60 protein-coding genes (1 of these 60 cut by a window edge) are annotated in these 57,072 nt (G+C 40.8%); 39 read left to right on the forward strand and 21 right to left on the reverse strand.

From position 1 onward, the window contains the following. Positions 1-155, reverse strand: the beginning of a protein-coding gene (locus tag ACRD67_RS08420; protein WP_430966687.1) for an alpha/beta hydrolase family protein. It extends 721 nt beyond the left edge of the window; 155 of the gene's 876 nt are visible here — the first part of the coding sequence; the start codon lies at positions 153-155; its stop codon lies off the left edge, out of view. A 185-nt stretch (positions 156-340) separates the two neighbouring features. Here ACRD67_RS08420 and ACRD67_RS08425 point away from each other — a divergent pair, with 185 nt between their 5' ends. Then, positions 341-961, forward strand: coding sequence for an ATP synthase subunit B family protein (locus tag ACRD67_RS08425; RefSeq protein ID WP_430966688.1), 621 nt, complete (start codon positions 341-343; stop codon positions 959-961). Positions 962-1,133: 172 nt separating this feature from the next. Further along, positions 1,134-1,544, forward strand: a complete 411-nt coding sequence (locus ACRD67_RS08430; RefSeq protein WP_430966689.1) for an EthD family reductase — start codon at positions 1,134-1,136, stop codon at positions 1,542-1,544. 19 nt (positions 1,545-1,563) lie between these two features. Here the strand turns inward: ACRD67_RS08430 and ACRD67_RS08435 are convergent, their stop codons facing one another. Together ACRD67_RS08435 and ACRD67_RS08440 are read right to left on the reverse strand one after the other, a co-directional pair. Continuing rightward, positions 1,564-1,773, reverse strand: a complete 210-nt coding sequence (locus ACRD67_RS08435) for a YgaP family membrane protein (RefSeq protein WP_430966690.1) — start codon at positions 1,771-1,773, stop codon at positions 1,564-1,566. A 250-nt stretch (positions 1,774-2,023) separates the two neighbouring features. After that, the gene (locus tag ACRD67_RS08440; protein WP_430966691.1) at positions 2,024-2,536 is read right to left on the reverse strand and encodes a GNAT family N-acetyltransferase; all 513 of its coding nucleotides are present in this window, start codon (positions 2,534-2,536) and stop codon (positions 2,024-2,026) included. 202 nt (positions 2,537-2,738) lie between these two features. Between ACRD67_RS08440 and ACRD67_RS08445 the strand changes: the two genes are divergently transcribed. Then, on the forward strand, positions 2,739-3,125 hold the full coding sequence (locus tag ACRD67_RS08445; protein WP_430966692.1) for a hypothetical protein: 387 nt from the start codon (positions 2,739-2,741) through the stop codon (positions 3,123-3,125). Positions 3,126-3,149: 24 nt separating this feature from the next. Beyond that, a complete protein-coding gene (locus ACRD67_RS08450; protein WP_430966693.1) occupies positions 3,150-3,608 on the forward strand; it encodes an HAD domain-containing protein in 459 nt (152 codons plus the stop codon). Positions 3,609-3,694: 86 nt separating this feature from the next. On the opposite strand, the gene ACRD67_RS08455 is transcribed toward ACRD67_RS08450, so the two are convergent. From ACRD67_RS08455 to ACRD67_RS08465, 3 genes are all read right to left on the reverse strand, one after another. Further along, positions 3,695-4,150 carry an SRPBCC family protein gene (locus ACRD67_RS08455; RefSeq protein WP_430966694.1) on the reverse strand — a complete coding sequence of 152 codons (456 nt, stop codon included), beginning with the start codon at positions 4,148-4,150 and terminating at the stop codon, positions 3,695-3,697. A 7-nt stretch (positions 4,151-4,157) separates the two neighbouring features. After that, positions 4,158-4,490: an ArsR/SmtB family transcription factor gene (locus ACRD67_RS08460; RefSeq protein WP_430966695.1), complete on the reverse strand. Its 333-nt coding sequence runs from the start codon at positions 4,488-4,490 to the stop codon at positions 4,158-4,160. Between the two features lie 232 nt (positions 4,491-4,722). Beyond that, positions 4,723-5,097, reverse strand: coding sequence for a putative quinol monooxygenase (locus tag ACRD67_RS08465; protein WP_430966696.1), 375 nt, complete (start codon positions 5,095-5,097; stop codon positions 4,723-4,725). A gap of 137 nt (positions 5,098-5,234) precedes the next feature. Between ACRD67_RS08465 and ACRD67_RS08470 the strand changes: the two genes are divergently transcribed. The 3 genes from ACRD67_RS08470 (at position 5,235) to ACRD67_RS08480 (ending at position 8,236) form a co-directional block, all read left to right on the forward strand. Further along, the gene (locus ACRD67_RS08470) at positions 5,235-6,227 is read left to right on the forward strand and encodes a GlxA family transcriptional regulator (protein ID WP_430966697.1); all 993 of its coding nucleotides are present in this window, start codon (positions 5,235-5,237) and stop codon (positions 6,225-6,227) included. A gap of 202 nt (positions 6,228-6,429) precedes the next feature. Then, positions 6,430-7,041: a hypothetical protein gene (locus ACRD67_RS08475; protein ID WP_430966698.1), complete on the forward strand. Its 612-nt coding sequence runs from the start codon at positions 6,430-6,432 to the stop codon at positions 7,039-7,041. 238 nt (positions 7,042-7,279) lie between these two features. Beyond that, a complete protein-coding gene (locus ACRD67_RS08480) occupies positions 7,280-8,236 on the forward strand; it encodes a hypothetical protein (protein WP_430966699.1) in 957 nt (318 codons plus the stop codon). Positions 8,237-8,322: 86 nt separating this feature from the next. Here ACRD67_RS08480 and ACRD67_RS08485 read toward each other — a convergent pair whose 3' ends face one another. Beyond that, positions 8,323-9,372, reverse strand: a complete 1,050-nt coding sequence (locus ACRD67_RS08485; RefSeq protein WP_430966700.1) for a DUF3667 domain-containing protein — start codon at positions 9,370-9,372, stop codon at positions 8,323-8,325. Positions 9,373-9,518: 146 nt separating this feature from the next. Between ACRD67_RS08485 and ACRD67_RS08490 the strand changes: the two genes are divergently transcribed. The 4 genes from ACRD67_RS08490 to ACRD67_RS08505 all read left to right on the forward strand — a co-directional run bounded on the left by ACRD67_RS08490 (position 9,519) and on the right by ACRD67_RS08505 (position 13,671). After that, positions 9,519-10,325, forward strand: a complete 807-nt coding sequence (locus tag ACRD67_RS08490; protein WP_430966701.1) for a LytR/AlgR family response regulator transcription factor — start codon at positions 9,519-9,521, stop codon at positions 10,323-10,325. A gap of 371 nt (positions 10,326-10,696) precedes the next feature. Further along, on the forward strand, positions 10,697-11,287 hold the full coding sequence (locus tag ACRD67_RS08495; protein ID WP_430966702.1) for a hypothetical protein: 591 nt from the start codon (positions 10,697-10,699) through the stop codon (positions 11,285-11,287). A 512-nt stretch (positions 11,288-11,799) separates the two neighbouring features. Further along, positions 11,800-12,534 carry a LytR/AlgR family response regulator transcription factor gene (locus ACRD67_RS08500; protein WP_430966703.1) on the forward strand — a complete coding sequence of 245 codons (735 nt, stop codon included), beginning with the start codon at positions 11,800-11,802 and terminating at the stop codon, positions 12,532-12,534. A 267-nt stretch (positions 12,535-12,801) separates the two neighbouring features. Next, positions 12,802-13,671, forward strand: coding sequence for a TolB-like translocation protein (locus tag ACRD67_RS08505; RefSeq protein ID WP_430966704.1), 870 nt, complete (start codon positions 12,802-12,804; stop codon positions 13,669-13,671). A gap of 278 nt (positions 13,672-13,949) precedes the next feature. Here the strand turns inward: ACRD67_RS08505 and ACRD67_RS08510 are convergent, their stop codons facing one another. Beyond that, positions 13,950-15,062 carry an ABC transporter substrate-binding protein gene (locus ACRD67_RS08510; RefSeq protein WP_430966705.1) on the reverse strand — a complete coding sequence of 371 codons (1,113 nt, stop codon included), beginning with the start codon at positions 15,060-15,062 and terminating at the stop codon, positions 13,950-13,952. Positions 15,063-15,273: 211 nt separating this feature from the next. Further along, positions 15,274-15,858, reverse strand: a complete 585-nt coding sequence (locus tag ACRD67_RS08515; RefSeq protein ID WP_430966706.1) for a Crp/Fnr family transcriptional regulator — start codon at positions 15,856-15,858, stop codon at positions 15,274-15,276. A gap of 309 nt (positions 15,859-16,167) precedes the next feature. Here ACRD67_RS08515 and ACRD67_RS08520 point away from each other — a divergent pair, with 309 nt between their 5' ends. Then, positions 16,168-16,749, forward strand: coding sequence for a 2'-5' RNA ligase family protein (locus ACRD67_RS08520; RefSeq protein WP_430966707.1), 582 nt, complete (start codon positions 16,168-16,170; stop codon positions 16,747-16,749). A gap of 34 nt (positions 16,750-16,783) precedes the next feature. Here ACRD67_RS08520 and ACRD67_RS08525 read toward each other — a convergent pair whose 3' ends face one another. Then, positions 16,784-17,899 (reverse strand): WG repeat-containing protein, encoded by a 1,116-nt coding sequence (locus ACRD67_RS08525; RefSeq protein ID WP_430966708.1) that lies wholly within the window; start codon positions 17,897-17,899, stop codon positions 16,784-16,786. Here ACRD67_RS08525 and ACRD67_RS08530 point away from each other — a divergent pair. The 4 genes from ACRD67_RS08530 (at position 17,886) to ACRD67_RS08545 (ending at position 21,646) form a co-directional block, all read left to right on the forward strand. Next, entirely contained in the window at positions 17,886-18,242 is a 357-nt protein-coding gene (locus ACRD67_RS08530; protein ID WP_430966709.1) for a 2'-5' RNA ligase family protein, read from the forward strand. The genes ACRD67_RS08525 and ACRD67_RS08530 overlap by 14 nt on opposite strands. A 148-nt stretch (positions 18,243-18,390) precedes the next feature. Then, positions 18,391-19,500, forward strand: coding sequence for a type 1 glutamine amidotransferase domain-containing protein (locus ACRD67_RS08535; RefSeq protein WP_430966710.1), 1,110 nt, complete (start codon positions 18,391-18,393; stop codon positions 19,498-19,500). A 19-nt stretch (positions 19,501-19,519) separates the two neighbouring features. After that, positions 19,520-20,575: a helix-turn-helix domain-containing protein gene (locus ACRD67_RS08540; protein ID WP_430966711.1), complete on the forward strand. Its 1,056-nt coding sequence runs from the start codon at positions 19,520-19,522 to the stop codon at positions 20,573-20,575. A 192-nt stretch (positions 20,576-20,767) separates the two neighbouring features. Continuing rightward, positions 20,768-21,646 (forward strand): glycoside hydrolase family 16 protein, encoded by an 879-nt coding sequence (locus ACRD67_RS08545; RefSeq protein WP_430966712.1) that lies wholly within the window; start codon positions 20,768-20,770, stop codon positions 21,644-21,646. 45 nt (positions 21,647-21,691) lie between these two features. Here ACRD67_RS08545 and ACRD67_RS08550 read toward each other — a convergent pair whose 3' ends face one another. From ACRD67_RS08550 to ACRD67_RS08575, 6 genes are all read right to left on the reverse strand, one after another. Then, positions 21,692-22,078, reverse strand: a complete 387-nt coding sequence (locus ACRD67_RS08550) for a DUF4345 family protein (RefSeq protein ID WP_430966713.1) — start codon at positions 22,076-22,078, stop codon at positions 21,692-21,694. Between the two features lie 266 nt (positions 22,079-22,344). After that, complete coding sequence (locus ACRD67_RS08555; RefSeq protein ID WP_430966714.1) at positions 22,345-22,845, reverse strand: hypothetical protein; 501 nt, start codon at positions 22,843-22,845, stop codon at positions 22,345-22,347. Between the two features lie 163 nt (positions 22,846-23,008). Further along, entirely contained in the window at positions 23,009-25,279 is a 2,271-nt protein-coding gene (locus tag ACRD67_RS08560) for a xanthine dehydrogenase family protein molybdopterin-binding subunit (protein WP_430966715.1), read from the reverse strand. A gap of 21 nt (positions 25,280-25,300) precedes the next feature. Further along, positions 25,301-25,762 carry a (2Fe-2S)-binding protein gene (locus tag ACRD67_RS08565; RefSeq protein WP_430966716.1) on the reverse strand — a complete coding sequence of 154 codons (462 nt, stop codon included), beginning with the start codon at positions 25,760-25,762 and terminating at the stop codon, positions 25,301-25,303. A 73-nt stretch (positions 25,763-25,835) separates the two neighbouring features. Beyond that, entirely contained in the window at positions 25,836-26,288 is a 453-nt protein-coding gene (locus ACRD67_RS08570) for a nuclear transport factor 2 family protein (RefSeq protein ID WP_430966717.1), read from the reverse strand. A gap of 222 nt (positions 26,289-26,510) precedes the next feature. Then, positions 26,511-26,876, reverse strand: coding sequence for a DUF2200 domain-containing protein (locus ACRD67_RS08575; protein ID WP_430966718.1), 366 nt, complete (start codon positions 26,874-26,876; stop codon positions 26,511-26,513). 495 nt (positions 26,877-27,371) lie between these two features. On the opposite strand from ACRD67_RS08575, the gene ACRD67_RS08580 reads away from it, so the two are divergent. From ACRD67_RS08580 to ACRD67_RS08605, 6 genes are all read left to right on the forward strand, one after another. Continuing rightward, the gene (locus ACRD67_RS08580) at positions 27,372-28,145 is read left to right on the forward strand and encodes an HNH endonuclease (protein WP_430966719.1); all 774 of its coding nucleotides are present in this window, start codon (positions 27,372-27,374) and stop codon (positions 28,143-28,145) included. 189 nt (positions 28,146-28,334) lie between these two features. Further along, positions 28,335-29,627: a competence protein CoiA family protein gene (locus ACRD67_RS08585; RefSeq protein ID WP_430966720.1), complete on the forward strand. Its 1,293-nt coding sequence runs from the start codon at positions 28,335-28,337 to the stop codon at positions 29,625-29,627. Between the two features lie 657 nt (positions 29,628-30,284). Beyond that, a complete protein-coding gene (locus tag ACRD67_RS08590; RefSeq protein WP_430966721.1) occupies positions 30,285-30,851 on the forward strand; it encodes an antitoxin Xre/MbcA/ParS toxin-binding domain-containing protein in 567 nt (188 codons plus the stop codon). Next, the gene (locus ACRD67_RS08595) at positions 30,848-31,321 is read left to right on the forward strand and encodes an RES family NAD+ phosphorylase (RefSeq protein ID WP_430966722.1); all 474 of its coding nucleotides are present in this window, start codon (positions 30,848-30,850) and stop codon (positions 31,319-31,321) included. Before ACRD67_RS08590 ends, ACRD67_RS08595 begins: the two co-directional genes overlap by 4 nt. A 282-nt stretch (positions 31,322-31,603) precedes the next feature. Beyond that, a complete protein-coding gene (locus ACRD67_RS08600) occupies positions 31,604-34,897 on the forward strand; it encodes a P-loop NTPase fold protein (RefSeq protein ID WP_430966723.1) in 3,294 nt (1,097 codons plus the stop codon). 21 nt (positions 34,898-34,918) lie between these two features. After that, the gene (locus ACRD67_RS08605) at positions 34,919-35,812 is read left to right on the forward strand and encodes an AbiJ-NTD4 domain-containing protein (protein WP_430966724.1); all 894 of its coding nucleotides are present in this window, start codon (positions 34,919-34,921) and stop codon (positions 35,810-35,812) included. 17 nt (positions 35,813-35,829) lie between these two features. Here ACRD67_RS08605 and ACRD67_RS08610 read toward each other — a convergent pair whose 3' ends face one another. Then, entirely contained in the window at positions 35,830-36,081 is a 252-nt protein-coding gene (locus ACRD67_RS08610; protein ID WP_430966725.1) for a hypothetical protein, read from the reverse strand. 228 nt (positions 36,082-36,309) lie between these two features. On the opposite strand from ACRD67_RS08610, the gene ACRD67_RS08615 reads away from it, so the two are divergent. From ACRD67_RS08615 to ACRD67_RS08645, 7 genes are all read left to right on the forward strand, one after another. Continuing rightward, a complete protein-coding gene (locus tag ACRD67_RS08615; RefSeq protein WP_430966726.1) occupies positions 36,310-37,662 on the forward strand; it encodes a T9SS type A sorting domain-containing protein in 1,353 nt (450 codons plus the stop codon). 11 nt (positions 37,663-37,673) lie between these two features. Continuing rightward, positions 37,674-39,827: a hypothetical protein gene (locus ACRD67_RS08620; protein ID WP_430966727.1), complete on the forward strand. Its 2,154-nt coding sequence runs from the start codon at positions 37,674-37,676 to the stop codon at positions 39,825-39,827. Positions 39,828-39,832: 5 nt separating this feature from the next. After that, positions 39,833-40,249 (forward strand): hypothetical protein, encoded by a 417-nt coding sequence (locus ACRD67_RS08625; RefSeq protein WP_430966728.1) that lies wholly within the window; start codon positions 39,833-39,835, stop codon positions 40,247-40,249. 119 nt (positions 40,250-40,368) lie between these two features. Next, positions 40,369-40,566, forward strand: a complete 198-nt coding sequence (locus ACRD67_RS08630) for an Imm74 family immunity protein (RefSeq protein WP_430966729.1) — start codon at positions 40,369-40,371, stop codon at positions 40,564-40,566. Further along, positions 40,559-41,056, forward strand: coding sequence for a hypothetical protein (locus ACRD67_RS08635; protein WP_430966730.1), 498 nt, complete (start codon positions 40,559-40,561; stop codon positions 41,054-41,056). The genes ACRD67_RS08630 and ACRD67_RS08635 overlap by 8 nt, the downstream gene beginning before the upstream one ends. Positions 41,057-41,373: 317 nt before the next feature. Beyond that, positions 41,374-42,066 carry an outer membrane protein gene (locus ACRD67_RS08640; protein ID WP_430966731.1) on the forward strand — a complete coding sequence of 231 codons (693 nt, stop codon included), beginning with the start codon at positions 41,374-41,376 and terminating at the stop codon, positions 42,064-42,066. Between the two features lie 65 nt (positions 42,067-42,131). Beyond that, the gene (locus ACRD67_RS08645) at positions 42,132-42,800 is read left to right on the forward strand and encodes a hypothetical protein (protein ID WP_430966732.1); all 669 of its coding nucleotides are present in this window, start codon (positions 42,132-42,134) and stop codon (positions 42,798-42,800) included. A gap of 188 nt (positions 42,801-42,988) precedes the next feature. Here ACRD67_RS08645 and ACRD67_RS08650 read toward each other — a convergent pair whose 3' ends face one another. Next, on the reverse strand, positions 42,989-43,876 hold the full coding sequence (locus tag ACRD67_RS08650; RefSeq protein WP_430966733.1) for a tetratricopeptide repeat protein: 888 nt from the start codon (positions 43,874-43,876) through the stop codon (positions 42,989-42,991). Between the two features lie 641 nt (positions 43,877-44,517). Between ACRD67_RS08650 and ACRD67_RS08655 the strand changes: the two genes are divergently transcribed. After that, complete coding sequence (locus ACRD67_RS08655; RefSeq protein WP_430966734.1) at positions 44,518-45,336, forward strand: hypothetical protein; 819 nt, start codon at positions 44,518-44,520, stop codon at positions 45,334-45,336. Between the two features lie 126 nt (positions 45,337-45,462). Here ACRD67_RS08655 and ACRD67_RS08660 read toward each other — a convergent pair whose 3' ends face one another. Together ACRD67_RS08660 and ACRD67_RS08665 are read right to left on the reverse strand one after the other, a co-directional pair. After that, a complete protein-coding gene (locus ACRD67_RS08660; protein WP_430966735.1) occupies positions 45,463-46,161 on the reverse strand; it encodes a LytR/AlgR family response regulator transcription factor in 699 nt (232 codons plus the stop codon). Between the two features lie 3 nt (positions 46,162-46,164). Beyond that, the gene (locus ACRD67_RS08665; RefSeq protein ID WP_430966736.1) at positions 46,165-47,835 is read right to left on the reverse strand and encodes a histidine kinase; all 1,671 of its coding nucleotides are present in this window, start codon (positions 47,833-47,835) and stop codon (positions 46,165-46,167) included. Between the two features lie 185 nt (positions 47,836-48,020). Here ACRD67_RS08665 and ACRD67_RS08670 point away from each other — a divergent pair, with 185 nt between their 5' ends. Continuing rightward, the gene (locus tag ACRD67_RS08670; protein ID WP_430966737.1) at positions 48,021-50,015 is read left to right on the forward strand and encodes a serine hydrolase domain-containing protein; all 1,995 of its coding nucleotides are present in this window, start codon (positions 48,021-48,023) and stop codon (positions 50,013-50,015) included. A gap of 152 nt (positions 50,016-50,167) precedes the next feature. Here ACRD67_RS08670 and ACRD67_RS08675 read toward each other — a convergent pair whose 3' ends face one another. Beyond that, positions 50,168-50,719 carry a hypothetical protein gene (locus ACRD67_RS08675; RefSeq protein ID WP_430966738.1) on the reverse strand — a complete coding sequence of 184 codons (552 nt, stop codon included), beginning with the start codon at positions 50,717-50,719 and terminating at the stop codon, positions 50,168-50,170. Positions 50,720-50,771: 52 nt separating this feature from the next. On the opposite strand from ACRD67_RS08675, the gene ACRD67_RS08680 reads away from it, so the two are divergent. From ACRD67_RS08680 to ACRD67_RS08715, 8 genes are all read left to right on the forward strand, one after another. Further along, on the forward strand, positions 50,772-51,044 hold the full coding sequence (locus ACRD67_RS08680; protein WP_430966739.1) for a hypothetical protein: 273 nt from the start codon (positions 50,772-50,774) through the stop codon (positions 51,042-51,044). Between the two features lie 118 nt (positions 51,045-51,162). Then, on the forward strand, positions 51,163-51,387 hold the full coding sequence (locus ACRD67_RS08685; RefSeq protein WP_430966740.1) for a hypothetical protein: 225 nt from the start codon (positions 51,163-51,165) through the stop codon (positions 51,385-51,387). A 122-nt stretch (positions 51,388-51,509) separates the two neighbouring features. Next, positions 51,510-52,346, forward strand: a complete 837-nt coding sequence (locus tag ACRD67_RS08690) for a LytR/AlgR family response regulator transcription factor (protein WP_430966741.1) — start codon at positions 51,510-51,512, stop codon at positions 52,344-52,346. 125 nt (positions 52,347-52,471) lie between these two features. Then, on the forward strand, positions 52,472-53,134 hold the full coding sequence (locus ACRD67_RS08695; RefSeq protein WP_430966742.1) for a CPBP family intramembrane glutamic endopeptidase: 663 nt from the start codon (positions 52,472-52,474) through the stop codon (positions 53,132-53,134). 203 nt (positions 53,135-53,337) lie between these two features. Further along, positions 53,338-53,931 (forward strand): hypothetical protein, encoded by a 594-nt coding sequence (locus ACRD67_RS08700; protein WP_430966743.1) that lies wholly within the window; start codon positions 53,338-53,340, stop codon positions 53,929-53,931. A gap of 110 nt (positions 53,932-54,041) precedes the next feature. Next, positions 54,042-55,022 carry a DUF4198 domain-containing protein gene (locus tag ACRD67_RS08705; RefSeq protein WP_430966744.1) on the forward strand — a complete coding sequence of 327 codons (981 nt, stop codon included), beginning with the start codon at positions 54,042-54,044 and terminating at the stop codon, positions 55,020-55,022. A gap of 2 nt (positions 55,023-55,024) precedes the next feature. Beyond that, positions 55,025-55,693, forward strand: coding sequence for a HupE/UreJ family protein (locus ACRD67_RS08710; RefSeq protein ID WP_430966745.1), 669 nt, complete (start codon positions 55,025-55,027; stop codon positions 55,691-55,693). Between the two features lie 268 nt (positions 55,694-55,961). After that, entirely contained in the window at positions 55,962-57,029 is a 1,068-nt protein-coding gene (locus tag ACRD67_RS08715) for a serine hydrolase domain-containing protein (RefSeq protein ID WP_430966746.1), read from the forward strand. The last annotated feature ends 43 nt before the right edge of the window (positions 57,030-57,072 follow it).

Consider the following 57,072-nt stretch of genomic DNA (forward strand, 5'->3'; position numbering starts at 1 on the left):
TCAACGGATTTATGGTCGGGGTCAAAGCTGGCAAAGGGCCCTAGGGTGGTGTACCGGCCCCGGGAGCCTACTTCCTTGAGTTGCGCGGTTTGGGATACTACTTTACATCCAAAGCTTAGGAACACGACAAGAAATACAAAAAGCAATTTTTTCATTTCATCAATTTTTTTGGTCATACCCAAAAGACGGATTTTTTTATACAGTGTTGCAGGGTTTTTGGCGTACCAAGTACCAATGGTAAAATTTTGACACTTTGGAAGAGCAAAACCGTATGCTTTTATCAGCTATATTTGAGGTGTAAAGAACACATACAATTGTCACCTCGTTTGAAGAAAAATAAATGACTGAGAACAGATTTCTGGATTCACTAAAAGAGAAAGAGGATTTTGAATTGGAAAATATCATAGCGGACAAAAAAGCTTACGTCGAGGAAGCTAGAATTGCTGCAATTCAAATTTTAAAGGAGCGGAAAGGCAAAACAGCGGATTTAGAAAGCGCTGAGAATGAAATCAAAACGGTGCAGGAGGAAAGAGCGATTGCACATCAAAAAACAGCTGAAGAGGAGAAAAAGAAAAGCAGTTTAACTGACGACCAAAATGCCCCAGAATTACATTCAAAAAGGGTAATCACAGTTTTTGCTGGAATATTTTCGACCATCTTTGGGGCCGTCCTGTTAATGTATAATATGAAACAAACGGGCAATCAAAAAGGTCGGACCCAGGTTTTGATTTTCGGAATTCTATACACAATTGCATGTGTGGCCATTTTAAACGCATTGGAAGCTAGGGCGAATCTTGCACTAATTTTCAATCTAGCCGGTGCTGGCATACTGACTGAATATTTCTGGAATAAGTTTATAGGGAAAAGTTTTAAATACCGAAAAAGAAGTTGGATCAAACCCGCCATAATATCTGTGGTTATTATGATTCCATTCATACTTGCAATAATCTATGGAAGATAGAAAACTGGATAGAGAGGTATGACATACTTCCCTATTGAAACGGAAATTGATTAATTTTTGTATTATCCCATAATTTCCGGATAAAACACTTGCAAACACCCCAAAACAGGGAATTATGCTTAAATTACCACTATAAACAGTAAGCTTTTACAAATCATTAAATCCTAGCAATATGAAAACCAAATTTATCCTCCTAACCCTGGGTGCCTTGATACTCTTTACGAGTTGGCAACTGACCACGGAAACAGATACGCCTAAAACCAAAAAGGGCATGATCAAAGTGACCATATTGTATCCGAACAGTGAAGGGAAATCCTTTGACATGGACTACTATTCCAACAAACACATGCCCATGGTGGCCAGTTTGTTGGGCGACTCCCTAAAGCTGTTGAAAATTGATAAGGGCATAGGGGGCAGGACGCCCGATGAGCCCATTCCCTATTTGGCAATCGGCTATCTGTACTTCGATAAACTTTCGGCCTATCAAAATACGTTTGGACCTAATGCGGAGCAGATCGTAGGGGATATCCCCAACTATACCAATATTCAGCCCATTGTCCAGATTAGTGAGGTCTATCAATGATAAGGGCCAAAGTTTAAGGTCACTTTTGCTTGGTAGCGCAGGTACTTAACCCAAAAGGGGCATACAGTGGGCAGAAACTAATGAAACTCGTAAGCACAAAGACGCCGGCCAGAATAAGGAGTACTACTCCCAAAGTGCCGCTTATGGTTCCCGTGGTATAGAGCACTGCTATGACCGCAGCCAATACAAATCGAACAATCCGGTCCGTAGACCCCATATTTTTTTTCATGATACCAAGTTTTAGTTAGATAAAAATTCCACGAGCAAAACAAGACCTGTCACCAGGGATATGCAGACGATGCATACCAGCAAAAGCTTCAGTATCTTCTTGCCCATGTTTCTTTTTATCAAAAATACATTGGGAAATTGAGCTGTAAAGTGACTTTCGTCACATATGGCATTGCAATGTTTGGATCCAAGCAAAAGTCCAAAGAACGATTCCAGGCCATAACAAAGATTTGATTATTATAACAGGTTTACTACCATGGCAATCCCTTCAATTCAATTTTTCGGGGATCCATTTTCTCTTTTTTCGTCAGCAACATGGTGTTCGACGCCCATAGTTTTTCCCCTGTCGATTGGTCAAAATAAACGGGACAAGCTACCGTATACCAATTTAGTTTTTTATAAAAGGGAACCAGATTATCGGCACAAAGTAAAAGTCCCAGGTCGCAATTCAAATCTTCAAACAGTAAATACTCCGTCGCCTTGAGTGTTTTGGCCGCGTATCCATGGCCGCGAAACGCTTTTGGGGTAATCACATTATTGATTCCACCAACCTTGAACGTCTTGTCGTCAATGCTGATTTCCCTTTCCACGATATTGTAGAAGGTGGCAATACAATTGCCCTCATAACGTATGACGGTCCAGTCGGGCCTTGCCCATTCGGTTTCTTTAACCAGGGGAATATGCCCAAACTCAGTGTCTATATAGGAATTTAGCTCCGCTTTGACTTGCGCTGACAATTCGCCATGTTTCTTTATTTCGATCATTGGTGTCACTTGGAAAAAGTAAAGTACCATTTCTAAGGACTCCCGTCAACTTTTTTTCTAAAAACTACCTTCCCAATAAAGTAATGAAACCGAAGTATGCGCTTAGCCCGTTGTGGCCCTTGTTCAAGCTTCATGTAAGTGAAATAAAAAGGCACTGACCAGGGGACATTGCATCTTTTACGGTAGTAGGAGAAAAGAAATTATGCAAGAAATCACCTTAAAAAAAGTGAGGGCCCTGCTAGATTCTGGTTCACTTGAACTGAGCGCAACTCAACAAGAAGTTTGTCTGCCCATTTTGCAAAGAATATACAAGAAAATGAAATATGGAATAATGTTTGACCATATACGCGTAAATGGTACTAGAATTGTAGATGGACATCATAGGTACATATGTACCCTGTTGTCGAACGTTAAGATCGGTATCAACCATTGGCCTATACCATCCACAACGGTGAATTATAGTTGGAGTGAGGTGGTTATTAACGATGAGGATTATGAAACTGAAACAATGATTTTAGAACATAATATTAGGGATGCTGAACTCAACGATGTGGATGTAGGCGTTTTGAATGATTTACTAAACATTTGATATCTTTGTAAGATGTTAGTACTCTTGGATATAGATGGAGTAATGGTTCCCGCTAGCCATTGGAAACGTCCGGAATTTGAAGCCGACGGCTTCCCAAAGTTTAGCAAAAAAGCAACTGACGCCCTCCAGAAAATCATTTCTGAAACGGGTGCAGGGATTCTATTGATCACTTCGCACAAGTCTAGCTACAGTATTGCCCAATGGCAAGCTATTTTTTCTGTTAGAGGTTTCGAAAACCTACGCATTAAAAAACTTCATAAAAACGCAGGAAACCTCAATAGGAGAGAGGAGATTATGAAATGGGTCGAAAAGGGGCATGAAAGCCCTTTTGTAATCATTGATGATGACAAAACCCTAAATAATCTGCCTAGTAACATAAAGTCAAAACTTGTGCAACCTAGCGCTACTGCGGGGTTGAATGAAGCATTGGCCAATACGGCCATAAGCATATTAAAATCTCCGCAAGGTGCTTTAACGGGCTAAAGTAGCATATCATAGTTGGAAAAAGTCCAAGGTATACACCATAATCTCATGGTTTATTCCTGGAAACTGTAATTAAGTGGTTCCTATTATCCGTTATACTGCTCCATAAGCGCCTTGCCGTTTTCCAGATATTCCTTTAGGGATTCTAGGATCAGGAATTTCCATCCGCCCACGAAATTGTCCCGAACAAAATCCAGGTTGTCCGACGGGAAGGATTCAATACCCTCATGGGTAAGCTTTAGCCTCGTTTTCTCGCCATCCGGATACAGTTCAAAGGTGACGAAGGAAATCCCGGCATATCCTTTATATTTCCATGAATACTTGAGTCTTTTTAAAGGCACTATTTCCAAAATTTCGCAAATGTGGACGTAACGCTTATTTTCCTCACCCCCTTCAAAATGAAAGGTGTGGCCCACCTCCAATTTGAAGTCGGATATATCAAAATACCATTTTTTCATCAACTCCTTTTCCGTTAGGGCGCGCCAAACGAGCGCTGCGGGTGCATGATATTCCTGTTCAAGGACTAGTGGTTTGTTTTTCATGGGTTGCTTATGGTTTTGTATCGGATTTTGCCTGTAGTTCATGAAGCAAAGTATCCAATTGTTTGAATTTTCCTGTCCACATTTTCCTGAAGGGTGCTAACCAGTCCGCTACCTCGGTCAGTTTCTGCGCTTCCAGCGTGCAGTAACGTTCCCGTCCTTCTCTTTGAATGGAGATCACACCGCACTCTTGCAGGTATTTGATATGCAGGGATACCGCCTGCCGGGTCATGTCGAACTTCTCGGCCAAGGCATTGACATTCTGCGACTCGTTGGATAGGGACATCAATATACCCCTTCTGGTAGGGTCCGCTATGGCATTAAATACATCTCTTCTCATCATCAAGAACAACCTTTTATATGCAAGTATTTGCTTGCAAATATAAATGCAAGAGTTCACTTGCGCAAATTTTGAGCTTGTTTTCTTCAAACTGCTTTTACAAGGCGTTCGAAAATCGGCCAGAGGCTAGGGGAGTGGTACGCTATTTACCATCTTTGGCAGCATGCCAAAGCTAGGATGAAAGGGGTTTTCAAAATCCTTTTGCCATCCTTAGGCTTCAGAAAGTATGGGGATGCTACAGGTTTCTATTAAAACCAAAGGCATGACCCGCAAAAGTCGCGTTCAACCCCATGCCAATAGCGGCTTGTTTCAGTTGATCAGGCACCTCTCCACAGAATAAAAATGGTCCGGGTGCTGCAATTTGAAGCAAGGCTGGAAAGTGCCCGGCTGCGGTGGTACCCAAATGCTGGCCCAACGCGTCCCCGTCCTTGAACAAGTCAAGGACCATAAGCACACCGGTGATTGCATCAAAGTAACAATCAACCCGCAATGCTCCAGGTTCCGTTGCCTTCATTTCCTTTTCTACTTCCTTATAGATGGCTTTGAGTTCTTCTCCTTTTCCTGGCTTTGCGGTCCATTTGTACACCACGGTAATTTCTTGATTTTTCATATCCAATTGTCTTTGATTAATAATAGTACAACACAAAGGTATGGCACATATACGACCATTATGCATGTCTTTTTCGACATTTTAGAGGGTTGTTTCCGACAGTTTTGTTTTTTACCTTTGTAGTCAACATCATGATTATGAAGCATATTAGCGTAATTGTTCCCTCGGGGAGCAGCATTGTGGATACCATTATTGCGCCTTTTAACTTGCTCCAAATGGCAAATGCCTATGCCAGACGGTTAAAAGGACTTGGGGAAGATCAATTTAAAATAGACCTGGTCGGGTTGTCGTTGGAGCCCATAGTCTATCAAGAGCTGTTCTCCATACAACCAACAGCTACTATTGAAGAAATATCAAAAACGGATTTGGTCCTTGTCTCGCCCATAAGCGGGAATTTGGAGCAGGAAATCGAGAACAACAAGGAATTCATCGATTGGATAAAAAAACAGCGCATAGCGAACGGCACAGAAATAGCGAGCCTGTGCAAAGGAGCCTTTATCCTTGCCGAAACGGGATTGTTGAACGGCAAATCATGCGCCACGCATTGGACGGCACATGAACTGTTTCGACAAAGGTATCCGGCCGTGAAGCTGGTCCCTGAAAAGATTATCTGTGAGGACAATGGCATTTACTCCAGTGGTGGTGCCTACTCCATACTCAATTTTACACTGTACCTGATCGAGCGCTATTTTGGAAGGGAAACCGCCATATGGTGCTCAAAAGTTTCCGAAATCGATTTTAATAGGATCGGCCAGAGCGAGTTTATCATCTTTAGCGGCCAAAAGGAGCATTCCGACGAGTCCATAAAAAAGGCCCAACTTTACATTGAGGACCATTACGGACAACGGTTGAACATCAAAGAGATTGCAGACCTAGTCAATTTGAATGGCCGAAGCTTTTTAAGGCGATTTAAAAAGGCAACTTCCAATACCCCTTTGGAGTATATTCAACGTGTTAAGGTCGAGGCTGCAAAAAAGAAATTGGAATCCACCACCGATACTATCCTTGAAATCATGTACGGCATCGGATACCATGATGAAAAAGCCTTTAGGACCGCCTTTAGAAAGTACTCCGGATTATCTCCAAAGGAATATCGCGCTAAGTACAACCGCGAGATGGCCTTTTCCTAACCTTAAAAAGCATCAATTACCACTTAACTGTTATACGTACCGATGCATGGAATAACAACGATTACCGGTTATTTCTCCCATAGAACCCTGAGTAGCATTAGGATGATGCCCGCTCTTCAAACTATTATTTTTCAGCAAATTTGCTTATCTTGTTAAAGACGGTCCGTTGCGACGTATTGTTTAATGTTAAAATTGATGGGAGATGTTAACAAGTGTATTTATTTCGGTCATTGCAGGCGCTATATGTTTATTGTTTGCCATACTGTATAAGAAAAATGTCAAGGCTAGGATGGCTTTGGGCATTGTTGGCGTGGTGTTACTTTTTTATGGAGGGTTCGCCTATGGGGCCATGAAACCCTTGGCCTATCTTGAAATGTTCGACACCGGAAATAAATTACAGGTGGAATATCCTATAAAAAAGGTACAAGTGTTATCTCCCATTGACGGCGATGCCGTGAAATGCCGTATCCTTACTCTGGGTGTGTATCCCGAGGCCCATGACAAGGACATTTGGGTGCTGTTACGGCCTTCGGACGAAAAATACTATCCACAGTCAGACTACACCAATACCTCCTACAAGGAAAAAGGAAACTGGCAGGTGGTGACCCGATTTGGGGGCGACCAGGGCGAAACGTATGACTTGTTTGTCTATGAAACCGATGCTTCGGCCTCACAGTTTTTTAGCGAGACCATCGCAAAATGGAAAGCAACAGATGATTATGTGGGTTTACAAATGGAAGAATTACCCACTGGTGCTACGGAAATAGATAGAATCCAAGTCACCTTGGAAGGGAATTGCCGGGGAATACATTAATAGGTGCGATGGCCTTCTGGAAAGCAATGGTATTTTGCTTTATAGAATACGCAATTTAGTGTGTTTGGCATGATGGGCAATAGCTTTCCGCCCCTGGTGAGTACCGCCGGACCGGAAAACGCGCTTTACTCGCACCCCTGAAAATTCAAGAAAAAGATTGCGATTTACTCAGATTTTGTTCGCTTTTGGCATATCACGATGTATTTGATAACCCTATGCACAGGTTGCTCTTGATTAAATGGACGAAAAACAAATCATACAATGGTTGCTTGAGGGTGATGTTGCAATTCAATATCAGGTTCATCGGGATTTGTTGGGAAATGAAAAAAAGAGTCTTCAGGACAGGATAGCAAATGAAGGTTGGGGAAAACAGTTCTTATCCAAACGTAAGTCAAATGGACACTGGGGGGATAAGTTTTATCAACCCAAATGGATTTCTACCCACTATACGCTTCTCGACCTTCGTTATTTAAACTTGAATCCCGACAACGAGCTAGTAAAAGAATCGATTGAACAGGTGCTGGACACCTCGATTGCAGCCGATGGTGGCATTCAATTGGGACCTTCCACTGCGCACCGAAGTGACGTCTGCGTGAACGGGATGTTCCTGAATTACGCTTCATATTTCAATACCCCGGAAGAGGAATTACACACCATTGTGGATAGTATCTTATATGAGATAATGCCTGATGGCGGTTTCAATTGCAGGACCACAAGAAGTGGTGCAAAACACAGTTCCTTACACTCCACCATCTCTGTAATTGAAGGACTCAATGAATTTCAGAAAACAGGGTATACCTATCGGATGAATGATATTTCCAGCGCCAAAAAAAGTGCTGAAGAATTTATCTTAACGCATCGATTGTTTCTTTCCGACAGAACTGGGGAAATCATTCACAAGGACTTTTTGAAATTGTCCTACCCAAGCAGGTGGAGGTATGATATCCTCAGAGCTTTGGATTATTTCCAAAACAGGGGGAGAAAATGGGATAAAAGAATGCATGAAGCCCTGGCAGTAGTCCTGAAAAAACAAAACAAAAATGGTACTTGGAACGTGCAAGCGGCCCATCCTGGACAAGTGCACTTTGTGATGGAAAAAGCTGGCCAACCTAGCCGTTGGAACACCTTACGGGTCATGCGCGTTTTAAAACATTTTAGAAAAGATAAACTACGGCCCATCAGGGCTACCAGCTAATTGAATGCGACACGAGATCGTGCCAAAGTTCAAACTAGCGGTTTCTACGGATTAGGGCGGCGCTTTAGTCTTTCATCAAGAAGTACTTAATATAGCATAAAGGAAACAAAGACTACTCCAGCCATGGCCAGGGGAAGTACAAACAGCATATACAGCAATGCAATACTATTGGCCTTAAAAAATGCTCCGACCCAATGACTTTTGTAAAAGTTTCGCAAGGCTAGGATCAAGTAGAGGACTATGGACAAAATGACCGGCACCTCGATCCAGATGGGAATCTCAAACAGTGCATTGGCCAAAATAAGTACACAAAAGGTCATGAACAGGAAGGTGAAAAAATAAAAGCTGAACACCATATGATGTGCAAAACTACCACGCCTCCAGTAAAATAGTTTCAATAGGGCCGCAAATAGGGGCAACAAAACGAACATGGCTATGGGAACCGTATCATAGAGTGCCTTAAGGATGCCGCCGCCGCGTTGTTCGTATAGTTTCAACAGTTGTGTAAAGACCCTGGTGGTAAAAACACCTGCATTTTTTTTCATTCCCATGGCCTCGAGTTTTTGGGCCTGTGGCGCTCCCCCTTCAATCAGCGAATCCAATCTTTGTCTTTGAAAACCCCAGGAGGTTACCGGTATTCCCTCGCTATTGTCGATCAAGGAATCAATTGCCTTCATTTCCGCATCTGACATCCCGGTATGGACCTGGTTTGTCTTAAGCGCTTTTTTGGCGGCTTCGATCCCAACAGAATCTATTTTGACCGACATGGAATCCAGGGGTGCCTCTTGTTCCAAACTCCGCTCGAACGCCTTTGATACCTGGTTATCGGCCTTTCGAATGCTGAAGGAGAACACAAAAAAGAAGACCACTGATACAAAGAGATAGAATTGTGCAGGATGCAGATAAGATAGGCGTTTGCCATCTACAAAACGCCTGGCCAAGACCCCTGGTTTGGTCATTAGCGGGATAAAACTTTTGAAAAAACGGGCATCAATGGAGAAGTAGTTGCTTATGGTGTTGCTGAAGAGTACCCCAAAGGTGAGATTGTCCGCAGTTTCCTGTCCACAATAGGGACAATAATCAAAGCTGGAGTCAAAAGATCGCTCACAGTTTTTGCATTGGTCGGTGTTGGCCATGGAATATGGTTTGATTAAAGTTACAAAAAGTAGGTAGATATGGCTTTCTTCCAATTGTGGAGCTTTTCAAAAAATAAGATTATCTTAGTTATACCGAGTTGGGGATGTAATAATCCACCCTTACCCAGCACTTTTAATTATTGGAAATGTCTAAAATAAAGTTAAAACACCTAGTTTTTTTTATTGGACTCTTATGGATGTTCATCGCCAGTATAATGGTAATTGAGAAGGGTCTGGCAGACGCACCAAGCGAAAATGTATGGACCAAGAATATTATTTTTTCTTTAGGATGGTTGGTATGGGCAGCTTTCACCCCGATAATCCATTATAACTATCAAAAGTTCTCCATAATTAACACAAAAAAAACGACCTTCCTATTAATCCATTTTGGTCTTAGTATCCTAACTGCCTTTCTCTATTTCGTTTCAAGTGGATTTATCATGTATTTACTATGGAACCTATTTGTATACGAGGTCACTTATTTTGAAATGTTGCTTTTTCTTTTTGAAAAATTTCATTTTGATTTATTGATCTATTGGGTGCTAATAGGCGCATTTTCATTTGTGGATTGGGTTGGATTGAAAGATTTAAAAACAGATCATTACACGAATAATTATGTAGAGCGATTTGCTGTAAAAGTTGCCTTGAAAATATTAATTATACCGGTAGAGGATATAAACTATTTTGAAGCCTATGGTGATTATGTGAAAGTTTACTCCAAAAATAAGTTTCATTTGATAAATAATTCAATGAAGGAACTTGAGGAAAACCTACTGGATCCAAACAAATTTGTTAGAATACATCGCTCAACGATAATCAATATTGGTGACATTAGAGAGCTGGAGCCACATATGAACAAGGAGTTCTTCTTGACCCTAAATAATGGACAAAAATTAAAAGTTAGTAGGTCGTATCAAGAAAATCTAAGAAAAATTATTGCGAACGCAATTTAAAACAAGACGGTCCTCGGAAAATTATATCCAATTCACTACTTTCAATTCACCCTCATAGGAATACGGCTAGGACTGCCCTTGTTATCTATAGATATTGATATCATTAATCGAATAACGATAGCAATAAATTTATAAAGAAATTCCTTCCTCTTCAGATAGGTAATTTTAGTTTTTTTCTAGGTTTCATCTCCCCGCTCTAACAAAGTGCGAAAATTTATGCCCAAATTCCATTTAAACAGAACGGCTCATCTGGAGAATCGGTCTGGTTAACGTTATCGATCAACTCTTCGTAGAAAAGTGTTAGGACGCCACCTCACATCTTTCGGATATTTGTGCAAGTGCCAATAGATAATATAGAAAATTAAAATATTATGAAATCGACGTTTTTAACCGTATTGCTTTTTACATCATTCATATCATGCTCCCAAGAAAAAATCCCTGATGCTTCATGGCAATTAAAAACGGCTGTTCTGGCGGCACCAGAGGGCCAACGTGAGGGAGCCAAGGTCTATGGGTACGATTCCAATGGGAATATAGTGGTACTTCGCGAAGGAACAAATCAATATGTCTGTCTAGCGGATAATCCAGAAAATGAAGGGTTTCAAACTGCTGCTTACCATAAGGACTTGGATGATTTTATGACACGAGGCAGGGAACTAAGAAATCAGGGGAAAGGTTTCCAAGAAGTATTTGATACGAGGGAAAATGAGGTTAAATCGGGAAAACTCAAAATGCCTGATAGAACTACATTATTTATTTTTAGTGGTGATGTAAATCCGCAAACAAAAGAAATAGAAAATCAAAAAGTTCGATATGTTGTTTATATCCCCTATGCAACGGCCGAATCTACGGGATTGCCAGATGGACCAAAAGCTCCGGGTCATCCTTGGATTATGGATCCCGGCACACATAGGGCTCATATAATGATTACACCACCACAAGCTGCGGTTAAAGAAAAATGAGCAACTAGGCAGTCAGTCTGTTCGTTATAATAATTAACGTTCTCTTCAGATGGACGTAAAAAACACAGCTAGGCAAAAAGATATCGGACAAAATTGTTATTCAAGTTTAGCCACTGCCCTTTGTCGCTAGCCTTATTATTTATGACACAGCCTCCTTCGATGGTGTTCATACCATAGATTTTTGGTCAAAAGTGGTCCAATACATAATAGGCCAGCCCCGTACATTATTAGTTATCACTCAAAATATGGCCTTCAGAGCTATTTTCATTGAATTGGCGATATATCTTAGGTCATCTTAACAATGTAGTTATATCCACTAAACGTAGGCCCCAGAACAGGTTTTGACTATTTGGAAAAAGGACTTGATGGGAACCTTTTCTTTATGTCTTTACATTTTTAAGCTCTGATAGAAATTCCCAATTAATCGCTACAAAAAAGTGTTAAAAACTAGAATAAAGCACCTCATTATAATTGTACTTCTCTTATGGATGTTTATCACAGCCATAATGGTAATGGAAAAAGGATTATCCAATCTACCAAAATGGGAAATATGGGTCCGAAATATAATCTTTTCTTTGGGATGGTTGATTTGGGCCTTTTTTACGCCAATAGTGTTTTCCATTTATGAGCGATTCTCCATTATTTCAAAATCAAAATCAACTTTTTTACTAATTCATCTCGGGATAAGTCTTTTGACCGCCGTTCTATATTTGATTGTAAATGGTTTCGTGGTGTATTTACTATGGAATCTTCTCATATCCGAAGTAGCCTATTTTGAAGTGCTGTTAGGGCTCCTTGAAAAATTCCATGTCGATCTATTAATTTATTGGTTATTAATAGGCGCCTTTTCCTTAGTGGACTGGACTGGGTTAAGAGCGTTGAAAACAGAGAACCAGAAAAACAACTATTTAGAGAGAATTGCGGTAAAAACAGCATTTAAAATAGTGATTCTTCAGATTGATGAAGTCAGTTGGTTTGAGGCCTATGGAGATTATGTAAAGGTTCACTCCGAGGACAAATTTTATTTGATGAACGATTCAATGATACAGCTTGAGGGGAAACTTGATCCAAAGAAATTTACAAGAATACATCGTTCAACAATAGTTTGTATTAATGATATCAGGGAACTGCAACCCCATTGGAACAAAGAATTCTATCTTACCTTAAAAAACGGCAAAAAGTTAAAAGTAAGTAGGACATATCAAGAAAACCTAAGAAGTTTTTTCAAAACTCCCGGTGAGATTTAACCACTCGTCGAAAAACGTCCTCGGGTAAACTTATTTAATCCACGTCTAATAGAATAGTACTTGGATAACACCTTCTCTTTGGTAACATTTGTATAGTCAACATTAGATGCTTTATCTGGCCTCAAGTGACCTGAACTCGGATTTTGCATGGATTACAATGATAAATTTCACCAACACCTTTACGCCTAAAACTAGATCGTTATCCTTTAAATTAACGTATTGGTTGAATATGTAAGCACTACGATGTATTAAATAAAAACGGAACCCATGTATAAATTAATATTTTGTCTAGGATCAATAGTTTTAGTTTCAAATGCTAAATGTAATGCACAGAAAACGCCTCAATTAGTAAGCCCGGGCCTTATTACAAACAATAACGAATACAGCACAACATTATCTCCTGACGGAAAAACAATGTATTTCGTAAGACAGATCAATGATGTAGATGGAAGTCTTATCCTAAAAACTGAAAAAGTTAATGACAAATGGAGTACCCCTGAAAAAGTGAGCTTTACAGGAGTTTTTTCGGATACAGATCCCATGTTGACCCCTGATGGAAAAACAATGTATTTTATGACAAATAGAAATGCGCATCAAGATGGCTCTAAGGACGATTATGATATTTGGGCAACGAACTTAATTGAAGGACAATGGGGCAAACCATATCGCCTGCCCGATTTTATTAATACTTCTTTTACGGAAGGATTTCCTTGTATCACCTCAGATGGGAGTATGTTCTTTTTTAGATTTAATAGCAATAATTCCGATCAAGACATCTGGTATTCAGAAAAAATAGGTGGTGGATTTGATACACCTCACAAGCTTAGGGGGGAAATAAATACAGAAAAGTGGGATGGCCATCCATTCGTAGATGCAAATAAGGAGTATATGATCTTTTATTCCAGTAAAAGAGAAGGCGGTTATGGTAGCTGTGATCTATACATTAGTTTTTACGAGGATGGTAATTGGGGAAAACCTAAAAATTTGGGAGGTGTTATAAATAAAGATACTTGTGAAATGGTGCCTTTTGTAACTAGAGATGGTAATACATTGTATTTTTCAAGAATTGAAAAAGATGGAGGCAGAAACATATATCAAATAGATTTCTCTCAAATTAAAGAAGGCATAAAAGAGTAAAAATTAGAATATACTTGTAGTAAAGCCATAAAGGTTTTTGAGCTATAATTGGCGGTACGGAAACTGCATATATTCATTTGCATCATAATCCTCCTTCGTTTCATTTCGACGGACAAGCGGCCTGTGCTACATTTGGTGCATGCAGGGCAGGCGGCACCTATGCACACACTATCCATACCAAAAGCCGTTTTATCCCTTGCGCCGCTTTCTTCATTCTTACTATATGAAACCTGGTCATTTTCATTTCATTCGGGATAAAACCGACAGGGCCTATGGTGTTATCCTCTTTCAGGTTTGGTACTGTAATCCATTTCTAGGGGCGATACGCCTTCTATGGGACCAATAAGTTGTTCCATTTGAAAACGGAAACGTTCGATCATATCTCTTTTCAGCATAAACCTGTGGAAATCTGCGGCCGATGTGTTGTAGTGGTGTACAGGTTTGTAACCTCCCGGGGTTTCAACATCCATGCGTATGGGCCATTGTAACCACTTTCCCTGAAAATCCTTGGAAAGCATCCAGTTCAAATACAGTTTGGCGGCTGCTTTGTGTTTCGCCTTTTTTGGAATGGCCGCGGTCTGAAACCAGGTGAGGAAATAGTCTTCTTTGGGCAGCATAAAACGGGCCGGACTATTTGGAAAAGGGACAAAGGCCCATGAGGTCGTAAAACTTGCTCCGTACCAACCGTTATTGACCGCTACATAGGGCATTGAAGTACCGCGTACCCATGTTGGATCGGTAGCGACCAATTTTTCCAGATACTCCCAGCCATATTTTTGTTTTAAGTTCCAGAACTGGTACAATACCGCATCATCATCATGCGGATAGGTGAAGACGATCTTTCCCTTCAGTTCCGGATTCAGATAATCCATGGCATCCCGCGGTGCGTTGTCCCCATCGATAACATCAATATTGATCAGGTTACTGAAGGAAACACCAAAAAGACCTGTCCAACGGCCGTGGGGATCTTTATAATCAGGGTACACCTTATCCCAATCCTTTGGTTTGTAGGCCATCAACAACCCTCTTTCCGTATAATGGTCATAATCATGTAGGGTCTGCAACTGAATGACGTCCGGTACATCTTCTTCTGCATCCTTTTCTAGGGCACTGTCAAAGCGGGGGGCGTGGTACTTGCTCAAATCCACCGAGTGAATTACTTCTATTTTAGGGAAACGTGCCTTGAACAGGTCCAGATAGTAATCTGCCTGGTCTGCCTTGTCCCCACCGGCCCTAAGGATAAGGGTGCCACCTTCTTCAATGGCCTCGGTGTAGAGTTCATCCAGGGATTTTGTCTCGATCTCGGCATATTTTTTTGTTCCGGCTTCCTGTGAAAGGACCGTTGTGGCCATGGCCAAAAAGACCATGGCGCTTGTGATTGACTGTTTCATGATTTCAATAATTTTGTGATATTGAAACACAAAACTAGGGTGAGCTTCCACGGTAAAAGTTAATGTAGATTAACTTCCATCTATCGGCCCGGTTCCAGGGCCATATTGTACCGGGCCAAAAATGATCGCCCGTCAAGAAGCGGAAGGGAGAGTGGAAACACTAAAAAGTAAGTATTGGTTTACCGGCCAGGGCAACCATTTTGATGGAGGTCTAAGGTTTACGCCTTAAATATTCCGCGCGCATTTTACTGAAAAATTGGGGCGTAACGCCCAGGTAGGACGCTATATATTTTTGAGGTACCCGCTGTGCTATACCGGGATGTTTTGTCAATAACTGTTCGTAATTGTAGATAGCAGGTTTTGATACGCTATCGAGCATTCTCAATTTAAGTGCCTTGAACGCATTTCGGACCAAATTGACCTCGATAAAGGCAAACTTTTCGTTCTTCTGATAGAGCTCTTCCAAAACGGCGGATTTGATCCGGAACAGTTTTGTGGGTTCCAAACTCTGAATAGATACGCCCTCGAGATTATAGAATTTCCCGCCGCCGGCCCAATACTTCTCCGGAACAAAATTTAGCACGACCTGGTTTCCATTGTAATCGTAGGTATAGTTCATGAGCAGCCCTTCCATGACAAGGAAGGTGAATTTTGACAGTTGCCCGTTTTTTTGCAGAAATTGGTTCTTCGCTATTTCCACATATTCATAATGTTCTATGATATCACCAATTTCCCCAGGGTTAAAATCCGTATAATTTTGATAATAGTTCAATAGGAATTTTTCTTGTGGGTCCATGGCAATTGATCTTATCCAAATATAGCAATACATAGAATATCTTGCCAGCGCGCACTCTTTATCCGAAATAGAGCTTGCAAGGTTCATGAATTTCTAATGATTGGAACATAGAGCATTAATAAACGATAGAGTAGGGGAATGCCGTTCCTGCCGGTTTACCTGCCTGTGGAGGAGTGGAGGTGAAGCCAGCGGAACCGTATTTTACTACCTATTTGAATGTGACCCAACAAATCCGTAATTTGTTACTTATTAGTTTTTACCGTAATTTTTAGGAGGCTGGCCCGGGCTCGGATACTAAATTTATATCCAATGAAACAATTGCGTTTACCCATCTTTACGTCCAAAATAAAGTATTACAACCTTAGGATTGTACCTTCAGACCTGGTGTATGACCAAGTAACGGAGTTTAAAAAGCAATTTGAATCCTTGTATGGAAAACAGCCACTCTCTGGATCAAAACCCCATATTACCCTTGCGGCCTTTAAAATGAACGCAAAACATCAGGACCTGCTCATACAGGGTTTAGGGCAGTTGGGACAAAAGGAGCCCTTCACATTACATATAGACACGTTTGATGTTTTCGAGGGGTCGAGAACCTTGTTCCTAAAAGTTTCTAAGAACGAAGTGATTGAGGGGATACACCGAGACGTCCAAATCTTGCGCGATGAGCATCTCAAGGGAAAGTTGAAAGCGTTCTTTATTTCGGATACCCCCCATATGACCATTTCCAAGACCACGGGAAAGAAAATGCTCTATGAAAGCCTGCAACATTTTCAGAAAAACGGATATTCGGAGCAAATTGAAGTCAACCAGCTGACCCTGGTTTCAAGGTCAAAATATAAAACGTGGGACTGGGCGCATCACATTACACTTTCTGAAGAAGAATTGTAAGTGGCAAATTAAAATGTACATTTTTAGGGAACAACTAGTCTTTTATCCTTTCAAAGGGTGCATTACAATTTCTGAAAATTCCCAAATAATCGAATTGTATAGGAACAGCTTCTTCACCATTGGTATCCACAAAACCCCATTTATCATTTAATTTTACCGCAGCCAATCCATGCGAGAACCTTTTTGCTTCCCCATATTTTAATGGAACTACAAGATCTCCCTTTTTATCTATAAAACCGCCATAGGCATTTTTAACAAAGGCGAACCCATCTTGAAAACCATAGGTGGAAGAATATTCAAAAGGGATAATCTCATCCCCATTTTTATCTATAAAACCATATTTGTCCGCAAATTGAACGGCCGCTAAACCTTCACTAAATACGTGGGGTCTATTGGGTAGGTAATAGTATTTGGATTCCTGCGGGTTATATTTAAATGGGGTTAACTGTTCTCCCTTACTATTTATAAAGCCCCAAAGCTCATTTTCTGCAACCGCAACCATTCCCTCAGAAAATATACCAGCATCTCCATATTGGCATGGAATAGTTTCATTACCATCTTTATCTATAAATCCATAGCTGTTTTTATGCTCTACCCGGGCCAAACCTTCGGAAAATTCTGCAGCATCACTATATTTTAAAGGAATAACTTCATTCCCCTTATTATTAATGTAACCCCACTTTCCATTCAATTCTACTTCAGCTAGACCTTCTTGAAATTCATAGGTAGTATTATATTTAGGGGGTATGACCATATCGCCAAATGAATTAATATATCCCCATTTCCCATTTAATTTGACAGAAGCCAGACCTTCTGAAAATTCGTAAATTTCCTCATAGCTACTGACGTCCATTTCATTCCCTCTAGGGTCTATCATAGATGACTTTCCCTCCAATCTTACTTTTACAAAACCGTTAACGAAAAAATTAAATGACTTATCTAGATCATAAATAGGCGGAATTACAAACTCTCCCATGTCATTTATAAAACCACACTTTTTTCCAATTACCACTTTTGCCCTCCCTTCATAAAAACCATAGGCGTAATCAAATTGAAGCGGTATTTCAAAGTCTCCTTTTCTATTGATAAAACCCCATTTTTTGCCTAGGCGAACTGGTGCAAGGATTTTATCGTTTTTGAGGACTTTCATTTATTTTTCTTCATTCAAGTCAAATATAGACAAGTTTGGCGTTTTCGAGGGTTCAAGAACCTTATTTCTGAACATGTACAAGAGTGAAACTATTGCCAGTATACATCAAGACATTCAAACGTTGCGCGATGATCATCTCAAAGGGAAGTTGAAATCGTTCTTTATTTCGGATACCCCCCATATGACCATTTCCAAGACCACGGGAAAGAAAATGCTGTACGAAAGCCTGCAGCATTTTCAGAAAAATGGGCATTCGGAGCAGATCCAAGTCAACCACCTGACCCTGGTTTCGAGGTCAAAATATAAAACGTGGGACTGGGAGCATGAAATTAAACTCGCCTAGTCCGTTTTGAGAGCCAGCGATGAATAAACCAGTCTGTCCTAATTTTCTCATGCAGCTATCTGGATTTTATTTCTGACGGAATTATCATTTCAACAGCTTTTACCAACTATGTTGTCTTATTTAGCTCAAAATCTAAATAAACACAGTTATGTTGAAAAAGTATCCCATCCTAAAATGGACCTTGATTACCCTGGCGAGCCTTATTGTATTGCTCGTTTCTTTTGGCTTCTGGTTTAAAAGTTTAATTCCGCCCCAGAACAAACAAATAGCAACTTCTCTAGTAGAAAATCTTCCCTATGTAACTGAAAACATTCCGGCCCATCGCGGTAAGATCCTGGCGGTAGTTACCAGCACCGCTACGATGGGCAGCAGCGGAAAATCTACTGGCTATGAACTTACGGAACTGGCCCGCGCTTATTACGTGTTCCAGGCCAACGGTTTTGAAGTGGATGTGGCCAGTCCGCTGGGAGGGAAGCCGCCCGTAGTCATCGATGATGAGGACATGGGGGCCTATGATTTCGCTTTTTTGAACGACCCCATCGCGCAGCAAAAAACCAGTAACACCATTGCTATAAAGGATGTGGTGGAAGAAGACTACGAAGCGGTCTTCTTTGTAGGCGGAAAAGGAGCGATGTTCGATTTTCCTGAAAACAAAAAAATCCAAGCGCTTATTCGCAATTACTACCAATCCAATAAAGTCATAGGTGCGGTCTGCCATGGCCCGGCGGCCTTGGTCAATGTTACCTTGGATGATGGCCGTTCCCTTTTGGAAAACAAATCGGTGAGTAGCTTTACAAACGAAGAGGAATTATTGCTTATTCCGGATGCGGCATCCGTATTTCCCTTTCTATTGCAGGACAAGTTGATTGCCCAAGGAGCCCGTTTTAATCCGGGTGCCATGTATTTGGAAAAAATGAGCCATGACCAGAACTTGGTTACCGGCCAGAACCCCTGGTCTGTTTGGGCCGTGGCCGAAACTATGGTACGGCAATTGGGCCATACCCCAAAATTCAGGCAGATTACGGGCGAAGAGAATGCCGTTAAAATATTGAACGCCTACCATGAACAGGGTGCCCAAAAGGCGAGGGAAATGATAAAGGAAATGTCGGCCGATGCCAAGACCCCTTTTGATAGGCTACTGATAGCAAAACATGGCATCATAGCCGCCATGCGGGGCAAGATCGGTCAATTTTACGATTTGATCCGTCTGACCTCTTTTGCCAAAAAAATGGAGGACGCCCAAGCAGAATATAGTTAAATTTGGGAAAAATAACCACTTGGGCTTTTTAGAGATACTTCTTGTTGTCATTAGCAGTGCCGGACTCTTACATGGGGTGTTTTTTGCCAGTTACCTTGGTTTCTTTACTAAGAAACGCAGTTTGCCCAACCTGCTCCTGGGGCTGATATTGATTTTCATGGCCTTCAGGATCGGCAAGTCGGTCATGTTGTATTTCGGCGATGACCTGGAGCCCCTGTTCATATTTGCCGGCCTGTCATTTTTGCTGATCATTGGGCCCTTGTTGCGATGGTACATTTTGGGCATGACCAGGGCCAGGTTTGCATTGCCAAAACGTTATTTGCTGGAATTGGCACCCTTTGTTTTGATGTTTGCCATGAGCTTCTTTCTGAACAAGGATTGGTTTAATGAAAATAACAAAGAAGCCATTGTCCTGTTTGCCAGCAGTATTATTTTCATCTATCTGCATTTGGCCTTTTATATTTTTATGGCCGCCAGGGGCGTGCGGAAAGTACGGAAAACCCATCCCAAGGCGCAGCGAACAAAATCCCAGGCCGCCATCTTGAAATGGCTGCGGCTACTGCTGGTGGGTTTTGTTGTGATCTGGTTTTCCTACGTGTTGAATATTATCGAGGACACGGTTCCTTATATCATTGGCCCTATAGTTTATTCCGTGGTCATCTATTATTTGAGCTATAGGGCATTTAAATTAAAGTCTACCCAAATGGACGGCGATGCTTTTGGTAAAGGTGATAAGGCCGCCTTGTTTGAGCAGATCACCAAAATCATGATGGAAAAAAAGATCTATCTGGAGCCTGATGTTTCTTTGGCCAGTTTAAGCAAGCTGGTTGAAAAAAGCGCGCAAAAGACTTCGGAAGCCATCAACCAATATGCTAAACAGAACTTTAATGATTTTATAAATTATTACCGCATTCAGGATGCAAAGCGGATGTTGTTGGACGGGCATGCCAAAAAATATACCATTGCTGCCATCGCCTTTGATAATGGTTTTAGTAGCCTGTCCTCCTTTAATACCGCCTTTAAAAAGTTTGAGGGCACAACGCCCTCTGCCTATCGATCGGGCAAACGGACATAGCTCATGTACCTTTTAGGAACTTACAATTCATGACCGTTTTTAAACCGTGATTTTACGTATATCGGAAATAAATTCCCGCAATCCATTATCTTTAGCCTGAGGCTGATAATTTCGTATTATGCTTTTGAACTTGCACAAGTTCAAAAAACAATCTGTGCAGAAGCATACCTAGGAATTAAAAGATCTTATTGGATGATGATAAAACAACTAGTTGCCTGTATTGCTACCGCCACTGGACTGATACTCCTTTCATACCTCATTTTTTACGGGAATATTTCCCTTCAATTGGATTTTGATAATAACACAAGGGCTACCTCAGGTTCCAAGTTTAATACGCTGGTCTGGGCCGATGAATTTGATGGAACGGGCGCAATTGATCATGAAAAATGGTTCCATCAAACGCAGCTTCCCCCTGGAGGTAGTTGGTGGGGCGGTCTTGTTCAGCACTATACGGATCGAGAGGAAAATACCTATGTAAAGGATGGACATTTGAACCTGGTTGCCAAAAAAGAGACCTATGATGATCAGGGGAAGATCAAACAGTACACCTCCGCCAGATTAAATTCAAAATTTACGTTTACTTACGGCAGGGTAGAGGTCAGGGCAAAACTACCGGAGGGCGTTGGCACCTGGCCCGCTATTTGGATGTTGAACAAAAACATAAATGAGGATGGCGCTTACTGGGATAACCAAGGCTTTGGTACGGTGAATTGGCCCCATTGCGGGGAGATAGACATCCTGGAGCATTGGGGAAAGAACCAGGATTATGTGTCGAGCGCCGTTCATAACGGATCCAGTTATGGGTACAAGGTCAAAAACCTTGGCGGCCAAACGATACAAAGTGCTTCGAATGCATTTCACCTATACAGCCTTGAATGGACCGAGGATAAAATGGTGTTCAGTATCGATGGTGTTGCTCATTTTCAATATCACCCAGCGGTCAAAAATGCCGATACCTGGCCCTATGATTCACCTTACTATTTGCTATTTAATATCGCCATAGAACCGGATATTGATCCAAAGTTTGCGGAAAGTGCCATGGTGGTCGATTATATAAGGGTATTCCAATAGCCGCACTAAAAGCGCTTCATTTTTCTTAAATCCCGGAATGGATTCCTAAACCAGGGTATTCACTAAACCAAAAACATTTGCTGCCCCCAAGATCACTTCAAACCAGATACCCTGGATGAGTTGTTTGTTCGGTTTCCCGTCAGCGGCCATACTGATAACCCGGCCCAGGGCAAACCCAAGAAAAAGCAGGGAGGCCACTACGAAGGACGTAAAGGTCAAGCCTGGAACAATGATTCCCAAGGCAATGATGATTCCTCCACATAGCATAACAGCGCTTACCCCTCGCATTTCGTTCAACAGGTCCACATCCTTTGCCAGGGTAATCCCGGAATTCTTTAGATAGGCTTTTACGGGATTGCCCAAGCGTGTTGCGCCTACAACGAGCAATAAAAGGGCGGATAGGGACAGGATAACGACTTTAATAATTTCCATTTTGATCGGTTTTTAAGGTTGTTTACCCTGCAAATGTATAGGGTGGTAGTGACAGTGGTGTGTCAGGAGTGTTTTTGGTTAAAGGCGAAAGCGCCCATAGTTCGACTTTTAAGGTCCTTGGTCGATTGAAATGCATTGCTCCATTAGCCGACCAATGGCGGCTTATCCGAAATAAAGAGGTTGAATAATGTCCCTCGAACAATTTATAAAAGTTCACATCCGCAGAAAATACCAGAGGAATTTAGGATACTACAAAGGTAGTCTTGCTATTCTACGCGCTTATAGCTCATTTGGGTCTGTACGGGCGCATCTGCAGGGTAGGATATGTAGTGTAGGGTCAGGACGTTTTCCGCAATCTCGAAGCGATTTTCATAGACTTGCCCGTTTAAGGCTTTCGTCTGTGGTGTCGGATTGAACCCATTTTCCCAAGAGGTTGTTTCGATATCCCTAAAAAAGATACGATCTCCTTTTACCTCAAAAGTGCCGATTCGCTCTGACGATCCAATAATTTCATTCGGATTCTCGTCTTCAAAACCATAGAAGTCAAGGGTGTAGGAATAGGTGGCATCCTTCCCAAACCTGAAAGTGCTCTCCATAACAAAGTACCTAAAATCGGCCGCTGAACGGCCACTGGGAATAGATTCGGCCCGTTGCCATGTACCGATCAGTGCATTATCCAAACCAGGCCCGAATACTGAATCCGACTTTTTGCAGGAAAGGAAAAGGCCTATCAATAACACCATGCCAAAAATACGTTTTGAGCTCATTCCGCGCTTTATTTCAAGATACGGAGGAATAGGAAAGGTTGCTTAGGATAAGTGGCCAAGACTTAAAAACCTTTCCAGCATTTGCCAGTGGTCCATGCCCAAAGATCTCTTTGGCCTCTTCCTAAAATAAAGCGTTTATCCTGGAACAATTTGCACTGCTCCATTAGCCGACCAATGGCGGCTTGTCCGAAATAAAGGGCTGGTGGTAATGCCGCCTTCCCGTAGCACGGTACAGCGCATTGGCCAAGGCTCCCATGATAGGAGGGAAGGGGGGTTCGCCCATGCCGGTCGGGTCAATGCCGTTATCCACAAAATGCGTTTCAATTTCTTTGGGTGCCTCTTTATGCCGAATTAATCGGTAGCGGTCAAAATTGTGCTGTTCGGGCGCTCCATCCTTAAACGTAAGGGCACTGTACATGGCATGGCCAATACCGTCTATAATTCCGCCTTCGGCCATATTGGTGGCCGCATCAGGGTTCACCACAATGCCGCAATCAATGGCCGACGTTACTTTTTGTACGGTGGGTTTGCCATTCTCCATCACCATGTCCAACACCTGGGCCACGTAACTATTATGGCAGAAATAGGCCGATACGCCTCTATGCACTCCGGCGTCATTTTGTCCCCAATTGGTCTTTTCGCGCACCAATTCCAAAACCCCGGCATATCTAGCGGCTTCGTAATCATTCGTTTCCGGGTCCCCAACCGGATTTTCCTCCGCACGCTTCAACAATTCCAAACGGAAGTCAATGGGGTCTTTGCCCATCTCCTCGGCCACTTCGTCCAAAAACGATTGTTCGGCCCCTGCAATAAAATTGGAGCGTGGTGCACGAAAAGCGCCTGTGGTAATGTTGGAGTCGATCGTATACCCTTCCGCCAAATAATGGTCGATTGCCCCGGCGGGAAAACGGTTGGCAAAGAGCGGGCTCTCTGGCACGCCCCCGGCCTTGACATGAAAGGCTACCAAATTGTTGTCTTCATCCAGGGCAGCGCGGTAAGTGGCATAGTAAGCAGGACGGTACATTCCCTGCGACATGTCGTCCTCACGGCTGTACACCAATTTTACGGGAGCTTTCATTTGCTGCGATATCACGGCCGCCTCTACCATGAAATGCCCGTACAGCCTGCGACCAAAGCCACCGCCTTGACGGGTCATCTGAATATCGACCTTTTCCAGGGGCAGTCCCAATCGTTCCGCTATGGCTGGCTCCATCCACTCCGGGGTTTGGGTCGGGCCCAATAATTCGGCATGGTCTTCGGTAACGTTGGCGAAGAAATTCATGGGTTCCATGGTATTATGTGCCAGGAACGGGCAACTATAACTGCGTTCAATGACCTTGGCCGCGTTTGCAAATGCGGCCTCCGGATTACCGTCCCTACGCGCTACCTTTCCTTTTCGGGCGCTCAGTTCCTTTAATTTGGCGTTATGGGTATCGGAATTCTCCATGCCCGAAGGATGGCTCACCTTCATTTCATTGCCGAACAAGCTCATGCCGACCACAGTGTCGGGCGACGCTTCCCATTCGATCTTTACTGCTTTTTTGGCCTGCATCACTTGCCAGGTCGTTTCGCCGACCACGGCAACCAGTTCGTTGAAGGCGGTATGGTGGAACGCCATTTTTTTAAAGTCGTCATCATATAACTTCACGGAAAACACATCACGAATACCGGGCATTTGTTTGGCCTCTTCCGCATCAAAGGATTTTAGTTTCATGCCAAAAGCCGGGGGGTGGGCCAAGCTTGCAATCAACATTCCTTCCCGCTGCACATCAATACCGAACAAAGGTTGACCGGTAACTATTTTTTTCCCATCCACGTTTTTGCGGGAGGTACCGATGATGGAGAATTCGGACCGATCCTTTAACTCGACTTCTTCGGGCACTTCAATTTGTGATGCCGCCGATGCCATTTCCCCATAGCCCACAGAATTGCCACTTGCCTCATGCGAAAGCACACCTGCCACCGCCTTAATTTCGCCAACGGGCACCTGCCAAGCGTTTGCAGCCGCTTGCTTTAGCATTTGGCGAGCGGTGGCTCCAGCCATGCGAAGGTTTTGCCAAGAATTCATGATCGATCTACTGCCCCCGGCCACTTGCCAGCTGTAAAGGTTGGTGTTGAGCGGGGCCTGTTCCACGAGCACATCCTTCCAATCAATTTCCAGTTCGTCTGCCAGGATCATGGGCATTGAAGTCCGCACGTTCTGCCCAATTTCGGGATTGGGCGACATGATCGTAACGATACCGTTATCCCCAATTTTCAGGTACCCATTGATTTCAAACCATTCTTTGGGCATCTCGATCTCAACGGCCAAGGCCTCGGCGACCTTTGGTTTGCAGGCGTTTAAAAAGCTGAAACCGAGTACGAGTCCGCCCCCGGCCAAGCTGGTATTTTTGATGAAGGCCCTTCTTCCTATCTGTGTTTTTACAAGTGTCATTTTCGTTGTTTTAGGGTTGGATCAGGATTCGCCATTAGCGGCCAATTTCACCGCTTTTTTGATACGGGTATAGGTGCCGCAGCGGCAGATGTTACCATTCATGGCGGTGTCGATCTCGGCATCTGTGGGTTTCGGATTCTGTTTCAACAAAGCGGAGGCGGTCATGATCTGGCCTGCCTGGCAGTAGCCACATTGGTATACATCTGTTTCAAGCCATGCCTTTTGTACTGGATGGTCGCCATGTTCTGACAATCCTTCGATGGTCGTAATTTCTTGCTCGCCCACGGCCGATACCGGCAATTGGCAGGAGCGTACGGCATTGTCCCCTACATGGACCGTGCAGGCGCCACATTGGGCAATACCGCAGCCGTATTTTGTGCCGACCAATTTCATATGGTCGCGAAGCACCCAAAGCATGGGTGTTGTTGGGTCTACGTCCACCTGGTGGGACTCCCCGTTGATGTTTAGATTAAAAGTTGCCATAGGTGTAAAGATTTCCTTGAATTTAAGAATTTATTCGGACACGGTGGCCCTGCCGGTGCTTTATTTTAAGTGGTCAATGCTCAATTTCATGGGTATCCCGCACACTGCTAAAGGTCAGGTCCAGCAGTTTCCAGGCATCGCCTTCCTTTTGATAAAATTCGGTCACCGTAAACTCGTTGGACACGTCATTGCCGCGCACATGCGCCATTAGGGTAATACGGTTCCAGAGTATGGCCGTGTCGTCCCCAAAAACTTCAACGGCCACATCGTGCACATCGGCCTTCTTGTACCAAATGCTCCCGGTTTCTATGATCTCGAGTTCCCTGTCCTTTTTCCAGGAGCCGCTCATATGTACAAATTTGGACTTGTCGTGAAAAAGGGTGGCCAATTCGGCCACATTCTTGTCGGCCATCCATTGCCATTTTAGTTTGGACAGTTCCTTGATTTCCTGTTCCACGGTGTCCGTTTGGGCGAAGGTCTGTGCGCCGGTAAGCAGTAAAAGAATTCCTATGATCAATGTTCTCATCTGATGGTGTTTTGAATGGGTTATAGATAGATAGCACCTTGTAACGTACAGTGCATGTTGTTCCAAAAATACAACATAATGAAAACAAACTACATACCCGTTTTACTGTTTTGCATACCCAAGACCGGATATCTTTCCGGTGATCATCTATAAGGTCGCCAATAAAGAACGGGTAGAAGGTGTCATTGACCCGAAGGGCTGGAACGAGGTTGGCCACGGCTTTTATTTCTTACGTAAGATCCGTTCCATTTTTCGGCCTTTTGCCAATTCGTCCACCAGTTTGTCCAAAAACCGTACCTGTTGAGTCAAGGGGTTATCGATTTCCTCGATGCGATAACCGCAGATTACCCCTTTGATCAGGTGGGCGTTGGGATGCAATGTTGCGTTTTCAAAGAAAGTTTTAAAGGTGGCTTTTTCAGCAATGAATTCCTGGACCCGCACTTCGTCATAACCGGTCAGCCACCGTATCACTTGGAGCAGTTCCTCGGTTGTCCTTCCCTTCTTCTCCACCTTGGTCACATAATGGGGATAAACGGAGGAAAAGGTCATTTTTGCCATACGTTCATTGTGTTCCGGTGTAACTTTCATTTTGAGAATGGTTTTCTATTGGTTGTTTTCATTTTTTTCCACAGCATCAACTACGCCTTTTCGGGGCGGTATAGGATCATATATCCCTTCAGCTACACTAAAGGTAAATATTTACCCTAATTATCTCAAATGCGCGGTATAGGGCCGAAGCTTCGGCCTAGGTGTGTGGAATGGTACAAAAACCCTAGAATTATTAAGGTTTTTCTGTAACCGATTCTTTCTTATAAGCGATATATTTAAGCAGCGGGATAGTCCTGCTATAGTTCCCCCTTTTTTTACCCAATAATATAGTACGAAAGTTTGACCACATGTGTTTATCAAAACATATGGGGGCAGGTCTTTGCTATTTTTTGCAGCTAACATACCGTATGTCAGATGAACAGAAGGTGAAATCTTTTGGGTCTAGGTTAATATTATAACGAATACAGAACGCCATATGAAATGTTTTAAAATGTGTTTTTGTCCAATCCTTGAACCACAATTAATTAGATAGAAATGGCTACTTGGTTGGTACTTCACAAAAAACATTCAGGCTATGGAGATGTAGTAGGGGAGACTTATGTTTACCCCAAAGGTATTCCCAACTCCCGGCAAATAAGAGTGAACGACTTTATTGTTTTTTGCTTGACCAAAAAATCAGCTTCAGATGACAAAAGGATATTGGGATATGGTCGGATCAATAATATCGAATTGAAACCACCACTAGAAAGCGATATTAGAAAAAGAGAGCGATATGCTGCCCATCTGGTGGACTATAAAAAATTCGACCCAGCATTGTCATTTAATGATATTGGCGGTGACCCCCGCACAAATTCTACTAATTCCATTAGCAAAATAGATATTCGTTTCGATGAATTTTCAACTAAAAAAGTCGATTCTATAACCGATGATGACTTCAAGGACAAGCAATTATATGCGCGCACGATCAGGAAAGGTCAACCAAAATTTAGGGAAGAGCTCTTGCGGTTGTATGAATTCGGTTGTGCAATCTGCGGACACGGCCCTGATAATGTTCTAGAGGCGTGCCATATTGTACCTCACAGTGTGTCCGGCAATAATCAAATAGATAATGGCTTGCTTTTAAGGTCGGATCTTCACGATCTTTTTGATGATGGTCTTTTGAAAATAAATCCCAAAACATATATGATCGAATTGAACCCCTCGCTTTCCAAAACACCATATGCTAGATTTGATGGAAAAATGTTGCGTACAAGGAAGGATGGCGGGTGGCCCAGACAAGACTATTTGCGTGCAAGGTACAAAGGTTAAATGCTAAAGAGAAACTGCAGAAGACTGACATGCATTACACTACAAGACCTACAGGTCTTCCGAAACTATTTTCAGCATAGGAGGGAAGGAGGGGAGTGTAATGCCTGCCGGTAGGCAGGTTTTTGCTTCTTTTTCATTGAAACAAAACAAAATCACCAAATTAAATATAGTATCAAATGTTATTATGGTATGAACATGAGATATGCTTGTTCTGGAAATTTACGAATAGAACCCCAACCAGGAGCAGTAGGTATTTGTCAAATATGCGGAAATCAAGTGCGAGCTTACTGTGGAACAATAAATATTTGGCATTGGAGGCACAATGAATTACCCGATTGTGATTCTTTTTATGAACCAATGTCAGAATGGCATAAGAATTGGCAAAATCAATTTCCCGAAGACTGGCGTGAAGTAGTTTTGGAAAGAAATAACGAAAAACATTTTGCCGATATTTTTACCCCTCAGGGTTTAGTAATTGAGTTTCAACATTCTTCGATTTCGCCAGAGAAAATAATTGAGAGAGAATTATTTTATACTAATATGGTTTGGGTTGTAGACGCGACCAGTTTCAAGAAAAACTTAGTAATTAGTGATTTACTGGAAAATAGCGTGGAAAGACTAAAGAAAAAGTACAGCAAAACGATTCTATCTAGAGAAATCTCTAAGAGAATTGAGGAGGAAGTAAATATGTTGAGAACAGCTATTCTTAATTTGAAAAACAAACTATTCCGTAACCCAAGAATCCTTGAAAGAAGGAAAGACATATTGAAAATTTATGAGAGAACATTAAAAGATTTAGATGGCTATCTGTCAGATGAGGCTTTCAAAACTTGGCAAAAAAAGGGAAGAATACATTTCTCTCTTGGTGAATGTTTGGATTTAGATGAAGTAGAAATAAGAACGCAATTAATTGATTTATACCAGAAAATTAATTCTAATTCTAAATTAATTGAACAAATTAATATTGAGTTAGAAGGGAATGGGTATTCTATTAAGGGTAACAATTCAAAAGAAAAACTTGAAATTGAAAAAGATAAAATTCTAGGAAAAAATAGGCACTTAAAAAATTCACTCCAGAAAATTCGCAATGAAGTGAAGTTAATTTTTTTGAAGGGTCTACCAAATCTTATTGAAAAGGAGAAGTTGGAAATTCAAAAAATCGAGATGGACTTACCAAAAATAAATAAAGAGATTATTTCAAAGAATTTAGATGTGGAACAAATAAAAAAGACTAAAGAAAAGAGAATATCAGAGTTTTTAGCAAAAAAAAACTTAGAATTTAAACAGGAAATGAGGGTTATTAAAAAAGAGAATTATGATATTTTCTCATATGAATGGAAACATGAAAGAAGGTCATGGAGATCTGCATCAAAGCCGATGTTTTTGGATTTAGGCAATGAATATTTATTTAAAATAAAATCGAATAGTTTACTTGAAAGAATATCGAAAACTCGGTTTATAAAGCATTATTCTTATAAGTAGATTTAAATGACAAATCGATTGGGAAAAGAGACCAGGTTGAAATTTTGAATAAACAGAAAACCGTTGAGGGGTATTTTACATAATCGAAATGCGAAACATTCACCGTTTTGCTAAATAAACCATCTGTATCATAATGTACTGCGTTACCTGCCTGCCAATAGGCACGTGTGACTTAGCTTAGGGAAAAGCAAAGTATTTGGCACTCACTTTTCTTTAAATTTTTCTTCTAAAAACCTCTTCTCAAAAAGGTAATGGAGCTTGCCTGCAAGTAGGTAGGTGTGTGGAATGGAAAAAAGGACTTAATTTTATAAATCCAATTGAGTATAGTGCTAACTATTTTGGCTATAATAAACTTCCATTAGCGTCTCTTTTTAGCTGCACTAATAATGACAAGTATTTTGTCGCTCAAACTCCGTAAAGGCATATTCTGAGAGGTAATGAAACATGTATATTGCTCGATCAAGCCAATTTGATAAAGATAGTAGATTACCGTCATGATATTCATTTACATACGGCATAATTGGAATTTTTTAATGAAATATATTTTATAAGTAGTCCAATTAATCGCTAAATTTTATATAATGAATTTTGTTTTACTAGTTAAATGATGTAATTTTATTGCAATTCCAACGTTGGACTAGTGTAAATGCAATTGTTATGAGTAAAAAAATTTCATACCCGAAAAAAGCAGCAGGTGGTAAAGTAGTAAAGAGCAGAACTGAACGCGCAGCTAAATCCCGTTCTAGCCATAGAACTGTTGTTCATGGAAGTTCGGTCCAAGCTACAACTTTAGTTGGAGCATCAAAAGATTTAGATGTCTCAGTAAAAACAAATATTGTTTCTTTTCATTTTCTACCAGTATTAAAAAAAGAAAGACCAACATACAAGTATAATCAGATAAAGCCTTTATTAAATTTTCTAGGTTACAATCAAGGGGATTCATCTGAACTTTTAGAAACTAACGCTAGCACATTATCTAGATGGAAAAATTCTGATAAACCAGTTGATATTGGAAAACTTAGGTCTAAGATAGTACTGGATATTGATGAAATAATTTCAAAAGGTGTTCGTGTTTTTGGTAATGAGCAGCTTTTCCAAGATTGGTTGAACACATCGAATTCTTCTCTAGGAGACGTAAAACCCGTTGACCTCTTAAAAGATATATATTCTATTGAACTTGTTGAAGATGCTATAGATGCTTTATCATGGGGTAGTTATGTATGAAGTATTTTAGACTCATTGAGGATATACCCACAAGATCACCACTAGGCTTTGGCCTTGGCGGAGCTAGATGGAACTACAGTGGTGTTCCTATCATATATCTATCGAATTTTTCTTCAATTGCTATTAATGAAATGATTAGTATCAAAGGAAGCACGGTAGCCAAATCAAATTGGAAAATCTGTACTTTGGAAATAGCGGATCCAATACCTGAACTTAAACTTTCAGATATTCCAAAGGATTGGAATATAAGACCTGCAAGTAAATCAACAAAGGATATAGGTACATTATGGGCAAATGAAATGAAAAGTGTTTGTCTTAAAGTTCCTTCGGCAAGACTTAATTTAACTGCTTATTCAGATGAACATAACCTTTTGGTAAATCCATTACATCCTGATTTCAGAAAAGTTGTTAATTATCTAAACTCGGAAGATTTCAATTTTCAACTTAACGATGTAATAATCTCAAAATAGAGCAGAACTATCTCCAATTACCCCAAATTGTGTTTCGAAATGACATTTGCCTTGGAAAGCAAGGTTTTACCTCTACAATTTCTCTTTAAACGTTTCTTCTTAAAAAGCTGATAAAACATTTTTTACCCGTAATAATAGCGAAGGTGAGTGTGTGTAATGGTATACTACTACAATTTTTAATATCCTTGCAGTTTTCCGTAATGAATTACTTGTTAATAATTTGTATATTTAAACCTCCCCATTCATCATTTTCAGCCCCTCTTTGTAAAAGCATATAGTAAAATGACTGAACCAAAATACCCAATTTTTCTTTCGGGGAGGCCTTCTGGAAAAGATACTATTAAAGGTGGCTCACATAGAAAAACTGCAAAAATTATTGCCAAAACAATCAAGTCTGAAATATTAGACAAAAAAGTTGTTGGGTTAGAAGGAGAATGGGGTTCTGGAAAGTCCAATGTAATAAAAATAATTGAAGAGGAGCTTGGAACTGAATACTATACCTTTATTTTTGATTCCTGGGGTAATCAAGAAGATTTAACACGAAAATCGTTTTTAGAACAACTAATTAGTCAACTTTTTTCTGCTGGGTTTTTGACGGACAGAGAGAAATGGTCAAAATTAGAAAATCGACTACTTTCTAAGACATCTACGATTCACAAACAAAGGTTTCCTAAATTAAAACCATACTGGATTCTATTAACCCTTGCAATTTTGTCGTCAACGGTTCTTTCAGGTTTATATGATAACATTTTGTCAAAGGTAGACCTTATTAAGTCATGGGATGCTGGTCCTTTTTGGAAGCCAATTATCACCATCTATCTTATACCACTTGGGTTACTTATATGGGCAGTTTTGTTAGCATGGATAGAATATAAAAAGTTGAGAAAAGAAAATGCAACTAAAGAATTACAAAAACAAGAAGGCAGGTCTGATACTCTTGGCAGAATATTTTATTGGTTCCGGGGTCAGGAGATAGATTCTAAGGAAATAGAAAACGTGCTAGAAGATGAACCGTCGGTCAAAAAATTCAGGGAGTATTTTTCTAACATAGAAGAAGATATTAATAAAAATGGAAAGAAGCTTGTAATAGTTTTTGATAATATCGATAGACTAGAAGAAGATAAGATTAAGTCGCTTTGGTCTTCCATTCACACTTTTTTTGCTGAGGACACGGAAACGGTTAATTCTTGGATAATTGTACCTTATGATAAGACAAAATTAAACAAGCACTTTGATGGAAACGGGTTTATTGAAAAAACTTTTGCCACTAATTTTAGAGTAACACCACCCGTAGTAACTCAATGGGAAGCGTTTTTGGACCAATCTTTAAAAGATGCGTTTGGGGAAGAAATTATACATGAAAAGGAGAAGGAGTATGTTGTCAAATTATTTGACATTCTCTCTTCCGAAACTACAATCAAACCAAGGCAAATAATCAATTATGTAAATAGTTTGGTTGCTCAATATCTTCAATGGGAAAATGAGGTTGCAAATGATGAAATAAAAATGAGATATTTAGCATTATTTGTACTAGCAAAAGATGATATCATTAAGAGCCCAAATGAGGAAGTACTTTCCCGAAGTTACTTGAAAGCAGCGGTTAACCAATTTGAAGATATAGCTGAACTAGATGAATGTATTTCGGCTCTTACTTTTGGAGTTAACAAGAATCGGGCTAATGAAGTTCTCCTATTTAGAGAACTACAAATAATTTTGAGGGAAGGCAATGTGGAGAAACTAAAGAATTTCGTAAATCATGCCGCGTTTGATAGTTATTTTAATAAAGCATATTTCGGTTTAGAGCTGCCGACCAAAATAAATGGGTTGGCTGACATACTTAAAATTACTTCCAGTTATTTGTCTGATAATAGGAAAAGGCAATATTGGAATGATTTCGCAAAACAAATAATTGAAATAGAAACCCAATTTAAAAAATTTAATGATAACCATAAGGCTATTGTTTCCAACTCATCTTTGAACCTGGGTAAAAAGGTTTTGAAGAAGTTAATAGATACTTTAAGCAGTAAAATTCTAATAGATGACGAGTCAACTCAAAATACTTACTATGATGAGATTGTTAAAACAGAAAAATTTTTAAAAGACAATCAAGAAATAAAGATTGATTTAATAAAACTGATTAAACCCCAAGAATTTAAGCCTGTTCCATTAATTAACCTGGTATCAAAAACAAAAAAAGAATACACCAGGTATAAGATAAAGTGCAACAACGACGACTTGATTGATTACTTCTTTGAGGATGAAGAGAGTGAAGAGGATTTAAATTTAGGTAAAGTCACGGATTGTTTAAATGAGTTAGAAATTATTAACGATAATTACGAATTAGAAAGAATTTCCGAAGGAATAATAGAAAAACTAGAAGACGTAACTTATGATGAAGTAGAGGATATTACTAATTATTTGAATGTATTAAAACGTCTCAATAATAAACCTCTAGATGTAAAATTGTCTCCAACATTTTATAACCAATTAACAAAACCAAGGTTAGCTGAAAATGAAGTTTACATTAATGCTTTTGCCATAGGTCTAGCTAATTTTAACGATGCAATCGTACATCAAAACTTCATAAATACATTAAATACTTTATCTGACGAAAACATAGAAAAAATATGTGCAGAGATTGAATGGTACATAGACTACGATGACCTACTTTTTTTGATAACAGAAAACCCCAAAACCACACCCTATACGAATGTAAAATTAATGTCAGAGAAGCTAACATACAATAGTTACGGCTCTTCCAGATTGCTTTTGAAAAATATATTAGTAGAGTATTCGAAGGTTTTAGAAAAAGTATTTGACAATGACTTAAAAAAAGAGAAAAAGTTTATTCAAAAACTTGAAGGATGGCATAGTCACTTTGAAGACAATAGCGATGTGTCAAAATTGGATGAAAGATTTTTTTATAACCTTCACTTACAGGAATTTGAACTAATTAAAAAAGTTACAAAAAATGCATTAAAACATGTTGAGGGCCTTAGCAAAGAAGACATTTTAAACGCATTTAAAAAACAAAACAAAACCTTTTCGATTATTAAATCACTGGTTAACAACAAATTGATAAATACTTATAGTGGCAACTTTCATAGTGCTTTTGATGATTATCTAAAAGATATCGCCTCTGAAAAAGAAGATATACCAGAACCAATCTTTTGGGACACACTTATGAATGAATTAGACGCGAGGAAACTTAAAACAACTTATACTAGTGTTAGAGATATAATCATAAACGACAGGGGTGAAATTAACGAAAATGATATCCTCTTTTTCGGGAAAGGATTGCTTTTGCATGGAAATTTAGATAAAAGAAGTGATGCTACCACTCGTAAAATTATAATACCAATGATAGAATCTGATGGTTGTTTTGAGTTATTTCTTGAAAACAAGACGAAGCTTTTAAAAATCATTAACCAAGCAAGCGAGCATAAAGAAACGGCTATTAACGAGTTGCAAATAAGATATAATTCTGAGAAGTATAGGGAAAATGGTTTAATGAAAGAAATTGCAAAAACCCTGGATTTGAAGATTTTTAAAGATGATTCAGAGTTAGAACCTTAATAGCATAATAAATTTAGATTAATGAAAATTGACAAGAACAATTTACCTTTTGCCAAGCGCTACGGGTTTGAACCTGTAGAGATACCTATCCAAATAGACCATATAGATGATGATTTGAGAACTGATATGTGGAATGCATTTCTTATTTATATATATGGAAAATATGAAACAAATCAGAGGGATAAGAGTTTTATGAAACAATTTTTCCAGATTGTTTGGATTGGGTTTTTCAAAGAAGCATTAGATGATTTTCCCTATAGGGATTACGACCTTAAAGGTTTTATTAGAAGACATATCGAAAAGGCTCATTGGCCCAAAGTTTATGAATTCTTCGAGTTTGTTCTGCAACAGATTGAGGATAGGTCAGAATTTAGCACTTTCTTTGATATTGAAGAATTTAGTGATGTCCTGAATGAAAACCTTAAGGATAATAATTCTGCATATACCTTAGTTGAAACTAAATTCATTCCGGTAACAAACGAAGCCGAAATTTCTGAAATAGAACAGACACAAATCTTGGCCAGTGAGTATGGTTTGATAGGCATTCATGAGCATCTAAATACTGCCCTAGAGTTGATTTCAAAGAAGCCGAATCCGGATTTAAGAAACTCGATAAAGGAGGGCATAAGCATGGTAGAGGCTATTTCTAGAATTATTGAACCAACGGAAAATACTTTAGGAAAAGCTTTAAACAAACTCAACAAGTCTAAAAAGATAAACAATACGTTGAAAGCAGGGTTTGAAAAATTATACGCGTATACCAATGATAAAAATGGGATACGACATGCTCTTATGCAAGAGGATAAATTAGAGCTAGAAGACGCTAGATTTTTCCTCGTATCCTGTTCAGCTTTCACAAATTATCTCATAGAAAAAGCTAAGAAAGAAGATTTACTTGGCGCGGGCCAGAATTGAAAAAACGCTTAGATTGTTTATGCATTTTTTGAAATATCCCCGCTGTCGCGAGCCCTCCATAGGCCGTCCGGCTCGTTTAATAAACCAGTCCCGAACCCTCCGTTTCCACCCTTACTCCCAAAACCATTCCTCTTCTGTAAAGCGCAGCCCCCATAATTGTTCATTGCTAACTGTTCCCTGTTCAGTGTAAACATCCTCTTTTTCCCTCCAATTTTCCCACCTATTACGCTATACGCCCACTTATTACATGGGTTTTTCTTTCCTGTCAATTAATCAAGAACTTTAATGGATTAACAGGGGCTCAACTCCCCCTTTGACCGTTTCCAAACGACTTGTTAAACAACTCGTGGAGACTTATTAAGCAACTTTTGGCGACTTGTTTAACCACTCTAAAAAAGCCCTCCCGATAGCTATTGGGATGGGGCCTGCCTGCCAAGACGCAATTTCGGTAATCATCATACACGAGTAAAATAGATAACCTTAAAACACCCAAAGAGATGAAAAAGCGTACGATTCTGGCAATACTTGTTGTTGCCTTCCATTTCGCAGGCCTTTCACAAGAAAGTGGCGAAGGGAACCAAGGAACCTTGGAACAGGTCGAAGCGTATATCTACGGCGACCATGTGACCAGGAAAAAATCCAAAAAGACCTTTAAACTGGTAAGGTCCATGGCAGAAACAGGGGATGCCGATGCCATGTGCATGTTAGGAGTCCTGCACAAAGATGGTATCGGCACCGTCCTGGATTTCAACCAGGCGCGGATGTGCTTCGAGCGCGCCTACGAACTGGGCAGCGATAAGGCCGCCTATAGCTTGGGGTACCTGTACCTCAAAGGGCTCGGCGATGTGGAACAGGACTATGCCAAGGCCATGGAATGGTTCAAAAAGGGCACTTGGCCCATGGCCAAACATTGGCTTGCCAAAATGTACTATTTCGGGCTCGGGGTCCCCAAGGACCGGGCCAGGGCAATGGACCTTCTTCGTGATAATCCCATATACAACAGTGAGGTGCTGTTGCAACAGTTCCAAAACGAAGGAGAGGGCAAGAGCGATACCATACAGGTCCGGAGAGAGGGACTACAACAGGCCATCGGGGACAAAGGAACGGGAGAGAGTGCCTCGTCCATGACAGGAACAGATGAAAAGCGCGTTCCCGTTTCCATTGAGGGGAACTGGCAGGGCCATCTTTTGGAAATGGACTGGTCCGGCCGTACCGTGCTACGCACCCTGCCCATGAAATTTTTGGTGGAAAGTACCGATGGTGGCCCGGAGACCCTTGGGACGGAGGTAGAGGTTGCCGGAAACGGTACTTACGGCAGGGCCATATGGAAAGAGGGTGCCCTGACCTTTCTCAATGGGCAGATCACCATTGAAAAGCAGTACACGGACCATCCCGGTTATCCAGACCTGGACCATGACCTGCTCTCGGCAGATTTTACACTGGAAGAACTGGGGGGCACCACCTACCTCGTAGGGAGGTTGGAGACCTGGACCGTACAATGGGCCGAGCCCGGTCCACCCATGGTCATGGTACTGGCCCAGGGAGAACAAGAACTGTCCCAGGCCGCACTGTCCGCTTTGGCCCAACAGGGCAGTAGCTTTATAAAACTGTACCCCAACCCCTTTGCACATGATCTTCTCGTGCACTACGAACTGGGCTCCGATGCCAGTGTGGAAGTAGCGCTTTACGATTACTACGGGGCCACAAAGGTACAGACGGTGCACAACGGCTTTCTGGAACAGGGCAGGCACACCCATGCCATATCCAGGGGCGATCTACGGTCGGGACTGTACATCGTACAGGTAAGGGTGAACGACCGGACACATACCAAACTTGTCATTAAAAAATAAAGCCGTCAAAGATGAAAAATATATACAGATTTCTGCTCTCCGTGGCCCTTTTCACCTGCTTTTCCTTTTCGGCGGAAGCACAGTACAGAAGTCACGAGCCACTCGAGAGTAGGGTAGACCGCTCAGATAGTAGGAACAGGGACGCCAGGGGAAGAAGCAATAGGAATACGAGGCGCACCACGACCAGGAGGCCGCCCAGGGCCCTACCGGCCAGGACGGAGGAATTGGATTTCCAGATCTATTACACCAGCATGGACGTTCTGTTGAACATGCAGATAGCGATTGATGCCGCGCAGCGGGCAGCTGTAGATCGTTGGCTGCGCCGACAGGAAGAGAACTTCAGAAAGGAGATCAACCGCCAATTGCGGACCCGTCACAGCACCTTTAGAAATGCCCAAAGGGATTTCTTTAAAAATTACGAGAAGAACTTCAAAAAGGTTGAGAGCAGGGCACGCTCGATCGGGTCGAGCCATAGCAAAAAGGCAAGGTCGCTGGATAAGGAACAAGAACAGCATACCAATGACCTCAATTTGATTGAGGAATGGAGACATTTACGTGATGTTTGTAGCCCCCGCGGTATCGTTAATTGCGATGAACTGTCCAACAAAAGGGTCAGGAACACCCGCCTAGGTTCCACAGGTTTGGGAACCTTAGATCGCCTTTGGGACGGATCCCTAAATGACTTTTCAAAGAAAGAGTACGGAGCGGCACAAAATCGTTCCTGGGCATGGGGGATGCACCGGATCGTGGATGATGGGAGCCTATCCACTGAGATGACGAACAAACATATCGCCAACTATAACCGTAAGGGGCTACAGGACAAGGTGTTCCTTATGACCACCTACCTCACCCAGTACAACAACCGTGGTAGGGGTGTGATGAGCGTACCGATCACCAAGTATAGGCTGCCAAACTTCTGGAACAACACCATACTCCTGAACATGGGCAAGAAGAAGGCTCCAAAGCTCACGGATTCACAAAGGGTCTTCAAAGACAATTTTTTCCAAAACGAATCCGAACGGTGCAACTCCCTGTCCTCGAATTATTCGGTACGTCAATGTGCCAGGAACTATGAAAGGTTGGAAAAGTTAAGGGAAGATATTATCCTGCAACACAGGGAGGCCATGCTGACCCGTAGCGAGTTTGGCATGACACATAAATTGAACAAGTTGCGCAAAGGATACCGTAAGGGGAACGGATCGGGCAAGATAGGTGGACTGGATGCACTGTCCTATAAGAACTGGACCCCAGACGGAAACGGCTCCAATGCCAATAGGTTTTATCAGCTCAATAACGGCAGTTGGGTCTATCGCTCCAATTCGGTCAGAGAGGTGAATAATGGGGTTTCCTTTTCGGAGCCCAGCTTAAATGATGATGGCTACTTCTACTACATTTTTAATGACGGGACCAAACGTTGGCACGAGCTTTTATTGCCCGCGACCGGAGTGAGCACTACAAGCGACCCCTATTTGGTACAGGCTTTTTGGAAGGGCATGAAAGGGGTTGCCCGTTATGCGACACCAATAGAGGAGGCAATAGTATTTATAGATGGCAAGGATTTTGACAACAATGAAGCATCACGGGCCGAAGCTGGGGTCTGGCTGGTGGTCGGCTTTATACCAGGGGGCAAGATTCTGAAACCTGTGATCAAAGGTGGTGGAAAAGCAGTAAAAGTAGCTATTAAGATAGGCAGTAAAACAATAATTCAGTCTGCAACTTTAATAGAAGGTTTTATTACAATTCTAAAAAGACAAAGTATACCTTCTTTTAGAGCCACTACCTTTTTAGATGGAGCTTATAGAACAGCTAAAAATAATATTGACATATCGCTTTATAGATCTTTTGGAGGAGATGCTCTTGCCAATGGTGCCTTTTTAACAACCAAAAGGGGTGCCACGAGAAATGAACTTGCTATATTGAGTGAATTTAACAATAGTATGCGTTTTGAAGCTAAGATAAAAATACCTGCTGGAACTACTATGAATATTGGAAAAGTGGCTCCTCAGGTAGGTAAAAATGGACAAAGACTATCTGGTGGTGGAGATCAAGTATTATTATCTTCAAATTGGAGCATAAATTGGATTACAGAAATATTAGACAATACAACAGGTAAAAAATATACTTTACAAGAATTTCGGAAACTATATCCGAATTTATTTAACTAAAAAATATGGATTACTATAACATCAATGAACTTGAACCTATTGATAAGTCTCAAATTAAGACTCTCTATAAAAAATCTAAAGCATCTGAAGGAGGTAGTATTCTAGTATGGGGGGACTGTATTGGAAGGCCTGGGGATAATATATATCGGTTGTTGCAAATTGAAGAATTTGATGAAGGCATGTATTTATTTAATTTTAGTAAAAGCGATATTATTTTAAAAGAACCTAATAAAGTATATATAAATGAATTTATAATTGCTGTTGAATGTTGCAATGAGATTATTTGGCATGATAGGTCATCAGGATTGAAAATTAGATATAGTTTTAATCCTTCCAGCAAATCATTAATTGCAAATGTGTTGAAAGGGAGTCACAATCCTGTTATTAGCATTAATGAACCAGCGTTTATGCTTGCTTGGTAATTTTGAGTCGAACAACCGAAGACATGACCAAAATGAGCTAGCAGTTTTAAGAGAAAAAAACAGCCATTGGCTTTAGAGGAAGAAGTAATCTTAATTAGGCATTGGGAAACTTAGGTCAAATGACGTTTGAATTCGAAAATGGCAAGATATTGGTGTTAAAAGGTGAAGCCACTTTAGATCCGCCGATGTTTTATGCTGATAAAGAATCTTTAAACTATTGGGGGAAGCCAAAAGGACAACGTGTTACGGAAGAAGAACGGAAAAACATCATAAAAGAAATAAATAAAAAATTCAAAGGCAAAATATTGTTTGATTGAATCTAGAAGAAAATATACTCTTGCAGAATTTAGAAGAGCATTTCCAGATTTATTTAAAAGATATGCCATGAAGGATTTCTACAATTTAGAATCGTTAGACCCTATAGAGGATGATACGTTAATGCAACTATACAAAGAATCCAAGGCAGCTTTGGCAGGAACCATAACGCTTTGGGGGGACTGTATTGGAAGGCCTGGAGACAATTTGTATGCCTTAAAGGAAATAACAGGAACCAGTGAAAAAGGGATTGTTTTTGAGTTTAAGGGGGCTAAAATTCAAGTTTATAACCCGAGGAACATATATGTCAATGAGATGATCATTGCAATAAACGGGTGTGATAAAATCATTTGGGATGATATTTCCTTTAACACGAAAATTGAGTATTTGATTGACAAATCCGATCAAAAAGTAGTAGCGAATATCGTTAGAGGTGAGCATCATCCGAACCTAAATACCAGCGAACCATGCTTTATGCTGGCTGCTTGGTAGTTGCTAGTGCGTGTTTTGGGTAGGGAGCAAGCGGCCTAAGAGAACTTTATTCATTACTGGTCCATTGCTTTAAATGAAGTTATGAAGCAGGGAGTAGGAGGGTGGCCATATCCAATAGCTCCCCCAAAACCATCCCTCTTCTATAAAGCGCAAATCCCCATAATGGTTCATTGCTAATTGTTCCCTGTTTATTGTAAACACCCTCTTTCCCCCGCCAATTTTCCCGTCCATTCCCATATACGCCCACTTGTTACATGGGTTTTTCTTCCTATTCAATTTATCCGCAGTTTTATGCACTAAATGGAAAACTGCATATCATGAAAAAATGTCCATTGATTGTTGGCTGCTTACTTTTGGTCCTTTGCTTTACCATTCGATCTCAAGCCCAGGGAAGTGTCTCGATCCATGCGGGACCCTCCTTCCCGTTAGGTGATTTTACAGATATAGGCAGCAATGGCAATGCGGCCGTGGGCGCCCATATAGGCGCCCAATATGTATATCCCTTGGGAAAAAATGGTTGGGGACTGTTCGGAGGGGTCGACCTTCATTACAACGGGTCAGAAAAGGACGCGGAGACACTATCTGAACGAATTTTAATGCAAATTACGGGCGATGCCAATGTGCATATCAAGAACCCAAAGTATTTGAACGTTCCCGTAACCGCCGGTTTGCGGTATACTTTTAAAACTGGTCCTTGTGTTTCAATCTTTGCCCATGCCGGGGCGGCCTCGAACTTTCTTAAAATTATGGATTACGTGCTTACGATAGATGGGGAAACCTATAGATCAACGCAAAACTGGGCCACCAAGCTCGGGTATACCGTTGGGGCCGGTATTTGGATCAATGACCGCTTTTCCATAGCGGTGGATTACCTGGGCCTGGGTGAACATACCTATAGCGGGACGCTAGATATTCCTGCGCTGGGCGGACAACCTGCCGTTAAAGGAGATTACGATAATGGGAAACAAAAGGTGGCCATCCTGGCGCTACGGGTAGGGGTGAGGCTATAACCCGACCCAAAACTACTTGAAACAAGCACTCATTTTATCAACGCCCCTTTCAAACACGAACTACCATGACAAGGACATTGCTATTTTTTGCCTTGACCAGCTTCTTTTTTGTTGGCCATGCCCAAGACACTGAAACCGGCCGTAAGGGTCAACTCTATTTTAGCCTGGGACCGGAATATCGGATTACGCCTATTTACGATGTAGCGATACCGCTTAGCGAGGAGGCATCCTTTACGAATATTGATAAACAGAATTCGGGAATGGCCCTGAACCTTGAATTGGAATATTTTGTTTCGAAGAAACTCTCGGTCGGATTTATCAATTCGTTCCGTTACGACCTGGTACTTTTGGACGCGCGTGAGATCACCGGCGATTTTGGTGTGGAAGGGGCAGATTACAAATTGCTGATGGGCTATCATTTGTACCTGGCCTACTATTTCAAGGTCTTTGGCAAGGGCGAATTTTTTGCCCAGGCTGGTCTGTCCCTATTGAACCGGAACAGCGATTTCATCGTAAAGGAATTGTTCCGCAACGAAACCGGAGCGCTGGTGGGCACAGCCATTTACGATAGCGATTATAACTTCTTCGCTAATAAGTTGTCCCTGGGCTATGTGAAGGGGAGGAGCAAGCTATCATTGGGCATCTATGTTACGCATAGGGCCCCTCATTTTGGGCCCACTACATCGTTTATGGTGCCTCATATCGGGTTAAGCTATAATATCGGGAAGTTGTAGACATACCACTTTGTTTTTAGGAAAGCCCTGGAACAATCTCCGGGGCTTTTTTGTTGCATTGAGTATAAAGTAGACAGTGCTCCTTCACTGAAGTTACGGAGCACAGGTAGGGGAGGCAGGCGAGCCTGCCCGCCGACAGGAGGGCACGCTGAAGCTTTAGCGGAGGTGAGTGTATGAAATGGTTTTGATTAAGACAGATTTAGTTTTCTCTTGGTTTCAGCAATTCTTTCTCGAATTTCATAAGTAGTTTTGTCCAACTCCAAAGCTAAATTGAATTTTTCTAGAGCCTTAGCGAACTCCCCTAAATCGTAATAATAAATTCCTAGATTCATATGTGCATATGAATTGTCTTTATCGAGATGCATTGACTTTTCAATATCATTGAGCCCTTCCTTCTTTCTTCCTAGTTTTATTTTAGCTAGACCTCTGTTGTTATAGGCATATGCTTGCTCCGGCTCTATTTCAATAGCCTTATCGAAGTCTGTAATTGCTTTATCATATTCCCCAATAAGGTTATAGGTATATCCTCGATTATTTAGGGTCAAATTATTCTCCGGATTGAGTTCTAATGATTTTTCATAATCCAATAACCCTTTTGAATAATCCTTCAAATATGATTTAAGTAGCCCAGAACTATTGTAATCATTTGAATCAAAGTTTGTTCTGTTGTTCTTTTTTTCAAACTCATCGTTGAACAACTTGGCTTTTTGATAATTGTGGGCATTTAGAAAAGATGATATTGCCAAGCGATATATTAAATCTTGTTTATGTCCAGAATCTAGAACTTTTTCGAATATTTCCCCTGCTTTTTTAAACTCTTTGCTATTGTATAGGTCAATACCTTCCTCATATTCCAACGGCAGGTTCTTATACTTTAATAAGTTCTTTATGTTTTGGCCGTCATTATGGGTTAAGGTTCCATCATGTAATTTAATAGGTTGTCTTTGAGGTATGATATTGGCAAAGAAATCATAGTAAGTGGATATCCCAAAGAAAAATAACAGCACTACAAAATCCCCATTTAAATCGGCGAAAAAAACGTAATAAGTGACTATTAAAGACAATGCTAGCGACATTATCGGCCCCATTAGATTTATCAAGATCTGTCTGTTAACAGAAACTGATTCGCTATGCATTTGGCAAAGACCAATCTTCCAATGAAAGGGGTTCTTTCTGAAATAGATTTCCAACCTACCGATATTAATTTTAATACTCTCCTTTGGATCTCCATAAGAACCTAGAAACAATGTAACCTTGTCATCCGTCAACAACAAGGCAGGTATTCCATGGCCCAATTCATGAATCAGTGTGGAAATCGGCCTGAGAAAAATGGCAAATACAAGTAATAGAAAGATATAGGTATAGAACATTTGTATTTGAACTCAGTTCAGTTTAAGCTTCTAAACTAAGAAAAACAATAGTTTCCATTCGAAATTATTTACATATTCCAATTTGGTGTCAAGGCATTCACGTTAATATGTTATAAGTTGTAGCAAAGATTTACTACTAAGATTTCCCTTTAATTTTTCTTCTAAAAAGGTTTCTCTTAAAAGGTAATGGAACCAGCCTACGGTAGGCAGGCCCGCCTGTGGAGGGCAGGCAGGCATGGCCACATATGTAAATAATCACACCTCATGCCGATACCAAGTTTTACTATATTTACCTTGGGCAATGACCAAATGGCACTGCCTACAACAATATGTATAACCCATAGGGTGTGATGATGGTTGTCCGTGGCACTGCGCCCCACATGCCATACACAAATCCCATTGGCGGCAAGCTGGTCAATATGAGTAACAAACATGATATCAAGACATACCAAAAACTTTCGCTAGGCGCATCATTCTTTTTGGAAGAAGCATTTAAATATCTTGATACAGCATTGAAGTATGAATTTGCTTCAATCCTATTCGGAGAATTATTGGAGACAATTGAGCCAAATCAAGAAGATAGAAAAACAATTGATAAACTTATTTTACCTGCGACACCTATCGGAATGTTACAATTTGACAATAAGAAGGTGATTTCTGAAAAAACTATAAAAAAAATTTACTCTGCATGGGATAATGCGCAAAAAAGGGCTGAAAATGAAAAATATAAATTCGGATTAAACCACAGCATTGATTCGACTGAAATACTAGGACATATAAACAATATGGGCTTCTTTATGGAAACTATAATTAATAGGCATTTACTCTTTTTGAACCAATCAAGAAAAATAGATGATTTTAGCTATTCTCGAATTTCTACTTCAAGAATTATGGAAAGAATAGTTTACATATTTAAAGATGAATTAAATAAGAACAGGATTCATCTCAATGAAGTTCAAAATCTTTTTAGATTAAGAAACAAGACTGTTCATTATACTCCGGATAATGCAAAAATTCTAAAACCTATGGTTTCCGAATTAATCAAAATTTGGAATCAATGCTCAAAACTGTTAGAAAAACTTGAAGAAAAGGAGAATTTTGTTGATGGTAATTTTTCTAAACAAATAATTTACTATTCATTGAAATTCCAAGAAAGGTGGATATGAAAAGTCAACTGCTAGTAATGTATATAAAAAATAGAAGAAGGTGGGTTATCCAACATTTATTGGGTAGATGCCCAGGTCATTGGGAACCTCAAGCCCAATCAATAATATATAAAACCCCGACCTATTTTAAAGCCACTTCGCCTTGATGTCCTTGTACTTGGTTCTTCCGATAGGGATACGTTCCCCATTTTTGAGCACGGCCATATATTTGCTTCCCGTTTCTACACGAATTTCCCTTAGCTCGGACATCTTCATTAAGTACGATTTGTGGATCCGTTCAAAAGAAGGCGATAACAACTGTTCCAGTTTTTCGAGCGATTTATTATGCAGTTCCTTTTTCCCATCTGCCAGAAAGAGTTCGGTATAAACACCGGCACCTTTTATATAAAGTACCTCTTCAAGGGGTATGAGCTGTATCCGGTGTCTTTTTTTAACCGCTAAAAATTTAATATCATGGGCAGCTGTTTTCCCTTTAACAAGGGTCTTGTTCAAGGCTTGCTCCAAGCGGTCCCTGTTAAAAGGTTTGGGTACAAAATCCAAAACGCCATATTCATAAGCCGTAATTGCCTGGTCTTTGTAGGCAGAAACAATTACCGTATGGAACGATCCGGAAACCGCGGTGGCAAGAAGGTCAAACCCACTGGCACCATTAAGGTTCAGATCCAAGAGCACAAGATCCAAGGAGTTATTTTCTATAAACTGCACTGCCCCATGGAGGGTGTTTATATGTTGTAACGATTGTAGCGTATCACCAAAAATAGCACGGGTCATGCGTTCTATTCTTTTGGCAATCCGTGATTCATCTTCAACAATTAAAATGTGCATCTCCTAGGAATATATTTTTATGGTATTTCTCCAACCGTGATCCGCCGGTTCCGAGGTAAAATCCCATTGCCCGTGATAACTCTCCGTCAACCGGGCTTTTATGTATTTTAAGCCTGTACCTTCTTTTTTTGTTTCTTTTCCCAAACCTGCTGCAAACGTTAAAAAGGTATAACACTTGTAATCACTGTTCGCTTCAAAACTAAGTGTAAACCGGATACTGTTATCCTCCAAGGGCAAGCTGTGCGTAATGCCGTTTTCCAATAAGGTGTGAAGAATTCCGGGCGGTATTTTTTCTTTAAGATCGATACCTTCTTCTTGCAGGGAATAGTTGATTTCTTTGCGGTATTCCATAATTTCAAGATGCGTACGGCAAAGCGCTATTTCCTGGGCGATGGGAATCAGGGTTTTGTTTTCTATCTGATTAAAGAGGTCAAATTCCTTGGCCAAGGCTTCTATGAACAAAACGCCCTTCTTAGGTGCTTCTTCTACCCAATCTATCAATGAGGTCAGGGTGTTCATTAGAAAATGGGGTTGAATGTTCTTTTTTAACAATTCCAGCCGCAGGCGCGTGGATTGCACCAGAGAAGTTTCATAAGCCAGGCGTTGTTCCTTGATCCGGAGCGATAGCAAATAAAACATACCCAAAAGAATAAGGCTGAAACCTGCGAACAGGCTTTTGTTAAAGGGAGTGACAAAACCTATGGGGACGGACAGTAGGAGTGTCAACAGTACTAGACGGGCGCCTTTCATCCTTTTATAGACCCCGAACACCACAATCCCAAAGGAAAACAACCACATGCTCAGGACCATATTATTGGCGGTCAGTTCAAAGACATATCTTGATAGGAAAAAGAACAATAGCACCCCTGCGAAAAGGGTCAGCAGCAATTTTCGTTTGGGGAAGGGAAACTGCATGGAAAAATAGAACGGGATCAAAAAAGAAATACCGAGCATCAGACTGCCTATGATCCGTAAGCGTACAATATGCATACTGTAATGGATGGGCATATAGGCTTTACTGAACTCTGCCAATATCAGAATAAAAAAGAGAAAACAGCTAATGCTGAAAATCAGTGTTGCATACTCCTTTTTATCACTTAGAAAGAGCAATAGAAAATAGAAAGAAGCGATAAGAAAGGCTCCTGCAAAGAGGTGCATATAGGAAGATTCAATGAGTCGATCCTTCAATAGATCGTCGTAATGGTCCATCTTTAGTCCCCATATTCCGGAATGGTCCGGGAAATGATAAAGACTTGAGCGTATGGCCAGAACATGTTGGCCCGCTTCGGTCAGGTGGGTAGGAATACTAAAAGTGGCCCACATTTTACCTTCGGGCGGTAGCACCGCTTCCTGACCTGGATTCCCATTTTTCCCGATCAACACCCCATCCCAAAAAACTTCATACTCCCCATAAACATCCAGCTGTATTCCATAGGGATGTAAGGGCCCGGGGGCCTTTAAAATAGCAATTGGGGTCCGAAACCAGTAAATCTGACCACCCGCTACAATAGGTTTTCCCTTTTCCCAGTCCCGATCATCCAGGTCTTTGGCCGCCCATTCCTGTTGGTCCCCGATCCGGGATACCGTCTCATATTGCTCGAAAACAGGACTTTGGGAACAAGATGCCACAAGCAACAATAGGAATAGGGGACAGGGCAAAGATCTCAAGCACATTTTTAGCGGTATTACCGATCTAAGATAACCATTATGGATGGCTTCTTGGAGTCGTTCATTAGGATATAGAGCAGTTGACAAAATATAGATTGGACAACTGGAAATCAAGAAGCAAGTTTGTAAAACAAAACGAACAGATCCATCTGATCCAGATGCCTTTTTTGTCCATTTAAAAATGAAAAACGATGAAAAACAAAACAGGAGGACTACTTTTAATTCTTGTTATGCTAACCATGGGCGGCTTTGCCCAACAAAGTGATAAGCACGCACCGGAGGCCACGGCCGCCGAAACCGCGCTATCCTTCAGGGATATTCCTTATCTGAAAGAAGCCTTTATCGATATAGCCCCGAGGGATGGAAAAGACGGTATTCCTGTTGGTGAACTTGGCATGGATGGTGGCAATAAAGCGATGGTGCTTACCCTGGCGCAGGAGATTGCCGACGGTAAACACGGTAAGTTCGATAGCTTTCTTATTGCCCACAAGGGCAAGCTCCTCTTTGAATCCTATTATGCACGTGGCCGCATGGATCTGCCCCATCCACAAGCATCAGCGACCAAAGCCTATACCGGCCTGGCGCTGGGCCGCGCCATCCAGTTGGGGTATCTGTCCATGGCCGATCTGGACAAGCCGTTGGTCAGCTTTCTCAAAGACCTGGACCCTACAAAATTTGCGGAGGGTGTAGAAAAGATTACGTTGCACCAGGCGATGACCATGCGTTCCGGTATCCGTATCAGCAAAGAACAGGAAGAAGAATTCGAAAAAGATCCAAGCCGGGTAAAAGGGCAAGGACAGGTTCAGGCCTACCTGGAGCATACTGCGCCCATTACCTCAGCATCCCAAAGTTTTTTATATCAAAACGATCCCATTTTTGTGATGCAGGTCATTGAGGCGGTTGTACCCGGATCGGCAAAAGACTTTATCAAAAATGAACTCCTCGACAAAATGGGCATCACCAATTATGGTTGGCGGACTGAGCTTAGCGGCCTGCCAACTGCGGGATGGGGATCGAGCATGACATCGCGTTCTATGGTCAAGTGGGGCACCTTGGTTGCGAACAAAGGCAAATGGAAGGGCGAACAGTTGGTTCCGGAAGCCTTTATCACCAAAACAACCAGTAGCATCCTCTATACTGGCGATGATGATGTCTACGGCGGCGGCAAGGATGTCTCTAAGCAGGGGTACGGGTATTACTGGTGGAGCGCCGATTTGAAAGTTGGCAATAAAAGCTATTTCGCCGCATCTGCCCAGGGCGGTGGCGGCCAGTATATCATTCTGATCGAGGAGCTTGATCTGATGGTCGTGGTCACTGCCCATGATAACGATAACAGTACCCTGCAGATAACGGCAGAGCGGATCTTGCCGGCTTTTATTCAAAATGCTGTTCCGACCATGGGCGGAAAAAGTGATGGCCAAGATAAATTCCCGCCCCTTGAAGGCCTTTATTTTGGGCTAAAGCCCCCGGGCAGTAAAGCGGAACCGCTTGTACCTCTCTCCCAAAAAGGCTGGGAGTTGGGAGGTGTGCACGCTCCGGACATGGAAGAGTTTTATTTGATCTCCACTCTTGAGTCACCCTTTCGCCCGCTCGTTGTGAGCTTTCGTAGGGAAAACCGCGTCTGGAAGAAATACGATTTTTATTATTCGGGTGGCCATATGATGTACTCAAAAGATAAATATATAGAACGAACCGCCTCTGGTTGGTCGGCCATAAAAAGTCTTGGTGCTCCGTTCGAGGACATAGGCATCATGCGCCTTACGGCTTCATCAAAAGGAACCTTGGTTTTTGACGAAAGGGGGACAAATGGAAATGGGGTTCTCCGATATTCACGACTGGTAAATGGCAAGCGTGAAGCACCAAAAGAATTCGGTAAAGAAATCAATACGGGAAAATGGACGGCCCATCCCTTTATTGCTCCAGATGAGTCCTACCTTATTTGGGATAGTGAAAGAGAAGGCGGATATGGTGATAGTGATATGTATATCAGCTTTCGACAGCAAGATGGCTCATGGGGACCTGCCATTAACTTTGGGGATAAGATAAACACCGATGGCGAGGACGGTGGGGGATACGTGACACCAGACGGGAAATATCTTTCCTATTGCCCCCGTTGTGACCCCCCTTATGATAGAATGTGGATGGATGCGCAGATCATTGAGACGCTTAGGTCCAAACAACGCTAGGTTTATAGGACTTTTCAAAAAATAGGTATTCATCATTACGTCTTTCGATAATCCTTGAGGAAAAATAGCTTACCCCGGTTCTGATGCATTCTTCATCTACTTCAAAGCGGGGCGACCCATATAAGGGAATAACACTTTGTTTTTCATATGTATTAGAAATGCCAGCCTAACTTTACGGATATTTCAGGTATAAATAACGGAGTTTCAAAAGTGCTTTGATCTACACTCACTTCTTTATCACCTGCAATCCTAAGATGTCCCGCCACCCAAGGGTTCAAATAAAAATTCTTATGAAATTTCCACACATATCCTCCGCCAAGAGTGAATATCGTATTGTTATATTCTGTGGTTTCCAGTTTTGCATCGGTCTGTATACTGGCATCCCAATACTCTAAGCCAGGTCCTATCCACCAACCTTTAAAGTCAGGTTTAAAAAAGTAATCTACAATAGCTGCATAAACCTTCATTTCATTATTGGTAAAACCATCTTCTAAGATAAAGTCCGGTGTATCTATTTTTGTGATTACCGCCCTATATCTAAAATGATTGTGACCAACCCAGAGCGAACCATAATATCCTTGGAATATATATGGCACCGCATCCAATTCAAACCCGATAGCTGTTTTTCTTGTTCGGTTTTCGGTGCCCTGACCGTACGTAACCACCAAAAAGAAAAAAGAAAAAAGGAATGTTAGCGTTCTCATGATTTTCAAGTTTTTTCATTCCCAAAAGTATTCTTGAAAACTATCGTATACAATGATACATATCAGTCTATTATGTGATTTTCTTAATGTGCAGGTTTTGATTTGCATCTTTAGTAAAACCTTTGGGAGCGTTCATGAAAATGGCCGACTTGATGAAGCAAATGTTCTAGAAGCATATCAAGTTTCTGAATTACTTGTTATCTTGAGGTTGCAGGAATTGTTTAAAGACACTTACACTGGAGTATCAGCGTTGTGGAGCAATATTCCAATGTTCGTAACTGCGCATGATTACGATATCATTTATAAAGTTCAAAAAAAGGATTAATTGACAGGGTGAAGATTTCGAACAAAATGAGTGATTTACCCAAAGGAGAATTAAAAAGATTTGAATAAATTTAAATTACCGCCAACAATTGACAGTGATAACTTAAATACTTTAACGAATGGAAAAAGCTTTGATAGTAACAATAGTAATAGCAATATTTTTGGTGTTGAGCTTACTTTTTAATAAAATTCTTAAAGGATATGTCAAAGAATCATTTGGTAAAAAGTGGTTGAGTGTTTGGGGGAACAAAGTCTATTTCTGGCAAAGTTTAGTATTTGTCAGCCTTGCTGGTACCGCTTTGATAGTGTATCTCTTAAAGTGGACCAATGTTTTAATTTTCTAGTGGTCTAGGGAAAGTGCCGCAAGATCCTTCTTCCAATGAATGGCAACCAACATTCTTGGCAAAAATTCTATGGAGAAATTATTCTTTACTTTGGCATCTGACAAAAACAGAGCTTCTAATTCATGAGTACTACACAACCAACCAAGGATAGCGTAAAAACAACAAGGTATACCTTTATCAATAGTTCTGCATGGCGTTGGTTTCAGATAGTAATTGTATTGACAATTCTATCTTTAGTGGTCAATCATTTAGCATCACGCGATAGTTTTCCAGATAGTGAATCGTATAGTTTTCCCATTGTAGGGTTTCTGGCGTCCATTATTTTATCCACTTTCATTGGAATCATAGCGCATCTTAATTTTAAGTTCTACAAGAGGAAGTATTTTTCCAAAAAAGTAGAAACTGTTACTATTGCACGGTTTCTGGCTTCTACTTTAGGATATATTACCATCATGTATATTCCTGTAAATATTATTTTGAATATAATTGCAGGCGGACAAACCATATTCTATTATATGCTTGTAGGTTTGTTACTTACTTTATTACTGAGTTTAATTGGTGTCATATTGGTTTATGCACGCGATATTTACAACTTGTATGCAGTATCGATAAAGAGCGCTGAAATCACGATCGAAAGTGGTGCAAAAACAACCAGGCTTACTTATGAGGATATTGCATGCTTTTATAGCGAAAATAAAATTGTATACGCTGTTCAAAATTATGGCAAGACAATTAACACCGATTTTACATTGAATGAGCTAGAAGAAAAAATAAACGATCAATTGTTTTTTAGGGCCAATCGGAAAATTATCATTCACAAAGATGCCGTGGACCAAATTGAAAAGATTGAAAATGGCAAGTTGCGTATTCGGTTAAAAGCTTCCGTTGAAAACGATGCAATTGCTGAAATCAATATCAGTCGTTACAAGCGAAAAGCATTTATGAATTGGTTTCAATAAAAGATGCCAAAAACGACCGACTATTCAGTTGTAAATTCACGACCATTCAGTAAAAATAGTAGTGTTTAAAGGGATTTTCAAAGATTTTGTTCATTATTTCGCTTAGAATTTAAAATCAAAGAAAAATGAACAAACTAAGCTTACGACAAACCTTAATCCCATTAATTACCATTGCCATCATCTGCTTTTTATGGTTTGGACCAATCCGTATTGGCTACATAGAAAATGTCGTTATTTCTATATTGATCATTATAACGAATTACATAGAATACAAAGGAAAACCATTTTCAGCACTTGGTTTTCAACGTGAAAAATTCACATTCAAAAACATAGTCGTACTCGCCCCATTAGTTGCACTAGGGCTCTTTGTTTTTTATGTCTTTGTATTGGTTCCTGGAATTACAAAACTCACAGGAGTTCCAATAGATTATTCAAATTTTGATCAATTGAAAGGAAATCTTCCAGCCTGTTTGGTTGCTTTATTAATAGTTTGGGCTTCTGCGGGATTTGGAGAAGAAATTATCTTTCGCGGTTATTTCATGCGACAATTTGTAAAATTCTTTGGAGAAAGCAAAGTCAGTATTGTGCTTAATATTCTACTACTTGCTTGCTTTTTTGGCTTTATGCATAGTTATCAAGGAATCACAGGGCAGCTTGTTGCAGGGACAGTCGGAGCAATTTTGGCCCTGATATTCTACTTGCGTAAATACGATTTGTGGTTTGTTGTTGCTGTGCACGGTTTTTTTGACACCATTGCTTTAATCTGTGTTTACTTTGGTTTGGTGTAACGATGCCAAGTAATCAGACTTACCCATTGAATTTACGCAATAAAATACGTCTACATTTCTTTATATTTGAGTTTTCCCTTACTTTAAAAACAAAAAATAACGGCTTAAAAAACGTCCATAAAAAAAGACGTAATTTTCATACACAAGACCTTTACAAAGTTCAATTAAACGAAACCACAACAAAGGCAAAAAAATTCAAATAAGTGTTTGACAGACTATTCAAAAAAGAAAAATCAAGGCAACTCCAGCTTGGAGACTGGGTGAATTCGTATTCAAAAGGAATTTACCGGATTGAAACCATTATCGACCAATTTTATGATGAGAGTTATCCAGCACTTGGAGCAAATAAAATTGGTGACCGAATAAAGCACCGAACAATCGTTACAAAAAGATTTCTGAATTCAAAATTCAAAAAATCCATTAGCTATGAAAGTTGTAGTGAGGCTTTTGTTTCAAAATTGGACAAAAGTCAATATGCCAAACTTCAAAAAGTAATGGAACAAAATCCAAGATTGTTGGAAGAACTCAACAATTACGAAATTCCAACAAGAAAAACAATCTATAATATGGAGCTACAAATCGACCAAGAGTCGGATTTGAAAAAGGTAAACGCACTTATTGCCTTCATAAAAACGGGGAAAAGTTTTCTGGAAATTCAAACGGAAATGCAGCAAGCCGACATCTTAAAGCTTAAACCAAAGCATTTTGGAAATTATTGGTTCCAATTGTTCAACTTCAATGACGAGTATTTGAATAAAAAGAAAATTTGGCGGGATGCAGAACTGACCAAAAAATAACTGCAGGCAGTATGGCCCTGAGAAATTATACACAGCCTTCTCAAATTTTCTATTCAATACAGAACCCCTACCTTATTTTGCTCGTATATTTGATATCAAATTTTCTATGTATGCGTAAACTCTTTTTACTACTACTCCTTGTTTTACTATGCAGTCACGACCTGTATATAAAAATGGAAAACTATTTCTTGCAGCCCCATCAAGAGGCAAGCTTAAGCCTATACAATGGGACTTTTGAAAAGAGCGAGAATACCATCGCCCGGGATCGCATACTGGACGCTTCGGTTGTCGCTCAGGGCCAAAGAAGGGCCATCGATCCGGAACAATGGAAAGACCAGGACAGCACCATTACGCAATTGACTTTTACCACGGGTGAAGCGGGAACCTATGTGGCAGGCGTCTCGACCAAAGCAAGAAACATAGCACTCACCGCTGAAAATTTTAACAGCTATCTGGAACACGATGGTGTTTTGGATATGCTGGAACAACGGAAGAGGGATAGCGTATTGGATAAGGATGCGGTAGAGCGTTATGAAAAACACGTGAAAGCCATCTATCAGGTAGGTGAAACCAAAACAAACGACTGGAGTACGGTATTGGGCTATCCCATTGAGTTTGTCCCACAAGCAAATCCGTATGAAAAATATAGTGGCGAAACCTTGGAAGTACAGCTATTGCTGGATGGTAAACCCCTGTCCAACCAACTGGTCCAAGCCGACTATCTAAAAGGTTCCCACGCCCATGATCATGCACACGCTGATGGTGAGCATTCCCACAACTCGGAAAAAGCGGAATCACATACACATACCAGCGGTCAACAATTACGTTCCAATGACCAAGGTGTGGTCGTGGTAGATCTACCTGAAGACGGTATCTATTACCTACGGACCATTCATATGGCCAGGGTTACCGATAGCGATGAATTGACCCATTGGTCTAAATGGGCGACGCTTACTTTTGAGGTGGGCCACAAGCATGGTCCTGACACGCACACGCATGATCACGAACATCATGTTCCTACCTGGGTCTTTATAGTAGGCAGTTTACTGGTCATAGGATTGTTGTTCCTGATTTTTAGAAAAAAGAACTAAGGATGGGCTCACGTTTAAGACAGGCACTGCCGCTTTTGTTGTTGTTCGTTCCACTTTTAGGGTTGGCCCATGGTGTTACCAGTGCCGATCAGGAGCTATTACGCAACGGCGGTTTGTGGGCCTATGTTCAAGTAGGCGCAACACACATGCTCACGGGCTATGACCACCTGCTTTTTCTGACGGGTGTTATATTCTACCTGAACAGCTTTATCGACATCCTAAAGTTTATCACCGTATTTACCATAGGACACTGTATAACCCTGATAGGCGCCACCTATGCCGGGATTACTGCGGATGAACATTTGGTGGATGCGGTGATCGCCTTAAGTGTTTTGTACAAGGGATTTGAAAATTTGGGCGGATTTGAAAAGTTCAAGGTAAAATCGCCCCATTTGCTGCTCATGGTCGGTCTTTTCGGATTGATTCACGGCTTTGGACTTTCCACACGATTGCAGTCCTTTGATATGGGTAAGGAGCAAGTTTTGGCAAAAATCCTGTGTTTTAACCTAGGGGTGGAAGTGGGCCAGGTGTTGGCATTGATTCCCATTGTTTTTATCATTACACTTTCAAGAAAACACAAACAGTTCCCAGCATTTTACAAAGCAGTGAATTGGTACCTGGTATTGGCGGGGATAGGTTTGTTTGCCTATCAAATGTACGGTTACCTATGATATAGCCGAACTATTACTGCATCATGCCAAATAGCGCATCAATGCGCTATTCCGGGAATTTCTTGGAATCGACCATAACCCTCCCTCGTTTCATTTCGGCAGGCAGGTGTATGGGAAGGCTTTTGAATTATATACCCAATCAAGCAAACAAAAATCAATTCATGCATTATATATCACAGTTGGGTAATCCACAATCTATTTTTATTGCAATTTGAAATATATTTGTGCGATAAATTGAGGACAGCAGAATTTAGCATCGTATAGATTGATGAAAACTACCACCACAAAAAAGAATAAAGCAAAACAAATTTTCAGAATAGTATTATTCGTTGGGACGTTTATTTCCTTATGGTTTGTACCTTGGATTTTAGTAAAGGCATGGTTAATACCACTACCGGACAAAGTTCAGGAGCAGGTGGATCAGTCATTAAGTTATGGTTTTGATGGTGTTATCGTATATGTAGATGAATCTGGAAAACCACCAGCATTCTATGCAAGTGGTTATCATAACCGAGAACAGAAAATACCTGCCAACCCAAAGGCATTGTTCAAAATAGCCAGTATAAGTAAGTTATATGATGCTGTAGCCATCGTTAAATTGGTCAATGACAAGCGTTTGTCTTTGGACAAAACACTTGCGGATTACTTTCCAGAATTAAAAGGGAGGATCGAGAATGCCGAAAGTATTACCTTACGAATGATCGTGCAACATAGAAGTGGTATACCTAATTTTACGGATGCACCGAATTTTTGGAATAATCCTACGCAATCAATGGAAGCGGCTCTAGACTTAATTCTTGATTTACCGGCAAATTTTGATCCGAATGCAGACTACGAATATTCCAACACCAATTATTTGTTGCTATCTATGCTTATTGAAAAGGTTACAGGTCAACCTAAATTTCAGTTTATAAAAGAAGTCATATTAAATCCTCTTGGGCTTAAAAACACTTATGGCTCCATTGAGGAGATAAATACGGACGATTTAATGAGTGGCTATTATGTAGGTGTTGAAGAAGATATAAAAACAACGGACTATGGCTCTATGATTGCAACAGCAGAAGATGTAGGTATCTTTTTAAGAGCTTTAAATGATGGTTCATTGCTTAATGAAAAAGAAATGGAAATGTACGCTTCACTCTATGAATTTAATCATGGCGGACTGATTCCAGGTTACCAAAGTATGGCAGAATACCATAAAGATATTGATGCCGTTGTAATTCAATTTATGAATACAACTGATTTTGAAGGCTATAACTGGAACTTGTTACAAATAACACATAGTCGTGTGGTTAAAATTTTACGTAAAGCAAAAGAATCCGTAAAACGGAAATAATAGCTCTTTCCCTTATTAAAAGGCTTTGACATACGCGTTGGAT

The sequence above is a fragment of the Eudoraea algarum genome (assembly GCF_050589645.1).
GTDB lineage: Bacteria > Bacteroidota > Bacteroidia > Flavobacteriales > Flavobacteriaceae > JBNGOQ01.

Coding starts and splice junctions, on each gene's coding strand:
- ACRD67_RS08430 (WP_430966689.1), top strand. CDS start 1,134: ATGAAAACCAAATTTATCCTCCTAACCCTGGGTGCCTTGATACTCTTT.
- ACRD67_RS08620 (WP_430966727.1), top strand. CDS start 37,674: ATGAAAAATATATACAGATTTCTGCTCTCCGTGGCCCTTTTCACCTGC.
- ACRD67_RS08585 (WP_430966720.1), top strand. CDS start 28,335: ATGAACATGAGATATGCTTGTTCTGGAAATTTACGAATAGAACCCCAA.
- ACRD67_RS08605 (WP_430966724.1), top strand. CDS start 34,919: ATGAAAATTGACAAGAACAATTTACCTTTTGCCAAGCGCTACGGGTTT.
- ACRD67_RS08495 (WP_430966702.1), top strand. CDS start 10,697: ATGAAATCGACGTTTTTAACCGTATTGCTTTTTACATCATTCATATCA.
- ACRD67_RS08435 (WP_430966690.1), bottom strand. CDS start 1,773: ATGAAAAAAAATATGGGGTCTACGGACCGGATTGTTCGATTTGTATTG.
- ACRD67_RS08505 (WP_430966704.1), top strand. CDS start 12,802: ATGTATAAATTAATATTTTGTCTAGGATCAATAGTTTTAGTTTCAAAT.
- ACRD67_RS08515 (WP_430966706.1), bottom strand. CDS start 15,858: ATGGACCCACAAGAAAAATTCCTATTGAACTATTATCAAAATTATACG.
- ACRD67_RS08440 (WP_430966691.1), bottom strand. CDS start 2,536: ATGATCGAAATAAAGAAACATGGCGAATTGTCAGCGCAAGTCAAAGCG.
- ACRD67_RS08705 (WP_430966744.1), top strand. CDS start 54,042: ATGCGTAAACTCTTTTTACTACTACTCCTTGTTTTACTATGCAGTCAC.
- ACRD67_RS08525 (WP_430966708.1), bottom strand. CDS start 17,899: ATGAAAGTCCTCAAAAACGATAAAATCCTTGCACCAGTTCGCCTAGGC.
- ACRD67_RS08460 (WP_430966695.1), bottom strand. CDS start 4,490: ATGATGAGAAGAGATGTATTTAATGCCATAGCGGACCCTACCAGAAGG.
- ACRD67_RS08560 (WP_430966715.1), bottom strand. CDS start 25,279: ATGACACTTGTAAAAACACAGATAGGAAGAAGGGCCTTCATCAAAAAT.
- ACRD67_RS08555 (WP_430966714.1), bottom strand. CDS start 22,845: ATGAGCTCAAAACGTATTTTTGGCATGGTGTTATTGATAGGCCTTTTC.
- ACRD67_RS08600 (WP_430966723.1), top strand. CDS start 31,604: ATGACTGAACCAAAATACCCAATTTTTCTTTCGGGGAGGCCTTCTGGA.
- ACRD67_RS08640 (WP_430966731.1), top strand. CDS start 41,374: ATGAAAAAATGTCCATTGATTGTTGGCTGCTTACTTTTGGTCCTTTGC.
- ACRD67_RS08500 (WP_430966703.1), top strand. CDS start 11,800: ATGGAAAAAGGATTATCCAATCTACCAAAATGGGAAATATGGGTCCGA.
- ACRD67_RS08570 (WP_430966717.1), bottom strand. CDS start 26,288: ATGAGAACATTGATCATAGGAATTCTTTTACTGCTTACCGGCGCACAG.
- ACRD67_RS08550 (WP_430966713.1), bottom strand. CDS start 22,078: ATGGAAATTATTAAAGTCGTTATCCTGTCCCTATCCGCCCTTTTATTG.
- ACRD67_RS08590 (WP_430966721.1), top strand. CDS start 30,285: ATGAGTAAAAAAATTTCATACCCGAAAAAAGCAGCAGGTGGTAAAGTA.
- ACRD67_RS08695 (WP_430966742.1), top strand. CDS start 52,472: ATGAACAAACTAAGCTTACGACAAACCTTAATCCCATTAATTACCATT.
- ACRD67_RS08685 (WP_430966740.1), top strand. CDS start 51,163: ATGGAAAAAGCTTTGATAGTAACAATAGTAATAGCAATATTTTTGGTG.
- ACRD67_RS08545 (WP_430966712.1), top strand. CDS start 20,768: ATGATGATAAAACAACTAGTTGCCTGTATTGCTACCGCCACTGGACTG.
- ACRD67_RS08715 (WP_430966746.1), top strand. CDS start 55,962: ATGAAAACTACCACCACAAAAAAGAATAAAGCAAAACAAATTTTCAGA.
- ACRD67_RS08455 (WP_430966694.1), bottom strand. CDS start 4,150: ATGAAAAACAAACCACTAGTCCTTGAACAGGAATATCATGCACCCGCA.
- ACRD67_RS08425 (WP_430966688.1), top strand. CDS start 341: ATGACTGAGAACAGATTTCTGGATTCACTAAAAGAGAAAGAGGATTTT.
- ACRD67_RS08470 (WP_430966697.1), top strand. CDS start 5,235: ATGAAGCATATTAGCGTAATTGTTCCCTCGGGGAGCAGCATTGTGGAT.
- ACRD67_RS08480 (WP_430966699.1), top strand. CDS start 7,280: ATGGACGAAAAACAAATCATACAATGGTTGCTTGAGGGTGATGTTGCA.
- ACRD67_RS08535 (WP_430966710.1), top strand. CDS start 18,391: ATGTTGAAAAAGTATCCCATCCTAAAATGGACCTTGATTACCCTGGCG.
- ACRD67_RS08675 (WP_430966738.1), bottom strand. CDS start 50,719: ATGAGAACGCTAACATTCCTTTTTTCTTTTTTCTTTTTGGTGGTTACG.
- ACRD67_RS08645 (WP_430966732.1), top strand. CDS start 42,132: ATGACAAGGACATTGCTATTTTTTGCCTTGACCAGCTTCTTTTTTGTT.
- ACRD67_RS08465 (WP_430966696.1), bottom strand. CDS start 5,097: ATGAAAAATCAAGAAATTACCGTGGTGTACAAATGGACCGCAAAGCCA.
- ACRD67_RS08625 (WP_430966728.1), top strand. CDS start 39,833: ATGGATTACTATAACATCAATGAACTTGAACCTATTGATAAGTCTCAA.
- ACRD67_RS08680 (WP_430966739.1), top strand. CDS start 50,772: ATGATACATATCAGTCTATTATGTGATTTTCTTAATGTGCAGGTTTTG.
- ACRD67_RS08660 (WP_430966735.1), bottom strand. CDS start 46,161: ATGCACATTTTAATTGTTGAAGATGAATCACGGATTGCCAAAAGAATA.
- ACRD67_RS08580 (WP_430966719.1), top strand. CDS start 27,372: ATGGCTACTTGGTTGGTACTTCACAAAAAACATTCAGGCTATGGAGAT.
- ACRD67_RS08475 (WP_430966698.1), top strand. CDS start 6,430: ATGTTAACAAGTGTATTTATTTCGGTCATTGCAGGCGCTATATGTTTA.
- ACRD67_RS08485 (WP_430966700.1), bottom strand. CDS start 9,372: ATGGCCAACACCGACCAATGCAAAAACTGTGAGCGATCTTTTGACTCC.
- ACRD67_RS08670 (WP_430966737.1), top strand. CDS start 48,021: ATGAAAAACAAAACAGGAGGACTACTTTTAATTCTTGTTATGCTAACC.
- ACRD67_RS08490 (WP_430966701.1), top strand. CDS start 9,519: ATGTCTAAAATAAAGTTAAAACACCTAGTTTTTTTTATTGGACTCTTA.
- ACRD67_RS08445 (WP_430966692.1), top strand. CDS start 2,739: ATGCAAGAAATCACCTTAAAAAAAGTGAGGGCCCTGCTAGATTCTGGT.
- ACRD67_RS08510 (WP_430966705.1), bottom strand. CDS start 15,062: ATGAAACAGTCAATCACAAGCGCCATGGTCTTTTTGGCCATGGCCACA.
- ACRD67_RS08630 (WP_430966729.1), top strand. CDS start 40,369: ATGACGTTTGAATTCGAAAATGGCAAGATATTGGTGTTAAAAGGTGAA.
- ACRD67_RS08595 (WP_430966722.1), top strand. CDS start 30,848: ATGAAGTATTTTAGACTCATTGAGGATATACCCACAAGATCACCACTA.
- ACRD67_RS08575 (WP_430966718.1), bottom strand. CDS start 26,876: ATGAAAGTTACACCGGAACACAATGAACGTATGGCAAAAATGACCTTT.
- ACRD67_RS08650 (WP_430966733.1), bottom strand. CDS start 43,876: ATGTCGCTAGCATTGTCTTTAATAGTCACTTATTACGTTTTTTTCGCC.
- ACRD67_RS08520 (WP_430966707.1), top strand. CDS start 16,168: ATGAAACAATTGCGTTTACCCATCTTTACGTCCAAAATAAAGTATTAC.
- ACRD67_RS08615 (WP_430966726.1), top strand. CDS start 36,310: ATGAAAAAGCGTACGATTCTGGCAATACTTGTTGTTGCCTTCCATTTC.
- ACRD67_RS08690 (WP_430966741.1), top strand. CDS start 51,510: ATGAGTACTACACAACCAACCAAGGATAGCGTAAAAACAACAAGGTAT.
- ACRD67_RS08665 (WP_430966736.1), bottom strand. CDS start 47,835: ATGTGCTTGAGATCTTTGCCCTGTCCCCTATTCCTATTGTTGCTTGTG.
- ACRD67_RS08710 (WP_430966745.1), top strand. CDS start 55,025: ATGGGCTCACGTTTAAGACAGGCACTGCCGCTTTTGTTGTTGTTCGTT.
- ACRD67_RS08565 (WP_430966716.1), bottom strand. CDS start 25,762: ATGGCAACTTTTAATCTAAACATCAACGGGGAGTCCCACCAGGTGGAC.